We start from the raw sequence: 55,042 nt of genomic DNA, 5'->3' as shown, positions 1-55,042 counted from the left end.
CGCCAATGCCGGAGCCTATCCAAACACCGGTCCGGGCTGCATTTTCTTCAGTAATTGTATAGCCGGAATCCTCAAGTGCCTGCATAGAAGCCACAATAGCAAACTGAGTGAAGCGGTCCATTTTCCGCAGCTCTTTCTTTTCCAAATAAGCCGATGGATCGAAGTCCGTTACTTCTCCCCCGATTTTCATCGGAAGCTCGGAGACGTCCATCCTTTCGATAGCACTAATGCCGGAGACTCCATCAACAGCATTTTTCCACGAAGATTCCACTGTCTGGCCCAGCGGGTTGACTGTTCCCATTCCTGTTACAACCACTCGCCTGTTTTCATTCATGCTACTCTCTCCTTTGTTATCTTCCACATTCTCATGTATATACTCCGTGCCTATGTACGAACCAGGCTGGATATTTTCATTAGTCTGGGAATAATTTTATACGAGTCACGCACGGTTGTCTACTTTCTGCACACCGTTTTATTCATATAACCTTTATTCCTTTACGAACGAACGGTGGTATGTCCATTCGGCGATCAGCGCTCCCGTGATAGCTGTAAGAATGGCCGTCGTCTGGCTTCCCTGGAAAAAATAAACGATGCCTAAATATACAGCGATCAATACGCAAATAAAAATTATTACCCCTGCTGCGGCACGCTTCACTGTCATGTCATCCCTCCCGCTGTTTACCGGCTTCCCGGCAATTATACAAGCAGAAACAAGCTAATCCAAGTGTTTATCCTCCTTTCTTCGCATAAAAGAAACCGTCCCTGTACATTAGGAACGGTTTCCCGGTCTAGCCGATGACCGAAGCAAGTATTGCCTTTTGCACGTGCAGTCTGTTTTCCGCTTCATCATAAACAGCTGAATGAGGACCGTCAATGACCGAAGCCGCTACCTCTTCCTCCCGGTGGGCCGGGAGGCAGTGTAAAAACATGTAGTCTTCCGAAGCTTTTGCCGTAAGCTCTTCAGAAATCATAAAGCCTTTAAAGGCCGCGAGGCGCTTCGCCTGCTCCTCTTCATAGCCCATGCTCGTCCATACATCCGTATAAATAACGTCCGCTCCTTTTGCTGCTTCTTCAGGGTCTTTTGTGCGGGTGACAGATGCTCCTGACTGCTCCGCTGCCTGCTCAATCTGCTTCCATACGTCCGGATCCGGGCCATACCCTTCCGGTGCTGCGAGCACCGCGTCCATCCCCATTTTCACGCTTGCTATGATCCAGGAATGGGCGACATTATTCCCGTCGCCGATAAAGACACTTTTTAAGCCCTCAAAGCTTCCCTTCCGCTCCTGCACCGTAAGCAAATCAGCAAGCGCCTGACACGGATGATACAGATCCGTGAGTGCGTTGATAACCGGTACGTCTGCATGTTCAGCGAGCGCCTCGACTTTTCCGTGATCGTTTGTCCGGATCATCAGCGCATCAACGTACCTCGAAAGCACCTTGGCTGTGTCCTGGATCGGCTCTCCGCGGCCGATCTGCATGTCCCGGGGGCTCAGGAATAAGGAATGGCCTCCCATCTGAGTCATAGCTACCTCAAAGGACACGCGGGTTCTCGTTGACGCATTCTCAAAAATCATTCCAAGGGAACGATGCGCGAGATGATTATAATAAGCGGAGGGGTTTTTCTTCATGTGTGCTGCCAGCTCAAGCAGCTGCTTGATTTCCTCCGCTGAAAAATCAAGCAGCGTTAACATACTCTGTTGCTGCAGGGTTGAGGCAGAATTATTCAGATTTGTTGCCATTTGCTACACTCCTTTTTCGGACAAAGCGTAATTTTGCAGCCAGGATTCAATTGGGGCAGGCAGCTCCGGCGTCCCTTGAATCGCCTGAACCATCACACTCAGCGTACGTGCATTCGTTACGATCGTTTTACGTTCAATTAACGCTTTCTGGCGGCGCCCTTTGCCTGTTTTATGGCCAATCTCCGGAATACTGATAAATGCTGAAGCATCCTCTGAGTAAATCCATTCATCAAATGGTTTGTGCTGCGGGAATACTAATGTATAGCCCATGCCTTCCAGTTTGTCCAGGGAGGGTTTTGCTTTTTCGTATTCCCCGGCAGCAATTTCACAGTAGACACTCCCCGTTTTTTTGAACAGCAGAGGGATTTGCGTTTCCGACCAGGCAAATGCTTTCTGGAAGGCCCCGGAAAGATCTTTTGATATGCCGATCAGTTCCCCGGTGGATTTCATTTCTGCTTCCAGTACCGGATCAAGCCCGCTTAATTTATCGTTGGAAAAGACCGGGGCTTTCACCGTATAATAGCCCGGCTCTTTATGAAGCCCTTTCTCATTTGTCCACGTTTTAAGTGAATGACCAAGCAGAAGGTGAACCGCTCCTTCAATCACTTTCTCACCGGTGATTTTGGCAAAAACCGGCACTGTCCGCGACGCTCTTGGATTTATTTCAATCACGTACAATTCGCCGGCGTCATAGACGAACTGAATATTAAAGATACCGTGAAACTCCATGCCCTCCGCAATTTTCTGCGTGTAGTCCACCAGAAGCTGCTTCACCTCTTCACTGATACTGAACGGAGGAGTTACAGCCATGGAATCGCCCGAATGAACACCCGCTTCCTCTACGTGTTCAAATATACCAGGTATCCATATGTCGCTGCCGTCTGTTAACACATCCACCTCAAGCTCTGTACCCGGCTTGTAGGAATCAATCAATATCGGGTATTCAATATCATTGGCCGGATCTTCAATATACTCCACCAGTTCTTCCTCTTTGGTCGCAATCGCCATACCACGGCCACCGATGACGTAGGAAGGTCTGAGAAGCACCGGATAACCGATTTCTTCTGCCTGCTTCAGCGTTTCCTCTCTGCTGTGGCCGGAAACTCCCGGAATATGCGGAACGTTCACCTGCTGCATAAACTGGTAGAAGCGGTCCCGGTCTTCGAGCTGGTCAATAATATCAGATGTCGTGCCGAGCACTTCCATCCCTGCTTGTTCAAGCGACTCAGTGAGCGAGATCCCTGTCTGCCCGCCAAGCTGTACGATCACTTTCGTTACGTGCTCTTCCCTGGCTACGTGAAGCACGTCTTCAGCCGTGAGCGGCTCAAAGTACAAATGATCCGCCATTTCAAAGTCGGTGCTTACCGTTTCAGGGTTATTGTTTACAATTACCGCTTCGTAGCCGGCTTCTTTCAACGCCCGCGCCCCGTGCACCGAGCAGTAATCAAATTCAATCCCCTGCCCGATCCGGATCGGCCCGGAACCGACAACCAGTACTTTATTTTCGACCGGTTCGGCCTGGCGGTCGCTTTCCTTGTACCAGCTGGAGTAGTAGTAAGGAGTCTCCGCAGTGAACTCCGCTGCGCACGTATCAACCATATGATACGAAGGGAACATATTCAGCTTGTTTCTCAGCTGAAGTATTTCTCCAATCTCCACTCCGGAGAGGACGTGCAGCTGTTCATCCGTAAAGCCGGCCTTTTTCCACAGGAGCAGTTGCTCTTCATCCCAATCCTCCCAGGAAAGCCCAGCAATATCTTTTTCTTTTTGAATAAGGGCAGAAAAGGTCCGCAGGAAAAAATACTGAATACCGGTTTTTTCATGAATGGTTTCCATATCCCCGCCGCGGCGAAGCCATTCCATAATGTAAAAGAACCGCTTATCGTTTTGCTGCAGGATTTCGTTTAAAATATTTTCATCAGCCGTCTCCCTGCATTCCGGCAGAGCCAGCCCGTCAAGTTTAATCTCCAGTGACCTTACTGCTTTCTGCAGCGCGGCCTCAAGATTTCTTTCAATAGCCATGACTTCCCCTGTCGCCTTCATCTGCGTACCAAGCGTGCGGTCTGCGTAGGAAAACTTATCAAATGGCCAGCGCGGAAACTTTACTACTACATAGTCGAGCGCCGGTTCAAAGCTTGCGTACGTATGTCCGGTGACCGGATTTAACAGCTCATGCAGGTGATAGCCAATGCTGATTTTGGCTGCCATGCGGGCAATTGGATAACCGGTGGCTTTAGAAGCTAAAGCGGAAGAACGGCTCACTCTCGGGTTTACCTCGATCAAATAGTACTGCTTGCTGACCGGGTCGAGCGCAAACTGGATATTGCATCCGCCCACAATCCCAAGCGCCCGGATAACCTTTAACGAAGAGCTCCGAAGCATCTGGTACTCTACGTCCGTCAGGGTCTGGGACGGCGCCACCACGATGGAGTCTCCGGTATGAACGCCTACTGGGTCGATGTTTTCCATGTTGCAGACGGTGATGCACGTGTCATTGGCATCCCGCATCACTTCGTACTCAATCTCTTTAAACCCTGCTATGCTCTTTTCCACCAGGCATTGGTGAATCGGACTTGCCTCCAGCCCGCCCTCGATGATGTGGCTAAGCTCTTTTTCATTTTGGGCAATGCCGCCTCCGCCTCCGCCAAGGGTGTACGCCGGGCGCACGATAATCGGATATCCGGTTTTTTCCGCAAATGTCAGTGCTTCTTCCTTTTTCTCCACAATTTCGCTTTCAGGTACCGGCTCATCCAGTTCGTGCATTAGTGCGCGGAATGCTTCTCTATCCTCCCCCTGCCGGATGGATTCGATCGGCGTACCAAGAAGCTCCACCCCGTACTTTTCGAGCGTCTGCTGTTCGGAAAAAGCAAGCGCGAGGTTTAAACCGGTCTGTCCGCCAAGGGTGGCGAGCACGCCGTCCGGGTGCTCCTGCTCTATAATCCGCTCCACTGTTTCTACGGTGAGCGGCTCAAAATATACTTTGTCGGCACAGGTGTTATCTGTCATTACAGTTGCCGGATTGTTATTCAGCAGAATAACTTCAATGTTTTCTTCCCGCAGTGCCAGGCATGCCTGGGTGCCTGAGTAATCAAATTCTGCAGCCTGCCCGATGACGATCGGACCAGAGCCGATCACCAGTACTTTGTTTATTTTTTTATCTCTAGGCATAGGTGGCTTCTCTCCCTTTATTCTCTATCGTTTCCAAAAATTCATCAAAAATTTCTTCGCTGTCTGCCGGCCCCGGGTGGGCTTCCGGGTGAAACTGAGCTGTCATGATTGGAAATTTCGTATGCATCATGCCCTCTACCGAACCATCGTTGACGTTTTTGTATTTTATCCGGAAAGACTCTTTTGGAAGAGACTCATCGGTGACAACATAGCTGTGGTTTTGAGAGCTCATAAACACTTTGTTCGTCTCCAGATCCTGTACCGGCTGATTGGCGCCGCGATGACCGAAACGAAGCTTTTCCGTATCCCCGCCGAATGCAAGTGCAAGGAGCTGGTGACCCAGACAGATTCCTAAAGTCGGATAGCCTTCGGCAAGCTCCTTATAGGTGCTCAAATAATGGTCAAGCTGCTTCGGGTTGCCGGGGCCATTGGAAAACAGCAGGCCGTCCGGAGCCAGGTCTTCAATTGCATCCTTCGGTGTATCATAAGGCACAATCGTTACTTTGCACCCTTTTTTGTTCAGCTGGTCCACCATCGACTGCTTGTAGCCAAAGTCCATCACTACTACGTGCCGGTCGCCGCTGCCGACCGTTATCTGCTTGTCCACCGTTACAGTATTAATCACATCGCGCTCTCCGAGTGGCTCATATTCCCCAACATCCACAGATTCCGGGCTCCCGGTCATTACTGCGCCCATATCGCCTTTTTCCCGGATATTTTTGACTAAAGCCCGCGTGTCCACGTTTTCCATAACGGGAATTCCGGCCGCAAGCGCTGCTTCCGCTAGTGTCTGGTCGCCTTCATAATGACCCGAATTGCTGCAGGCTTCGCTGACTATGATCCCCGCCGGCTGCGGCTGCGTACTTTCATTGTCTGTTGGATTCACGCCGTAGTTTCCGATTAACGGATAAGTGAAGACTACTATCTGGCCGTGAAAGGAAGGGTCTGTCATTACTTCCTGGTAGCCGGTCATTCCTGTAAAAAATACAATTTCCCCATACGTATCCGGAAAGGCTTGCTGCCAGCTGCCTTCAAATATTTCGCCTGTTTCCAATTTTATATAACTTTTCATCTACAAACCCTCCTGGTACGTTTTTTATTTTTCAAGCACTTCTCTCAGTGCTGCTGCGGCTTTTTCCAAGTCATCGTACGGAATTGTCAGCGGCGGCAGAAGCCTCAAAGTATTAGGTCCTGCAGCAATCAGCAGAAATCCTTTTTTCTGCATGGCGAGTACATAAGGTGCAGCACTTTCGGTAAGCTCTATGCCAATCATAAGTCCCGGTCCGCGTATTTCTTTTACCACCGGCAGGGAAACGATTTTTTCTTCAAGAAGATTCGTGAAAAATCGTCCTTTTTCTGCTGCCATCTTCGGGGCGTTAATACTCATCAGCTTTTGAAGCGTTCCTTCAACAGCAGCCATAGCAAGCGGATTTCCGCCAAATGTAGAGCCATGGGCCCCAGGGCCAAAGGCCTCCTGCAAATATCCTTTGCCGATCATCGCCCCTACCGGAAATCCGTTGCCAAGAGCCTTTGCCGTCGTTACGATATCAGGGCTCACGCCTGCCTGCTCATAGGCAAACATCGTACCAGTGCGTCCCAGGCCTGTCTGTACTTCATCCACAATCAGCAGTGCTCCGTGCTGCCGGGCAAGCTCCGCGGCTTTTTGAATAAATGCCGGACTTCCTGGAATAACACCGCCCTCACCCTGCACCGGCTCAAGCATAATTGCCGCGGTGTTTTCATCCACAGCTTTCTCCAGTGCATTCACATCGTTATACGGTAAATACTCAAAGTCCTCGAGCATGCGGCCAAATCCCTGATGAATGGCGTCCTGGCCGGTTGCTGCCATGCTTCCGTATGTCCGCCCGTGAAAAGACTGGACAAAGCTTTGGATTTTCGTACGCCCGGTATATTTTCTGGCGCACTTTATAGCTGCTTCATTTGCCTCTGTACCACTGTTTGCAAAAAATACAAGATCCAGTCCTGAAAGCTTCGTCAAAAGCTCTGCAGCGCGCTCCTGCTGTTCATACTGAAAAAAATTGGAGCCGTGCCATCCGGCGTGCAGCTGCTTCTCTACATGCTTTATTACATCAGGATCACCATGGCCAAGATTGACAACGCTGATGCCAGCCATTAAATCCGTGTATTCTTTTCCTTCTTTATCCGTGACGGTACAGCCCTCTGCATGTGAAAAAGTGAGTTCCCATCTTTTATACGTTTCAAATAGGTGCGATTTCTGTTCTGTCTGCTGCATTGTTCTCCTCCTTTCAAGTCAGGGACGGAGCCTGGACCTGTTCTCTGATTATTGCCGTTCCCTTCAGCTTCCCGCCTGCTTCGTCTGTATGCCCGTCTGCGCCGGCAATAATGACCTTTTCCAGATCTCCAGTCAGGCTTGCCGCTGCTGCCTGGACCTTCGGTATCATTCCGCCGTAAATTTCTCCGTCTTGAATATGCTGCTCAAGCTTCTCTACGTGAATATAGTCCGCTTTGCTTCCGTCGATAAGCACACCTTCAACATCTGTAATAAACAGAAGCTCTTTTGCGCCTATCGCCTGGGCGACAGCCGAAGCAGCCGCGTCAGCATTCACATTTAATTTCTTGCCGTTTTTATCCGCCGCAATAGGAGCGATCACCGGAACAAATCCACTTTCGAGCATGGAGTATATGCAGGAGGTATTAACATTCACGACGTTGCCGACGAGCCCGAGATCCTGATCAGCCACCTGCTCAGCTTCCAGAAGACCTCCGTCAATACCGGACATGCCAAACGCCGGAGAGCCGGCAGATTGAAGGGAGGAAACGAGGCACTTATTCACTTTTCCGGAAAGAATCATTTCTGCTACTTCAAGTACCTCGGGCGTTGTCTTTCGAAGCCCGTTTACAAACTCACACTCAATCTGCATCTGTTCAAGCATACGGTTGATTTCAGGCCCTCCCCCGTGCACAAGCACCGGGTTCATGCCCTTTTTCTTCATAGACGCTATACTTTTGAAAAATTCAGCTGTGAGTTTGTTCACTGTGGAACCGCCGCATTTAACTACAGTGATGCTGTTCATGCTCTTCTCCCCCTTCTTTTCTTACGTCCGGTACCCGGCGTTAATTCTTACATAGTCATATGTCAGGTCGCATCCCCATGCTTTGCCGCTTCCATTTCCCACGTGGAGGTTTACCGTTATTTCCACCGTGTCATTTTCCAGGTACGCTTTTGCATCCTCTTCGGAAAAATGAACCGGGGTGCTTGCTTTTAAGGTTTCCACCGGTCCTACTGATATATCCACAGTGTCTGGGTCAAGCTCAACTTCGCTGTAGCCGAGAGCGACAATCACCCGGCCCCAGTTGGCGTCTGTGCCGTATACAGCGGTTTTTACCAGATCTGATCCAACAATCTGCTTGGCCGCCTGGCCGGCTTCTTCATCTGTAGCAGCACCCTCGACCTTCACTTCAATCAGCTTCGTGGCGCCTTCCCCATCTCTTGCAATCTTTTTCGAAAGGGATTCACATGTCTCTTTCAATCCAGTAACGAACGCGTTCCAGTCAGGATGATCCGGGTGCAGCGGACTGTTTTCCGCCTTGCCGCTCGCCATGACAACTACCATGTCATTTGTGGATGTATCGCCGTCAATGGTAATCCGGTTAAACGTTTTGTTCGTAATTTCTGAAAGCGCCGTCTGCAGATGAGCAGGTTCAATGGCAGCATCCGTGGTCACAAACCCGAGCATCGTAGCCATGTTCGGGTGTATCATTCCGGAGCCCTTCGCCACGCCACCGATAAACACTGCTTTATTGTCCACCCACGTCTGAAAGCATGCGTGCTTTCCGGCGACGTCTGTGGTCATGATTGCTTCATTAAAATCCTGCGCCCGTTCAAATCCGGTTTCCGGCTCGAGGTGTGCAATACCTTCGTTTATTTTATCCATGGGCATCGCTTCGCCGATCACACCGGTAGAGGTTACCGCTACCTGATGCTCCGGCAGGCCGAATTTTTCGGCACTGTTTTTTCTCATGGTATAGGCATCTTCAAGTCCCTGTCTGCCTGTACATGAATTGGCATTCCCGCTGTTGACGACAATCGCCCGGAGCTTTCCCTCTTTGGCAATGCTTTCCTTCGTCACCTGCAGCGGTGCTGCCTGAATTTTATTCAACGTATATACAGCGGCACTCGACGCCGGCACGTCACAAATAATAGCTCCAAGATCTTTTCTTTTTCTTTTGACCTTTGTATGAATACCCGCTGCGGAGAAACCGGCAGGACTTAAAATGCTTCCTCCCGATACTTCTATTACCTGCTCTGCTGTCGATGCCTCTACCATGATTTTTCTTCCTTTCTTATGGATAAACTGGAAGCTGAGAAATCCCTTCGTTCTCATCTGCTCCCAGCATCACATTCATATTTTGTATCGCCTGCCCCGAAGCGCCCTTAACTAAGTTATCAATTACAGAAACGATCGTCAGGCGGTTGGTGCGCTCGTCCACTGTCCAGCCGATATCGCAAAAATTACTGCCATACACTTCTTTAGTTGCTGGAAAGGATTTTTCTCCCCGTATTCTGACGAAGGGCTCTTTATCATAAGCCTGGTGAAACAGTTCCTCTATCTGCCCGCTTTTTGTTCCCCCGGTAAGCGGCACGTACATAGTAGCTAAAATTCCTCTTGTCATCGGCACGAGGTGAGGGCTGAACGTAACGGGATGATTTTTACCCGTATGCGTGTCCAGTGCCTGTTCAATCTCCGGTGTATGCTTATGCTCATTCACTTTATATATTTTTAAATTGCCGTCCATTTCACTGAAATGAGTGGTCTCTGATGGTGTCCGTCCCGCTCCTGTAGTGCCTGTTTTTGCATCAATGATAATATTTGCAGGATCAATAGCATCCTTATCCACCAGGGGCAGAAGACCAAGAAGTACTGCTGTCGGATAGCATCCCGGGTTTGACAAAAGAGAAGTGCCTGCCACTTCCTCCCTGTTCCATTCCGTCAAACCGTAAACCGCCTCCTGAAGCAGGGTCTCTGGTGCGCTTTGACGCTGATACCACTGCTCGTAGGTTCCTGCGTTCTTCAGCCGGAGATCCCCGGACAAATCAATTACTCTGGTGTGCGCTGCAATGGTTTCGCTCCACTCCGCTGATATTCCGGGCGGCGTGGAAAGAAACACAACATCATATGCGGACCAGTCAGCCGTCTCAAGCGGCTGCAGAACTTCATTATATAAATCCTTCATATGCGGATACATATCAGAAAGCTTCGTATTTTGCTTTGAGGAGGAATAAACGTCAATTTGTTTAACGCCGCGGTGCTGGGAGAGCATGCGTATTAATTCCACTCCCCCATAGCCAGTTGCTCCAATAATCGCTGTATTCATAAAGTTGCACCTCTATTTATCTTTATACAATATGTTCTGGTGATTATTATAAGTCTGAATATATATTAATGCAACTGTATTTTTATTTTTTCTTTATATTTTTTCTTTTCCGTCACAAGCTGAGTTTATTAAGCTTTTTCTATTTGTTCAGCCTTTTTTCGGAGAATATAGTTTATGTATGAAAATGTACAATTAATGTATAAATGGCTGAAATTTTTATATCTGTTTTCTCATGTCACCGGTATTCCTTTTCTTTTCTTTTTGCTTGTGTTCCAGTAAAATAAAGAGCGGATCGTGTTTAACGACGCTGTTTCTATACAGACGTAAGCCTACATTTATATTTCCATCAGGAAAGAAGAGGTTTTTATGAAAAAACATTTGATAGCTCTTGATCTAGACGGGACGCTTCTAAAAGATGATAAAACAATTTCCACAAAGACCTGGAAAGTAATCCAGCAGGCTAAACATGCCGGACACACAATAGCTATTGCTACCGGCAGACCATACCGGGCGAGTAAAATGTACTACCAGCAGCTCGGCCTTTCCACGCCTATCGTTAATTTTAACGGAGCGTATGTGCACCACCCGGCCGACCGCTCTTTCCGCTCCTTCCATGAACCGCTTGATCTGGATCTTGCCCGGACAGTAATTGAGACATGCCGGACGTTAAATGTTCAAAACATGCTCGCCGAAGTGCTCGACGACGTGTACATGGATGAGCATGACGAATCCTTTATTGATCTTCTGGCTTTCCAGGGGCCGGTAACCGGAGCAGGAAGGCTTGAAAGAGTGCTTCCGAACTCTCCTACCTCCCTGCTTGTATATCCCCAGGAAGGCACAGCTGAACGCCTGCAGGAACTGCTCTCATCCAGTGAAGCCCAGGGCATGCACCAGCGCTCGTGGGGAGAGCCTCATCATATGATTGAAATTATTAAAAAGGGAAATCATAAAGCAAACGGCCTCGAAAAAGTCGCTGCTTATGCGGGGCTTACGATGGAGGATGTGATTGCTTTCGGGGATGAGGATAACGATCTGGAAATGCTTGAAGCCGCCGGAACGGGGCTTGCCATGGGGAATGCCAGTACAGATACGAAATCAGTGGCAAATGAAGTTATTGGCACAAACGAAGAAGACGGCATCGCCCATTATTTAGAAGAGCGGTTAAAGCTTTCTGCATACGACCCGGTGCTTTTTAAAAATTAGACGCGTGATTTTGAATAAGGATGTGTTCAAACGATGCAGGTGTATAAAGTACCTACAGATACCGAACAGTACGTGAGAAATCAAATAGCAGATCTGCTCATGGGGCAGATGGATTCCATCGGCATGAAGGATGCTTACCGCTTTCTGCAGCGGGCTATCGATCTTTCCCTTGATTCTGACTCCACCGCGCATATTTTTGTAGCCGAAACAGAAGAAAAGATTGTGGGAGCTGCTTTTTTAAATATTGGCATCAGTCTTGAAAAGGGAGGCTATTATGTCTGGCTGAATGATCTCTATGTGGATCAGCAGTACCGCAACCGGGGCATTGCCAAGAAGCTGCTGTTAAAAATTATTTACTGGGCCGAGCATAATGACATCAAGGGCATTGAGCTGGAAACCGGAGTGAACAACGCAGCCACAAAAGCATTGTATAATTCCCTCGGCTTTTACGACGTTATTTCCAAGCGCTACGGCTTCCGTTTTTAACTCCTGTCTTCCCTTCAAGTGGGAAGGCTTTTTTTATTGCCGGTAAGCCGTATAAAAAAGCATAAGCACACCCTTCACTTTTTCCGTGCCGGCATTAATATAGGCATGGTTATGATCCGCCCGGAAACGAAGCGCGTCCTCCGGCCTCATTAGCTGTTTACTTTCCTCATTGGTCTGCACTTCCATCCGCCCTTCGTGCACAAAAATGTATTCCTCTACTCCAAATGGGTGGGCAGAGGAGTAATGGCTCCCTCCTGCAGCCAGCACAAATTCATACCATTCGACCGGAGCCTGTTCGTGTTTGGAAAAAATATTCCGGACCGCGTAGCCGTTCTCCCCTTCAAGCCATTCAGCTTCATCAGCGGAAACAAATTCCATGTCCGGACGCTGTTTCTGCAAAAAAGTAGAAAATCCTACGCCCATCCCTTCTGCAATCTTCCACATTGTCGTAATGGTCGGGTTCGATGCCCCGCGCTCAATCTGTCCAAGCATTGGCTTGCTCACCCCTGTTGCTTCAGCCAGTCTGTCCAGGCTCCAACCGCGCTCATGACGAAGCTGACGTAACATTTTGCCGATTTCTTTTCCAATGGATTCTTTCATTTTTTCACCTCTATTGTATAATATAACATACAAAAGTATAATATAATAAAAAAGGAGGGTGATTATGAGCAATACAGCTGCACTAGATCATTCCTGGAACAGCGGCCTTATTCAGGGGCTTCCTATCGCTGCCGGATATATTCCAGCTGCTTTGGGATTTGGTCTGCTTGGTGCCAACAGTGGCCTGTCCATTTTTGAAACTGCACTTATGAGTATTATAATTTTCTCCGGTGCTGCCCAGTATATGGCTATTGGACTGATTACGGCCGGGGCGGGGTTGTACAGCATCTGGATTTCTACGTTTCTCATAAATATCCGGCATTTATTAATGAGCGCTTCCGCCAAACAAATTCTTTTCTCTGCTTCTAAATGGAAGCAGGGCGTCTTAGCCTTTGGCTTAACCGATGAAGTCTTCGCGCTCATCTCCGCCAAAAGGAATAAAACGACAGCAAATTTTGGAATTGGAATCTTTCTGGCAGCATATATCAGCTGGGTCATTTTTTCATGTGCCGGCTATTATTTTGGTGCCTTTTTCCCCGGTTTTCTGCAGATCAGCATGGATTTTGCCTTGTACGCCCTTTTTGCTGCGCTGCTGTTTCCTGCCATTTTAAAATACCGTATGGCTCTTTACACCGCTGGCTTAAGCGCAGCTGTCAACACGTTTCTTGGGCTCTGGCTTTCCCCGGGATGGGCTATTCCAGCAGCAATGACAGCCTCAGTCATTATTGTCGTATATGTCAGTTCCTTTCAGCATAAAAAGGAGAGTCAGTCATGAATATGCTTCTTTTAATCATTGGAATGGGCGTTATTACATACGTCACGAGAGTTGTTCCTTTCTTTTCGTTAAATATTAACCGCCTGCCCGTTTCCGTGCAGCAGGCACTTCAGCTCATCCCGTACGCAGCGCTCGGAGCCCTCCTGCTCCCCGGGGCCCTGCGTTCCCCGCCTGATCCCTGGTTCGGTATGCTCGGCCTCGGCATTGCCCTTTTGATCGCTTTTACAGGCGGCAGGTTCACTGCTGTCATTTGCGGTACCATTGGCTTTCTTTCTTTTGCTGCTTATTTTATTTATTGATACTAAAAAGCAGGAGCTCTGCCAGCTCCTGCTTTTACGGATTTTCGGACGTTTTCAAGGTCGGGGCGTCCAGGTTTTCAGCAAGGATCCGAAACTCTGCCCGGTACGAATTTTCAGAGTCGAGAAGATCTGCATCAAGCTCCCCGTCCCACCTTCGTATGTTCCCGGCGCTGATTTCCACAGATTTCTCCGCCTGCGTAAATACCTTTCCCTCCGAATAACTATAAACTGGTTCGGAAACGCCTTCTTCTGTAATAATAACTTCTATTTCCTGGCCGTCCGAAAAATCCAGCTTCATTTCTTCGCTGCCTGTATTTTCAAATTCCAAATGCCAGGTGTTGTTTTCAGTGTCCAGATTACCGGTAAGCTCCCAATTATTTTTTGTCATTGAAGCTTCCAGACTAGCGGCGGAAGGCTCTTCAGCAGTCTGTCCGCTGCCACACGCAGCAGCAGAAAGCATACAGAAACAGGCTATTACTGCAGCTAACCACTTTTTCACGGCCATCTCTCTCACTTCCCGGCTTTTATTTTGATCAGTCGTCTTTCCGGAACAGACCAAACACAGTTGTCGTGTTAATAATGTTTGTGAATGCCTCCGGATCTGCTTCCTGAACCACCTGCTGAAGCGTGTACATTTCATACCTTGTAATCACTGTCATTAATATTTCTTTTTCGCTCGCATCAAATCCTCCCCGGGCCGGAATTCGTGTGATCCCCCTGGTCAGATTTTGATGAATAGCATCGCGCATCTCATCCGGGTTTTTCGTTACAATTAAAGCTGTAAGCTTTACGTGCCGTGTGTGAATAGTATCTATGACCCTTGAGCCGACATAGAGCGTTACGAGGGTGTATAAAGAACTTTCCCAGTTATACAGAAAGCCGGCCGCTATAACGATGATCCCGTTCAGCAGCATGAAATACGTGCCGACCGGGCGGTCCCCCATACGGGCCAATACCAGGGCCACAATATCCAGTCCGCCCGCAGAAGCCCCCCATTTTAAGGCTACCGCAGCTCCGGCGGCTGTAATCGCACCGCCGAAGACACTGTTTAATAAAATGTCTCCTGAAAGTTCGGTGATAGGTATAAGGTCAAGAAAAAATGTCGTCAGTGCTACGTGCAAAAAGCTGTAGAACGTAAACAGCCGTCCTACTTTAAACCAGCCGAGCATAGCAATCGGTATATTAATTAAAAACAAGAGCACCCCTGTGGAGAGCGGCAGAAAACCTGCAATAATCTGCGCAATCCCCGTGGCTCCGCTCGCAAATACATTTGCCGGCTCCAAAAACAAATTCAGGCCCACTGCCATAATCAACGCCCCGAATACGATAACCAGGACGCGTATGACTTCCGATACGATAGATGAATGGCTTGTAAGCATAGTCGTCCTCCTTTCTACTGCACGTTTGCTTTAAATATGGGAAGAGGCCCATTCAGAAGCAGCAATCATTCCTTCTCTCGTTACTTTGTGCCCTGCTTCCTGCTGCAGATAATAAGCCTGCCACGAGGACTCCCTCTCCGGAAGACGCTCATAAAAACGATACGATAATTCGTAGGGTACGACGTCATCTTCTTTTCCGTGCCAAAAAAAGATAGGCTTTGCTTCCACTTTGGCGGGGTCAAGAGAGAGATCATACGCAGCCAGTTTATCCAGCAGCTCCTGCTCTTCGCGTTCCGACAGCGCCCAGTCAGGTGTTTTCTTCAATGACCGAATCTGTTCTTCGGCCATCGCTTTCCAGGACGGCGATCCCATCAGAATCATGCCTCCATGGATCCACTCGAATGACTTGAGTGCCCCGCATGAAATAATTCCTCCCATGGACGTACCGGAAACGTATACCCGGCCGCTGTCAATCCATTCATATGTAGTCATTTCATTCAGCAGAGCTTCGGTTTCTTCCACCGCCTGCATGACAATATCCCAAAACGCATAGGTTCTTCTGCCGGCTTCCATATCGCCCTCACGTTCTCCGTGATAAAGAGCATCCGGAAGCACGACCCGTATTCCCTTTTCTGCCAGATAATAGGCAAAGGAAAGATTCTGTTCTTTGCTGCTGCCAAGGCCATGCCAAAATAAAACCGTCGGCTGCGGATGATGTTTGTCTGCCTGCTTCGAGATATGCAGGCTGGGAATATCTGCGATTGTTTGCTTTTCGATAGTAATCATGCCATTTCATCCTTTACAGCCGTTATAGTAGTACACTCTGAATATTGTACCCCAGTAAAGCAATCATTGAAAAGACCGAAGCCTTCCATTTCCTTCAATCAGCTTCAGAAACAAAAAAAGACAGCTGCGTGCATTAAGCACTTCGACAGCTGTCCTTCTGTTGCCTATTTTTCATCCTTTTCCTTTGCTGTCCGGAGCGGCTTTTCCTCTTTTTCCTCTGCTTCTTCGTAATGAAGGACAGAGTACTGAGCACCTTCAGAAACCATTTTGTTATCTTCAAAATCCTGCGGATTCGGGTTACCTACAGTTTCATTCAATTCTTTATCTTCTTCTTCTTTTGTTTTGCCGCCTACCTTGGCTGCTGTACGTTTTGATACGTCCTTCACCTGCGCTCTTGTTTCTCCGTCTTTAAGAAAATAAACGGCTGCGCCAACAATCAGTGCTGTCAATACGGTCCATAAAATACTATTTTTCTGCATACAATACGCCTCCTGTTTCGCTCAACTGAATTCAATGCTCTTTTTCGTTATTTCCCAAATCAGTTAATACTAAACCCTTCATCTTTATAGAGAAGAAGAGACGGTAAGCTTTTTTAGTGAAAACTATGGAAGCTGTTATATAAAAAACTGCAGAAATTAATCTGCAGCTTCTTCGTAATTATTTTTTATACAAATCGTTTACGTCCTTTAATGGGTTTTCCATGCCGGAATTCGTTTCTTCATCCCAGGCGAGCATTCCGCCGGCAAAATTATAAACATTTTCAATGCCATTGTCCTGAAAATACTGGGCCGTATGCTGGCTTCTCGAGCCACTTCGGCAGATAAATACGTATGATTCATCTTTTTTAAACTGATCGATCACTTCCGGGACCTGGTTCATCGGAAGCAGAGGTACACCCGGTATATGACGTTCCTCGTATTCGCCCGGCTCTCTTATATCAATCATGATCGGTGCTTTTTTACCGTTATTATATTGCTCTTTCAGCTCGTCTACATCCAGCTGACGGATTCCTTCTAATTCGTAAGCCACTCTTATTCATCCTTTCTATTTTAGCTTTCTGGTTCTGGTTCATTCTACCACCTATCCATTGATTCGTTAAAAGTCTTGTACCTTAGAATAATCCGTGTCTGATACAATAATGTAAGAATAGGAGGCGGTCAGCTTGTATAATGATATTATTTCGCTATTTCCAGAAGCAGTGCCCGAGGAGCAATGGAAGGAAATCAGCCAGCCCGGACACCACCTTTATTACAGACTTCCGGACGGTACACAAATGGCTTTTCCCACTCATTCCCTCTCCACCAGGGAGAAGCAGCTGCTTGAAACTATGCTTGTGCCCGTTTCCCCTGGCGCCCGGGAATATTCCCCGTGGGCGGCCTATCTTCAGGCAAAAAGCGATACGCTTCCCGAGCAGATTCCCAACCCGTTTCGTTTTTTATTTCTTGAAGGCTCCAGCCTTCATCGCTGGAAAAACGACATTTACGATACCCTGCTTGAATATTACCAGCGTGCAGTCATCCTTACCGTCCTCGGGGATGAAAAGCTTCTCGCTGTTATCCCGGATGATGACTCAGACGAGGAGGAAGTGTTTGAGGCCCAGGAATTATCAGGCCTGCTGATGGGCGATACGATGGTCGATGCTTCTGTCTATTACGGAAGGAAGATATACCGCAGCGAAAACATCCGTTTAATTTATCAGCAGGAACAGGAAATGTTTTCTTTTCTTCAGGAGCAGCAGCCCTCCAGGCGTTCCTTTGCCCCTTTTGAAGCACTGCCCTGCATCCATATGGTCGAAAGTACCCGGTTCTCTAAAAAAGAATTGCTTCATTATGCTCTCAGCGGCCTCGAGCAGGATGAAGAATTAATGCACACTCTTTATACTTTCTTCCTGGAAAACTTAAACAGCAGTGCCACCGCCAAAAGGCTTCACCTGCACAGAAATACGCTGAAATACCGGCTCGACAAAATAACAGAACGGATCGGCATCGACGTCAAACAGTTTCTGCACGCTGCCCCGCTATTTATGCTGCTTCAAACACAGTACGGCTCGGGTATTGCGTAGGCTATATTTTTTTCACTTTATTGGAGAGCGTACCAATCGCCTCCACATGAACGTCTACCGCATCTCCATCCTTTAAATACCTAGGCGGATTGAACCCTGAGCCGACACCAGCCGGGGTGCCCGTAGCAATAACATCACCGGGTCTGAGCGTCATGCCTTTGGATAATTGCTCGATCAGCTCTGCAATATCAAAGATAAGCTCCGACATACTTCCGGATTGCCTTTTCTCCCCGTTTACATAAGTTTCCAGCTTCCAGTCTGACGGCTCGCCGGAAGGACCGACAGTAACATGCGGGCCGATAGGGCCGTACGTGTCCCCGCTTTTTCCAAGGAAAAACTGCTGGTGACGCCTTTGTACATCCCGGGCAGTAATATCATTGAACAACGTGTAGCCGAATACGTGATCCATTGCATTTTCTTTTGATATCCTCCGTCCGGCTTTTCCAATCACTACAGCTATTTCCCCTTCATAATCCAGAGCGTTTGTAAATGATTCATCCAATTCTATAATCTCACCATCCGCGATTAACGAGGAGGATGATTTCGTAAATACCAGCGGGGCCTCCGGAGCATTTTGCGTACCCATTTCCGCAGCATGATCAGCATAATTTTTTCCGATACAGATAATGTTCTGCCCTTCCCTCTTAACCGGCGGAAGTACTTTTACATTTTCCGAAGCATACGTTTTGAATTGATGACGGCTTTCTGCATAATCCTGCCACCGCTCTACAAGCAGGGCTTTTCCGTTGACGGTTTCTTCGAGCCATTTTCTCAAATCACCGTTTTCCCCAATTTCTAAATCGACATACACATCAAATTCTTCATCGTATCCGGCAAGAAAAGAATGGCCGTTTTGTTCCACTGCTGCAATCCGCATGGTTATTTTCCTCCTTGAATACTATTCTGTCTGCTCAGCTTCAATTGTTACACCGTCCAGCTTCAGGCTCTCCCCGTCCAGCAGCCGGCTTTGGGCTTCCTCGGCGGGTGACTGCCATTCCTTTTCATACGCTTCTTCAAACTCCACACGGGAGTGGTTAAAAAACAGGCCGTTTCCAGCTATATAGGGCTCGTACGATTTTAGAAAGGCTTCTTCGTCCGTTACCTGAATATTGACTAGAACATCTCTTCCCTCCCACTGGTCATTTTTATAATACCCAAAAGCATATACGTTATCGAGTACCGCGTAAGAGCCCAGGGGGATAATTGCTTTTGTTTCCTGTGCTTCTTCAAGGCTGTCTGTAGTTATTAATTGTTCTCCCGGCTGCAGACGATCGGCAAAACTAAAGCTTAAATAAAAAAATAATCCCACCATAAAAACAGCGAGCAGCGGGGAAAGCAGCCGTTCTATCCGCTTTGACCGGTTAGCGCCAGCCCGGTGGAGCGCATACGCTGCTGCTGCTCCTATTACTAATGTAACAATGGCGCATATGACATAAAAAACCCATGGAGTTATTGTCCAAATCATTGTCTAACCCTTTCTTTGTACCTTCGTTAAAAATTCCTTTCCTATCGTATCATATCCTCTCTTTCGATCAGAACCAGAGGCTTTTTATCCCCGAACCTATATACGGGTTTAGTTCTATATGAAAGCGGTAATACAAACTTAAATACCACAGGGGGGATCGTTGATGAATAAACTGCACACCTCACTGGCCGTCTGGGCACTCTTTTTATTCGTTATGGCTCTTGTCCTCCCCTTTACGACAAACGGGGACAGCAACCTGGCTGACTTAATGCACAGCTATACAATCTATGGCTTTTTTTCACTCGTACCAATTATTGTTTACGGCACTATTCTTTCGATCTGTTCAGACTGGATTACCAACCTTTTCTTCAGGCGCCTCCCCGAGGTCTCACTTGTTCTTCACATGATTGGCGGAGCTTTTGTTTATGCCTTTTCCCAGCACTGGAACATCGCACTCATGGGAATTTTCGCCGCTGTTTTATTTTTTACGATCGATCAGCTGTTCGTTCTCTGGCACCGACAGTTTTCCTTTGTGGCCAATGTTCCTTTTGTGCTCAGCTTCAGCAGTGTTCTTCTGATGTTTATCGGCGCTTCGTTTTCCTGAACAAATACAAATATGCTCCGGGGGCTTCTCAGTCCCGGAGCATATTTTTTATGAAGGAGTCACCCGAAAAAGAGGCTGTCCGTATTCTACCAGCTCTCCGTCTTCCACTAAAATCTCGGCGATTTCTCCAGTGACTTCTGCTTCAAGCTCATTCATTAACTTCATTGCCTCTACGATGCAGACGATGGTGTCCGGCTTAATTGCAGCTCCCTTTTCCACATAAACGCCTGCTTCCGGTGAAGGCGAACGGTAAAACGTACCTACCATCGGCGATGTAATTTCATAATAATTGGAATCCACTTCCTGTTTTCTGCTCTCTTCCGGTGTTTCTTCTTTTTTCGTTTCTGACTGCTGCGGTGCCGGCTGGGCGGCTGGCTGCGGCGCCGGAGCTGTGGTCTGCTGTGCCACAGGGCGCATCGCTGCCTCTTTACGTATAGTAACCTTTTCTTTCATATCATTCCGGATCTCCAGTTCTCCGACTGAGGACTCGTCCACTGCCTGAATGAGCTCTTTAATTTCTTCAATAGAATACATTAGGGTTCTCTCCTCTCAAAAATAAACACTTACACATGCGTTGAATTCAAGAAAAAATGCTGGTACTTTTGCTGTTTTCTGGCTTCGTCGGTAAGGACCGCATTCATCACCAGATCGCCAAATATGTTTGCGATATCCTGAAGTGAGTACAGTCCGCTTGATTTGTACCACTTGTATGTCCAGTTCATCATTCCAAATATCGCCATCGACGTAATAGGCACTGGAAGCTCCTTTCGGAACTCGCCTTCCTCAATGCCGTTTTCGACCAATTGAAACATCGTGTTCTTGTATTCATCCCGTTTAGCTTCGAGCCGTTTAAAGTAATCCGCAGACAAATGCTTTCCTTCCTGATAAAACACTGTTACATGCGGACGGTACACTTCAAACATACGGACAAACGAGCGTATCACTTCATATAACCGTTCAGCCGGCGTGTCATATCTGGACTGTACTTCGTCTGCTTTTGTAAGCACATAGGTGATGAAGGATTCGTGAATAGTGTACAAAAGCTCTTCTTTGGACGTAAAATTGTGATAAAAACCGCCTTTGGATGTATGGCTTTGTTTCACAATGCGATCGACGGTGACCGCATGGAAGCCAAATTCTTCAAACAGCTCTAACGCTGCATCCGTAATCCGCTTTTTTGTCGATCTGGTCGCCATCGATCCTTCCGCCTTCCTATATGCTAGACACTGTTTTCTTCTTCCATAATAGAATGGGTGTCCAAAAAGTTTGTAGTAAAGTTTCCGGAAATGAAATCTTCATGGTTCAAAAGCTTCAGATGAAACGGGATCGTCGTATCGACTCCGTCTACGACAAATTCAAGCAGTGCCCGTTTCATCCGGGCAATCACTTCTTCCCTGTTTTTTCCGCGCACGATCAGCTTGGCTACCATTGAATCGTAGTAGGGAGAAATTTTAAATCCTGTATACATCGCACTGTCCACCCGTACACCGAGTCCGCCAGGAGGCAGATAAAGTTCAAGCTTTCCGGGAGAAGGCCTGAAATTTTTTGCCGGACTTTCTGCATTGATTCTGCATTCCATCGCCCATCCTTCAATTTCAATTTCCTCCTGCTTCACCTGCAGTTCATGGCCGGCAGCTGCATAAATTTGTTCTTTAATTAAATCAACACCGGTCACTTCTTCTGTCACAGGGTGCTCAACCTGAATTCTCGTATTCATCTCCATAAAATAAAACTTTTTATGTGCATCCAAGAGGAATTCCACTGTGCCTGCCCCGCAGTAATCCACTGCTTTTGCAGCCTGTACGGCAGCTTCCCCCATTGCCTTTCTCGTCTCTTCATCGAGCGCCGGCGACGGGGCCTCTTCTACAAGCTTCTGGTGGCGTCTCTGGATCGAACAGTCTCTTTCTCCTAAATGGATAACGTTTCCATGACTGTCTGCCATAACCTGGATTTCAATGTGCCTTGGCTCCACGACCAGCTTCTCCATATAAACTCCGGCGTCCCCAAAGGAGCTTTCAGCTTCCTGGCGGGCCATCTGGATGCACTTGTCCAGGTCTTCAGCGGTTTGAGCTGCCCGCATTCCTTTTCCACCGCCGCCGGCAGTAGCCTTGATCATCACAGGATAACCGATATCCTCTGCGAGTGCGTGAACGTCTGTGTTTTCATCAAGCAATCCGTTGCTTCCCGGGACCACCGGCACCCCTGCATCTCTCATTGTTTCTCTCGCTACGTCCTTCGTTCCCATCCGGCGGATAGCTTCTGGAGAAGGACCGATAAACGTAATGTCATGATCTGCACAGATCTCGGCAAATTCAGCGTTCTCTGCTAAAAAGCCGTACCCTGGATGAATAGCCTCCGCTCCTGTCTTTAAAGCAGTGGAAATTAAATTAGTCATCTTTAAGTAGCTTTCGGAGGAAGCGTACGGCCCCACACAGTAAGCTTCGTCTGCCATATGAACATGCAGGGCATCTCTATCTGCTTCTGAATATACGGCTACAGTCTCAATTCCAAGTTCCCGGCAGGCTCTTATAATGCGAACTGCAATCTCGCCGCGGTTGGCTATTAATATTCGTTTAAACATACTTCGTTCCTCTCTTTCTGTAAACAACCAGCGGCTGATTTCCGTCCCCGCTGACGATCTATCTCGAAAACCCTTGATATGTAAGGATTTTTCATAATTATGCTACCCTTCATTTTATTCCTTTTGTCAATTCTTCTCAACAATTTTTTTAAAACTTTTCTTTTCTTTCCGTTAAGCATACATAATTCCCGTCGTTTTGTCTGGTATAATGTATGTTTAAAGAGAAAAGGAGCGGGTTCTTTTGACCAACACCATAACTGCGTATGTGGAAGATGAATATTCTGTTTTAGCGGACGTTATCATGTGCGAACCCAGGCATATGGCTATTAAGGAAGTAATAAACGAAATGCAGAAGCAGTACGCTTCCACTGATATTGATATAGAAAAAGCAGTATTACAGCATAACCAGCTTACGGCTGTCATTCAGGAATTCGGAGCTTCTGTGCATTTTCTGCCCGCCTCCGCCTCTCTGCCCGAGCAGGTCTTCACCCGGGATATTGGTTTTGTGGTTGATGATCAATTAATTGTATCAAATATGGGTACTTCTATTCGCTCAGGAGAAACCACGGCATTAGCAGGCTGGTACGAACAGCGTTACGGGGAATGCACCCATTTAAAAAGCGGCACCATCGAAGGCGGCGACGTTATGCTTTCGGAAAAGCTTCTTTTTATCGGCCAAAGCTCCCGGACATCTAAAGAAGGCCTCGACGAACTTCAGAAGGTTTGTCCTGATAAGCGGATTATTCCGGTTCATTTTGACAACCGCCATCTGCATCTGGACTGTATCTTTAATATCTTGGACAGCTCTACTGCTATTGCTTATGAACCGGCCTTTGAAACGGAGAGCCTGGAAACAGTCAAACAGTTTTTTAATATTATTTCTGTACCAGAAGCGGAACAGAGCCGGCTGGGGACTAATGTATTCTCCCTCGGACGCCGCCATGTTATATCACTCCCGGAAAATATGCATGTTAACAAACAATTACGGGAATACGGTTTTATAGTTCATGAAGTTTCCTACGATGAAATTATTAAATCCGGGGGCTCTTTCAGATGTACTACTCTCCCTTTAAGACGGGAGAGAAAAAATCACCAATAAGGAAGGGAATGTGGAACAATGATCATGTCTGCAGAAGAAATCCAAAATGAACTGAGCAATCTGCCAAACTGGAATAGCGACGGGGACAGGGCCATTGTACGGGAATATAAATTTTCTGATTACCTGAATGGTATTGAATTTGTTAAAGAAGTGGCAGCGCATGCAGAAAATGTGCAGCACCATCCTAAAATCACCATTGATCACACGCAGGTTACTATTTCCTTTACCACGGTAGATCAGGGCGGCGTTACTGAAAAAGATTTCAATGCTGCAAAAGAAGTGGAACGACTCGCTGAAGACGTTCAGTAAGGCGCGGATTTTTTTAATAGCTTGTAAAAGACAGCTGCCGGATAAAAAACCCTGGCCGCTGTCCTGTTTCCTAAGACCATTGAACAGAGCAGCTGCGTCCTGGGCAGCTGCTCTTTTTTAGTCTAATAGGAATGTCTTTTTTCTACTGTGCCATCCTTTTTGTAAATAATGGCTTCTGTACCTTTCTTTTCTGCCACTTCTTTTGCACGTTCGATAGCTTCTGATTTGCTGTCATAGACTACATCCGGTTTTTTCGCACTTTTTGCCCGTACAGCCCAGCCGTCTTCATGTGCTTCTACCAGCTCCGCCTTTTCCATCAGTTCCGGGTCAGAACTGCTTTCTTCCTCGTCCCGGGATTTCGGATCTTCCTCCTCCATGAATTCGGTCACTTCTTCTTTAGAAGCATTGCTGTACCATTCTTTTGCCTGCTCAGTCGCGATTGGAATGGCACGGCCTTCATCGTACCCGTCGTCGAGCATCGAATTAGCAATATCGATTGCTTTTTTCTTTACCGGCTTGTCTAAGTTTTTTAAGGATGAAGGATAGTCATTCATGGTCCAGGGCATGTTTTTTCCTCCTCGTTATTTTTTATTACTTTTCTCTTCCCGCATTATATGCATATAAAAACAGGATTTCACCCAAAAGCCCTCTCTTTAATGCCTGCAGGCGCCAATTTCTTTCCGGTAATTTATAAGAGAAACTGTTTAGGGCTCTAAAAAGCAGGGTACGAGAGAGTTAGACACCATTATATGATCCGCACGCCCTGGTGCTCTGCCATGAATCATGGTACCATTTATTAGGCTGTAGGATTAATCGCATTTATTGTAAGGAGGAATGGTGAATCATGGGTATGATCGGTGGCATAGCTCTACTAATCATCGCAATAGCTTTTGCAGTATTAGTTATTTTCTTGGCACGCGTCTTAAGCAACCTCACTAAAACATTGAATGGGGTGAACGAAACAGTAGACAAACTGCCGGAGCAACTCGACCAGGTGATGAATCAATCGGAGCTGATTTTACATAACAGCAACGAAACGATTCTGGATGTAAATGAAAAGCTCCACTCGTTGAGTCCGCTGTTTTATATTGTAGGTGACGCTGGAGAAGCTTCGAGAAAGCTCACTTCAAGCCTTGTTGATATGACAGCAGGCATGAAACGAAGCTCCACCGAGGGTAAAGGCAAAGTGAATGAGCAGGCTCTTGGCGGCCTTTACGGCAGCCTTGCTTTAGGATACTATATGTACCAGAAGCGCCAGGCCATTAAGGACTGGAAAGAGGAGAATACAGGAAATGCATAAAAAGAGCCTATGGTCGGGGGTTGCTGCGGGGTACGCTGTGTCAGTGCTTGCCAGTCTGCTCACCGCTCCGAAAAGCGGAAAAGATTACCGCCGCAAAGTATCTTCCGGAGCAGGCACTGTCCAGCAGACACCTGCAAGGATAAAAGGGAAGGCGAAAGCCCGTTCCGACAAGCTGTACGAATCCGGAAAGATCCGGTATGAACTGCTTCACGGAAAACTCGATAATATTCGTCTGGAAGCCCGTATCAAAGGTGCATCAAGTATGCAGTATCAATCAATGCAAAAACCAGCTGATAAATAAAATCAGCTGGTTTTCTTTTATTTTTTTATTCGCTTCCATCCTTTTTTCAGCGGCGGCAGCGAAAGCTCTCCACGTTCAAAAACATTTTTAATAATAAATTCGCTGTAGTGCACCGCCTGCTGATAAGATACCCGGCCCGGAAGCGGTGGCTGCATATCCACGACGCAATCAATAACTACCGGCCTCGTGGCAAGTACTGCTTTTTGCAGTGCCTCATGAAGCTCGGTCTTTGTGCTGGCACGGTAGCCTTCACCGCCGCATGCTTTGGCAAATGCCGCAAAGTTTATCCCACTGATGTCTGTTTCTGTATCCAGATGACCCATTTGCTGCTGCTCGTATTCAATCATTCCAATCTTTTCATTATTAAATATGACACAAATCATTGGAAGTCTGTACTTTACAGCAGTGGCAAAATCCTGCATTCCCATAGCAAAACCACCGTCTCCGGCAAGCATGACCGTCTGCTTTTCAGGCCAGGCCGCTTTGGCGGCAATCGCGCCGGGAAGGCCGCAGCCCATCGTAGCCATCCATCCGGATATCACAAACTCCTGTTTTTTCAGCTTTAAATAGCGCGTAGCCCATACGGTGACATTTCCGACATCGACAGAGACTACCGCGTCTTCCTCCAAAAACTGCTGTACTTCATGAATCACCTGCGGAGGCTGCAGCCTATCAGTCTCTTCTGTCATATCTTTATCAAGCTCGTCCCACCACTCCTTTCTTTTATCTTTATATTTCTGCATAAAGGAGGATGGTTCCCGGCGTTCAAGATTTTCCGTATACCATTGAAGCACTGGACCGAGTTCAGAGACCAGACCTACCGTTACAGGATAGTATTTCCCTATCGCTCTGGGGTCGATATCAATTTGAATTGCTTTGGTATTTTTCGGCATAAACTCCCGATAAGGAAAAGAGGTGCCGGCCAGAATTATCAAATCGGCTTCCTGCACCGCTTCGTATGCTGGTGTCGTTCCAATCTGGCCGTTTTGTCCCAGGCTGTGCTCATGCTCGTCCGGCACGACACCCTTTGCAAGCAGTGTAGACACCAATGGTGCCTGGATATGTTCAGCAAACATCAGCAGTTCGTCAGTGCTGTACCTGGCACCTTTTCCCGCCAGTATCACCGGCTTCTGCGCATCGTGCAGCAGCCTGGCAGCCTCCACCATGTCTTCCTTTTCCGGGCGGATCCTCGGCTTCGCAAGCACGCCGGAAGATATCGGGAGTTCACGTTTTATTTCTGCAGCCGAAATATCATCCGGGATAACGAGTACCGATACTCCTTTTTCTGTGTAGGCCGTACGTATCGCCTGATGCAGCATATCGGGAAGCTGTTCGGCACTCTGAACACGCTCGTTGAATACACTGACGTCAGCAAACATCTGATTCAGCTGGATTTCCTGAAAGTTATCTGTGCCGATGATTGTCGTGTCCACCTGGCCGACCAGGGCAAGCACCGGCACTTTATCTCTTTTCGCATCATACAGCCCGTTTAATAGGTGAACTCCTCCAGGCCCCGCAATCGAAGAACAAACGCCCAGCTTTCCCGTCAGCTTCGCATACGCAGCTGCGGCAAGAGCGCCCGTTTCTTCATGACGAATCTGGATATACTTCATCCCGTCTTCGTCTTTGCGCAATTCTTCCATCAACTCATTGATGGAATCCCCCGGCATGCCGTATAGATGGTTTACGCCCCATTCTTTAAGTATTTCGACCACTTTATTTCCCGCTGTTTGATTGCTCATCCTGCCTGCTCCTCCTGTTTTCACGAATTTTCATATTTCCTTACTTCTCTACCCCTCTTCTTATTTACTTCAAACCTTTGAACCATTGCCCTTCCCTATAGAAAAAGCCTCTCCCATATCGGGAAAGGCTTAGCGGTTATCCACCGGCTCAGGGTATAAATCGTGCTGAAACAGCCTGTTTTCTGCAAGCTGCTCGTACTTAGTTCCAGCTCTGCCGTAGTTTACAAATGGATCAATTGAAATACCGCCACGAGGGGTGAATTTGCCCCATATCTCCAGATAGCGGGGATTCATCAATTCTACCAGATCATTTACAATCGTATTGATTGAATCTTCATGAAAGCCCCCGTGATTTCGGAAGCTGAATAAATACAATTTCAGCGATTTGCTTTCCACCATTTTTTCGTCCGGAATGTAGCTGATATACAGCGTGCCAAAATCCGGCTGTCCTGTTTTCGGGCAGAGGGTGGTAAATTCCGGACAGTTAAATTTCACAAAATAATCCCGGTACGGGTGGGTGTTTTCAAATACTTCAAGCAGAGAAGGATCGTATTCAAATGTATACGCTGTTTTTTCGCTTCCCAGCTGATCCAGTTGTTCAATATCTTCTCTTTCCGGCATGTCTGTTTTTCCTCCTTATACTCCCTGTTTATTTCCCCAGAGCAGCGTATGCAGCTGCGGCAGTACCCGCACCCCGTTTAAACGTTCCTCCTGCAGGACCTTTTCTGTAAGCCATTCGTATTTAGCGAGGAGATGGTCTCTCAGCTCTTCTACCTCCGGTGTTACGGTATCGTCATTTCCTACCTGCAGATACATTGTTACGGCAGGATAACGCTCATGTACTTCCATCGCATAATCCAGATCGCCTTCATCAAAAACGACCACCTTCAGACTGACTTCTTTTTCCCTGCGTGGAAGCAGTTCTCCCATATAATAATCCAGCCTGGCCCAATCCGTTTTCATCAGCGAACTCGGCGGCTTCGGGGAAACTGTTACTTCATCGATTTCCTTCACCCAGTCATTCCAGATTGATCCCTGCGTTTCAATCGCTGTCTCGATGCCCTGCTCCTGCAAGAGCGCTACAAGCTCTCCAAGACCGGGATGCATTGCAGGATTGCCTCCGGAAATAGTGACATGGTTGAAGCTTCTGCCGCCGGCTTCTTTTAACTTTTCATAAATGGCTTCCGCACTCATCGCCACGGCTTTTTGTGAACCATCCCATGTAAAGGCGGAATCACACCAGGAGCACCGGTAGTCACAGCCACCGGTGCGTACAAACATTGTTTTCCGCCCGATGACCATGCCTTCGCCCTGGATTGTCGGACCGAATATTTCCAGTACAGGTGTTGGTTTCATTTAAGCAAAGTCCCCCTCTTTGGGCCGAAAGACCGCATAGCTTGTCGGCGTCTCCCTGACGAGTACCTGCAGGCATTTAGGTTTATTCGGCGTTTCATCGAGCTTCTGCTGCACTGTTTTCCAGATCACCTGGGCGACTACTTCTGTCGTCGGGTAGGCAGCCTCGGTTTCCTCACTGGCAAACTCCGGATGGTCATTCAGCAGCGTATGGTCATAGCGTTTATGGATCCATTTTTTTAAAACGGTAAAATCAATTAAAAACCCGTTCCGGTTCAATTCATCGCCGGCCACTGTCACGTTGATTGTATAGGTGTGTCCATGCACCCGGCGGCACTTTCCCGCGTCTTCGGAGGGAATATAGTGTGCCGCACTTAGATGCATGTCCTTGTTTAATTCGTACCGATAGTCGTGCGGCCACTGTGGGTAATACGAATAAATCATAATCCTTTCCTTTCTTTTTGTTCCATATATTGCTCGTAGCCTGCACGGCGCAGTTTACAGGCTGGGCATTCCCCGCAGCCGTCCCCCGGTATGCCGTGATAGCAGGTAAGCGTTTCGTCCTTCACATACTCAAGCCTTCCGAGCCGGTCGGCAAGCTCCCAGGTTTCTTTTTTATCGAGCCACATTAAAGGTGTATGCAGCACAAACTCTTTGCCAATAGCCAGATTTAACGAGACATTCAATGATTTCACAAATACATCCCGGCAGTCCGGATACCCGCTGTAATCTGTCTCACATACGCCTGTCACAATGTGCTTTGCCTTTTTCTGCGAAGCAAGAATCGTCGCAAAAGAAAAGAACAACAGGTTTCTCCCCTCTACAAACGTAGAAGGAAGCTCCCCGTCCTCTCCTGCCTCCACGTCAATATCATCGCGAGTCAGCGCGTTCGGTGCCAGCTGGCTTAAGAGCCCCATATCCAGCACATGATGCTCCACATTTATATCCTCAGCAATTCGCTTTGCTACTTCTATTTCTTTATCGTGCCGCTGTCCGTAAGAAAAAGTTACGGCAATGACCTCTTCAAATTGTTCCAGTGCCCAGAACAAACAAGTAGTACTGTCCTGTCCCCCACTAAAAACAACGACCGCTTTATCATTTTGAAAACCCAATTGTTATTCCCTCTTTCCACCAAAACATTTCACAGCGCTCCCATTATAACATCTTTTTTCACCTGTGCCTCTGCTCACGCTTACCTCGAAAAAACCCGTGAACAGTAAAGGTCACGAGTCGTTTGAATCGTTATTTCTCATTTTAACTATGTATGGCGCAGCATTATTCGTTTTCCTGATCCAAAAAGGCGTGACTTCCCATCGCATTCCGCTGTCCCTGGTATTTGCCCGCATAAGGCGCTCCGGCCTTTTGATCCATCTCAGCAAAAACAAGCTGGGCAAGCCGCCTTCCGGACGTTAAACGAATCGGCAGGCGGTTGGCGTTGTAGAGTTCAAGTGTGATCTCCCCTTCAAATCCCGGGTCCACCCAGCCTGCATTTTGAATAAAGAGTCCCATCCGCCCGATAGAGCTTCTTCCTTCTACAAAGGCCGTAATGTGCTGAGGAAGTCTGATGTATTCCTTTGTGGTCGCAAGCAGAAAAGAATGCGGGGGAATAATTACCTGATCGCTTTCAAATTCTACATACTTAGCGGGCCGGTCCAGTTGAATGGATTCGATAGCGTTCTCGTCGATTTTCAGAAAATGAGTGCCCAGACGAATGTCCACCGATGCCGGCTGAATCTGATGGTCCTCTAATGGATCGATACTAAGATCGCCCTGTGCCATCATTGAGCGGATTGTTTGATCGGAAAGTATCAACAGCTCTGCCTCCTTTTCGTTTCTTTTCTTTCCCAGTATAAAGAACAATGCAAAAAAACGCCAACACCGCGACAACCGGCAATAGCTTTTCCTGATCTATCATGCCATGAAAAAGCACCCCTCAGGCGGAGCCCAAAGGATGCTGATATAAGTCTTTATTCAAATTCAAGCTCTAATTTATAGCCTTGCTCGAATAATACCTTGCCATCTTTATATTCACTCATCAATTCTTTATAAGCCCCTGTCCATTCCTTAAAAGCTTTTTCGTCATGCATATCCAGGGAGTCATCAATTTTGCGCAGAAGCCGCTCTCTGTTAAATTCAAACACAGCGTACTCCATCATCATTTGAGCATATAGAGACTGAAGAATCTGCCGTGAAGGTCTTCTTCCATTTTGGATTGGTTTCACTTTTTTCATAAAGTGCTGTTCATGAGTTGGATGTAACATATTCGCCGAACCCCCTGTTCTTATTGCAGCACCCGCCGGGCGCTGATCTTTTTTAAAGCGGGCGACGCGCGCATGGCCTCCCAATGCCTCTCTATTGATTGCCAATAATTTTGTGTGTACTGCACTATACCCACCTTTAACGCCAATAAAACTAATTGTCCGACAACTCCGTGAAGAATAACAATTTATTGTATCCGCTTACATAATATCATTATAGACCATTTTCCAGAAAAATTCGAGTTATACAGTTGAAAAAATTCAATGCAGACGAAAAATTCTGTTGAAAAACGGGAACATATATTCGTATAATGGATTTAACCAGTAACGAAGGGAGAGAACAGAAATGGTTATGACAGAAAAAGAGCATATCGTTATCCATTACGCTGTTCTCCTTCCTATTGTGAAAAAAGTACTGGCGCTCGATACGAAGGCGCTTAAATCTTCTGATGTTCGTCTCCAGGAGCCCTACGAACGCTTATTCCAACAAGCTTCCAATGCTCTTCAGCACGATCTCTATCAGCTTCGCCTCTACATGGAAAAAAAGAATATACAGGTCTTTTTTGAAGAAAATGACGGTGTTTTCACGCACTACGTGTACTATCTTAACGGCGGCTCGGGCCGGACTTCCCATTTAAATGTTAATTTAAAAAAGCAGACCGAGCGCTGTCTTCATCTGTATTTCTCCGGCCGTTCCGCTTTAACAGATGATGAAGTCCTGCATCCGGCTTCTGTTTGACAAATCATGGCTGCGGCGGTACATTAACGATACCATTACAGGAAAATGACCCCAAGCTTCGGAAAAAGGAGAAAGTCGTGTGAAAAAACAATTTGCCATTATCGGTCTCGGACGGTTCGGTGTCAGCGTCAGTACAGAATTGTACAAGCTCGGTCATGACGTGCTGGCCATTGACAATAATGAAGAAAAACTCGACGACATTACCAATCATTCTACGTACAGCGCCGTCGCCGACGGCACAGATGAAAAAGAGCTGAGAAACCTGGGGATTACAAATTTTGATCACGTGATTGTCGCTATTGGTGATGATCTTCAGGCAAGCATTTTATGCACTCTTTTACTAAAGGAGATGGATATCCCTTCGGTCTGGGTAAAAGCACAGAACTTTCACCATCATAAGGTTCTCGATAAAATTGGGGCAGACAAGATTATCCACCCGGAGCATGACATGGGCAACCGTATTGCCCAGCACCTCGTCTCTGACCGTGTCATCGACTATATCGAACTCTCCGCAGAGTATTCTATTATAGAAATTACCGCACCGGCGTCCATGCATAAAAAGACGCTGGCCCAGCTCGATATCCGGGCCAAATACGGCGTCACCGTTCTGGGCATTCGCCGCGGAAAAGACGTTAATATATCTCCAACAGCCCAGGATCGTCTTTATAAAGAAGACGTACTTATTGCTATCGGCCACAATAACGATCTGCGGCGGTTTGAAGAAACAAACTAACCTTTATTTAGGCCATGAAAGAAGCAGCAGTCCCATATCCACGGGGCTGCTGCTTTATTATGTATAATTAGTTTCCTGGATGATTAACGAATGTCACCGTGACCGGGGCAAGCACGATGATATCTTTTCTTAAGAAAAAGAAATCGGCGGCTGGTTTTTTGCCGTTGACGCTGCAAACAGGCCATGAAGCATTTCCTTGTTCGCTGTGATGTCTTTGACCGTATACTTATCGAGCACCGACAAATACGCTTTCAGTGCCTCTCCCAAAATACCCTGGAGCCGGCATCTGCCTGCTAAAATGCACTGGTTCGATTCCGGATCAAAGCATTCCACGAGCGTCAGATTATCTTCTGTCTGCCTTACAATCCAGCCAACATTGATTTCCTCCGGTTCTTTGGCCAGACGAATTCCTCCGTTTCTGCCCTTCACCGTGTGAATGACGCCAAGCTTCGACAGCTCATGCCCGACCTTTGTCAGATGGTTGTATGAAATGGAGTATGCAGTTGATATTTGCTTAATACTATGCAGGGACTCGTCTTCATCATGAGCAGCCAGGTACATTACCATCCGTAATGCATAATCCGTATAGGTTGTTAACTGCAAAGCCCTCGCTCCTTTTCATCCAGGATAGTGTTAGTTTATCACAACCCGTAAATGTTAATCTAATTAACTGCCCACAAAAAAAGAAGAGACAGCGCCTCCCCCTTTTCATCATTCTTTTGGAAAAACCTGCCCTTAAATACTCTGGATGAGTGACGAAGCTACCGTGAAATAAATCAGCAGGCTGATAATGTCGGTGAGCGTTGTAATAAAAGGTCCTGAAGCAATGGCAGGATCGAGCTTGAGCTTGTTGATTACAAGCGGCACAAGCGTACCGATAACGCTTGCGACTCCCAGTGAAACCATAATGGAAAAACCAACAATAATTCCTATCAGGGGCTCCCCGTAAAAAAGATACAATAATATCGTAATTACAATACCTGAGGCGATCCCAATCATAATACCCGTGGAAAATTCCCGGCTGATCGTCCGCCACAGCCCTTTTCGTTCGATGTTTCCCGTGGCAAGCGCACGCACGGATACAGCAAGCGACTGCGTGCCCGTGTTTCCGGCCGATCCCATAATCATCGGAATAAACGCTGCAAGCAAAACGACACTCTCGAGCGTGCTTTCAAACCAGCCAATCACCTGGGCGGTAAACAGCCCCAAAAACATCAGCAGAATAATCCAGGGAGCGCGGAGTCTTGCTGCTTTAAAGGCGTTAACGCTCACGTCTGTCGAGCCACGGGAGCCGGAGATTTCTCCAATGTCCTCTGATGCTTCTTCTGCAAGTACATCAAGCGCATCATCCACCGTTACAATTCCGACAAGCCTGCCTTCACTGTCTATAACAGGCGTTGCCAGAAAATCATACTTCTGTATCAGCTGGGCGACCTCTTCCTGGTCATCCTCTACATGCACAGATACGACCCGGCTGCTCATCACTTCGGCCACGGTCCGGTCTGAGTCCGCTACAATCAAATCGCGGATCGATGCTACTCCGGCCAGCTTATCCCGCTCGTCAACTACATACAGATAATAGATCATTTCTGCGTCGGGCCCTTCCCGTCGCAGCTGTTCAATGACTGCATCAATCGTATCCGCTGCTTTAATTGACACAAATTCCTTTGTCATGATGGCCCCGGCTGTTTTCTCTTCATAGGCCAGCAATTCCCGTACGTCGTTGGCATCCTCCTGGTCCATCGCCTGCAGAATATGGGTCATCTGCCTTGGCTCAAGCTCTCCCAGAAAGTCAGCGACATCATCAGCATACATATTGTTGTATACTTCAGCAGCATACTGGTCGTTCAGCTGCAGAGCTACCTCTTTTTGAACTTCAGGTTCAAAGCTGTCAAACACTTCGGCAAATTCTTCCGGAGACAAAAATTCGTAAACCACTGACCGTTCTTCATCAAGCTCGAGAAACACTTCTGCCTGGTCCGCAGGATGCAGATCTAAAAATAATTCACGAAACGCTTCTAGGCGCTCCTGCTGCAATGACTCCGCTATTAGTTCCACGAACTCTTCGCGTGCCTGTTCGTTTAATTTTTCCATCCTCTTTCCTCCTCTCCAGGCCAGGCAGCTGCACTTCTTCCGCCTGACACTTATTTCAAACAAAAAAACGCCTTCCATCGCTGGGAAGACGTGCATAATCAGCCAGTCATCGTATATGCCCGTTCTGTTCCCCTTCGTCGAGCTTTAGCACTGCATAGCATAAAAATGTATTATCCAGCTTCATTAGAAAACACCTTAATTCGATGGATTCTGTTGACCCATTGGCGTCTTTAGACATTTTTGGGCAGAAGCCTATATCTACACAGGAGCCTCACCTAACGAGATTATAATTAGCAGTAACGTTGAATATAACGTTACGCTCTCTTTTTGTCAACGCAGGGAGCAAGCTTTTCTACTGGACATGTTCCCTTTTCTGCCGATATAAACATAGAGATTTTGACTTTTACAGATAGGGCGGTCAATTATGCGGAGCGTATACTTGTTTTTTATGATCACTTTCCTGCTCACATGCTTCCTATCTCTCGGCGGCCTCTTTTATTATTATTACACTATAACTGCCGGACAAAAAGAGAAGATCACCTCGGAAACAGCGCCGGAAGAACCCACTACCGTTTCCGGGCCACAGATTATTCTGATAGCGGGTACAGATAAAGAAGAAACAGCTTCCCGTGCTGATGTCATTATGATTATCTCTGTCCATTCCGGCAATGAATCCACGCTCCTTTTTAATATTCCACGAGACACCAGGGTGTCCATTCCAGGAAGAGAAGGCACGGATAAAATAAATCACGCTTACAGCTATGGTGGGATGCCTTTACTAAAAAAAACAGCGGAAGAGTTTCTCGACACCTCCATTGACTTTACGGTCGAAGCCGATATGGAAGGATTCCAGGAGGTCGTTGATGCTTACGGCGGAGTTACAGTTCAAAACGATTTGGAATTCGTCAAAGATGAAGGAAAGCCCTTCACCTACACGAGGGGGGATCTGCACTTAAATGGCGATCAGGCCCTGTACTACGTCCGTATGCGCAAGCAGGATCCGCGGGGTGATTTAGGAAGGAATTCCCGCCAGCAGCAGGTGCTCGAAGCGCTGCTTGAGAAAGCAAAGAGTCCGGCTACACTTCAGAAAGCGGAAGAACTGCTTTACGCCCTCGGTGATCACATCCACACGGATATGACATTTCAGGATATCCGCAGTTTTTCTTATCACTATACTCCTGCCCTAGCCCAGATACAGACGACTGAAATTCAGGGAGCTTCCGCTGAAGAGAATGGGATAAGCTATTATCTCGTCCCTTCGGAAGAACAGGAGAAAGCACAGCTGCGCCTCGAGCGTCATCAGGCAGGCGAAAGCTACTGACCTCCACCGGTTCAGTATTTTTATTCCTGAAGGGCCTCACTTCGTTTCCAAATAAGAAAGGAAACCGCATTGTATCCGGCATGGGCAGCTGCAGCCCCCCAGAGCGTTCCCTGCCATAAAAACAGGCTGCCAAGCAGCAGTCCCAGAGCGAAAATCCATGCATGAATCAGCTGCTGGCCGGCATATTGAGGCACATGCACCAGCATGAAAATAAATGAAGCAGCACACAAAGCAAAGATATCCGGAAGTACAAGAACCAGCGTTCCCAGCACTGCTGCCCGAAACAGTATTTCTTCTGACACCGCCGCTCCGGCTGTCACAGCCCAAAAGCTCCCCCGGCGGCGGATCAGTTCTTTTAAGAGATCGGTATATGCATTGTCCGGCACAGAAAACCACTGCTTTTTGTATGCCCACCAGGCGAAAAACCCTGCTGCTATTCCCGTACAGGCTCCGGTAAAGCTATCGGCGGCAGCCGTATTAAAGGGAAACAAGCCGCTTATGTACATCAGGGTCTCCCCCTGAAACACAGCAGCAATAATACCAATACCCACTGCAAACAGCAGAAAAAAGTTTAACCATAGGGCGCCTCCGGAAATTCGGGGGCCTGAACTGTTTATCATGGCTGCTTCCTCCTACGGTCATTATGTAAAAACAGCCGGCTCTGGACAGCCGGCTGTTTGCTTTTCTTCTTATAATTCGTTAAGTGCTGCAACAATTTCCTGATCGCCGCTGATCAGATCAAACTTTTTGCGGATAGTACCTGGCGTATCCAAGGATGCCGCGATCACCTTTGCCACATCCGCACGTGGAATTTCACCCTTTTCATTCAGCTTTTGTTTTAATTCCACTGTGCCGCTTGGATCGTCATTTGTCAGCATTCCCGGCCTTACAATAGTATAGTCAAGACCGCTTTCTTCAAGGTAGTCATCAGCTACACGTTTAGCAATGAAGTAATGGCGCATTTTTTCCGGACCGTTCTCCGGTTCATCCGTGTTCATCGAACTTACCTGGATGAAGCGTTTCACTCCGTGGGCCTTGGATGCTTCTACCGATTTTCTCGAGCCCCACAAGTCGATAATAGTGGTCTTATCCGGTCCTGTGTGACCGCCTGACCCAGCAGCGAAGACGGCTGCATCTTTACCGGCAAAAGCATCGGAAATATCTCCTTCCAGATCACGGACTATCGTTTCGTCCGCCCCCAGGCTCTTCAGTTCTTCTGATTGTTCTTCTTTTCTAATTAACGCCGTTACATGGTGATCCGTTTCCTTCAATTCCTCCACCAGGTGGCGTGCAATTTTTCCGTTCGCTCCAATTACCAGTACGTTCATTGTAAATCCTCCTTCGATTAACATTCCATGGTGATATTCCCATAACCACCATAAAATAAACACAGCTGCCTCCCCCCTTTTGCTTCGGCCCGTCAATATATACGGTGAAAGGAGGTGAGAAACATGGCTCAATTAACAAAAACCAATCTTTCTTTTGAGTTTTATTTAGGCCCCGGCGAAGACGGCAGCGGCGAATACAAACGAAAAACATTCCGCAATATCAATCCTGAGATTTCAGACGACGATCTGCAGGAAATTGCGGATGGCATTGCTATTCTCCAGCCTCACGTCGTGCAAAGTGTACAGCGCAACAATGAGTACAACATGCAGGCCCCGGCTCCGTCGTTGTAAAGCCGGCAGTAATTTCAGACACAGGAGGTGAAGATGATGAGCAAACAACTGCAGCTGCGTTTTGAAAGTGATTTCGGCAAAGCTACTACCCTTTCTATCGAAGAGCCGGCAGAACCGGTGGATGAAACGGCGGTAGAAGCATTAATGGACACCATTATTGCTAAGGAAGCCTTTTTCACAAGCGACGGTATCGTCACTAAAAAAGTGTACGCAAGAGTCGTGGAACGAAATGTAGACACTATCTGGGAAACCAATTAACCTGATTCCCTCAGCCCATTAGGCTGAGGGATTCTTTACAAAGGAGGATTTTTCATGGAGGAATGGATAAAGCTGGCCGGAGACCAGGGAGCGGCTGTCGTTCTTGCCTTTTTTCTTGTTTACCGGATGGAACGCAAACTGGATACGCTCATCTGGACCGTGCAAAGGCAGAGCGAACAGCTTTTCTTATCTTCGAAAAGAGCCAAACCACCAAAGGATTCCATGCATATTAAAAAACCATAAACAAAAGCCAGCCGGGTTACGGCTGGCTTTTACTGATTTTTGTGGTGGGCAAAGAAGTAATTTTTTGAATGATAGCGGACACTCATTACGATGCCTAAAATAAACATGGTTCCGACAAGCGAGCTTCCTCCGTAGCTGAGAAGCGGCAGTGTAAAACCAGTAACCGGGAGAAGGCCAAGGCTTTGCCCGATATTTTGAAATATCTGAAAAGCAAACAATCCAATCACGCCTGCACAGATATATTTGCCGTAAGCGTTATGCGACCGCATGCTGATCAGAAGAATCTGATACAGAAGCACAAAATAAAGGGTGATGACCATAGCACCGCCCAGAAAACCGTGCACAGAGCCGATAACGGCAAAAATGAAATCCGTGTGGGCCTCCGGAATGTACACCTGATCCCCATCATTGCCAAATAATCTTCCGGAGCCGATAGCAGTCAATGCTCTTGCTGTTTGAAAACCGGCGTCCTGATTCTCAAATGGGTTCAGCCATCCCTGGATCCTGCTTACCTGATAAGGATCCATATTGGAAAATACAAACCGCTCCATCAAATTAGGAAACTGGAAAAAAGAAATAACAAACCCAAGGATTGCTAAAAGTGGGCCCCCAATAGCTACTGCCAATATTTTATAGGAAATACCCGAGACCACCAAAAGAGAAACGAAAATAGCTCCTACGAGCATAACACTCCCTATGTCCGGCTGTACTGCTAAAAGTAGGACGACAGGAAGGGTCGGCAGAAACATCTTCCCTATAAGTATGAAATCAGAGCGCATGTTTTTGCTTCCACTGTACTCGGTATGGTGATTATAAATGATGGCACTGAGCGTCAAAATCAGAAAAATCCTCATAAATTCTGCCGGCTGAAACTGTCCAAGCCCCGGTATTACATACCATGACTGTGCCCCATTAATCACCGGAGCAATGCTTGACGGTGCGACCAGCAGCCCTGCTAAAAGAGCCAGTCCAAAAGCATATAAGAACCAGTGCAATACCAGATAATACTCAAAATCAAAATGTACAACGACCATCATAATGGCAAAAGCCAGCACGAAAAAGATAATCTGCTGGACCATAAAATTGCCTTCGTATTGTTCGAGCTGCTGAGCCTGAAAAATATAGAAACAGCTGACTACTGCGAACAAAAACAATACAAACATCATATTGATATCATACTGTCTTTCTTCAGTCGATTGATGTAAACTCATGGAAGCATGTCCCCATTATATAAAATTTCGAACGCACGCTGTCTGGCGCCGCTGTTAACATCATACCTTGTTCTATCTGCGGCGTACAGTCCTGTGAATATATTTACGCTATCCGCTTTTTCTCTGATGTATGTTTCAGGCATAAGAAAAAGAGTTTCTTCTTTTATAATAAAGGAGAACAGCCCTGAGGATCAAACAGACGACGTTTCCAAAGCTTCTGCTACTGCGTGCACATTTAAAAGAGTAAATACACGGCTTTCTTTCTTGATCATGTTTTTTAAATACATTTGTTCTTCTTTCGATGCCGCCTGAGGGGGCGCTCCGATTTCACTTTCAAACACGTCTATCACATCGTTTGCTGCGTCAACTATAAGACCAGCATGATTGCCTTCAAGAGCTAAAATTAAAATCCGGGTCTCTTCTGTGTAGGGAACCTCCTCATAGGACAGCCTTTTTCGAAGATCTATGATCGGGATAATGACACCCCGCAGGTTAATGACGCCGCGTATACTTTTTTCAGCATTAGGTATACGGGTGAAATTCTGCATGCGTTCAATCGACTGGACATGATTTACTTCTACGCCGTATTCTTCGGCTGCCAGCCGGAATATAATGACTTTCTTCACAGCATTTTCTTCCGTCATAAATATCTCTTCCTCCTTACAATAGAGCGTTTGTATCTACAATTAATGCCACATTACCATCTCCCAGGATCGTCGCTCCTGATATGGCACGTATGTCCCGCAGGTAATGGCCAAGTGACTTCAGTACAACATCCTGCTGGCCAATAAAACTGTCGACGACAAGCGCAGCCATCTTTTCTCCTTTATGCACGACTACGACAGAATAATTTTCACGTTCCCATTCCCGCTCCACCGGGACCTCAAATACATCCTCCAGAAACATCACCGGAATAACATTTCCGCGAAAATCGATCATTTTCCGTTTATGCACATAAAAAATGCTGCTGCTCTTAATACTTGCTGTCTCTACGATAGAAGTAAGCGGCAGTCCGTAATGCTCTTCCCCCACATCCACAAGCATTACATCAATAATCGACAGGGTCAGGGGAAGCTGAATACTAAATCTCGTGCCTTTTCCTTTTTCAGAATGTACACTAATGACGCCGCCAAGTGCTTCAAACGTATTTTTTACTACGTCCAGACCGACCCCTCGTCCAGACAGGTCAGTCACTTCATCAACGGTGCTGAAGCCTGCTGAAAAAATAAATTGATGAACGTCGTAATCCGTCAGCGTATCAGCGTCTTCAGCAGCTATTACGCCATTTTCCACGGCCTTTTGGAGCACACGTTCACGATCGATTCCACCGCCGTCATCTTCAATTTCAATATACACATGATTGCCGCTGTGATAAGCGCGCAGCTCGACGTGACCCTCTTCCGGTTTGCCGTTCTGCCTTCTCTTTTCGGGCATTTCAATGCCATGATCGATTGAATTTCTTATAAGATGGACAAGCGGATCCCCGATTTCATCAATAATAGAACGATCAAGTTCTGTTTCTGCACCAATGACTTCAAGTTCGATTCTTTTACCAAGATCTCTCGACAGGCTGCGCACCATTTTTGGGAAACGGCTGAACACCTGATCCACCGGCACCATCCGCATATGTAAAATGATTTCCTGCAGGCTACCGGTTGTCCGTGACATTCTTTCGACGGTTTCTGTCAGCTCGCTGCTTCTTATTTCCCCGGCTATACGCTCAAGGCGTCCCCGGTCGATAACCAGCTCTTCAAACAGGTTCATCAATTTATCCAGCCGATCGATATTCACACGGATGGTTTTGTTCGTTTCTGCACGTTTGCGTTCCGGCGAGCTCGATTCCTTTGTCTCCGGAGACAGTGTTTTTTCTAAACGTTCTTCGCTGTCTGTGCTGTCCGGGATTTCAATTTCCTCTGCTGCCACTGTTTTAATTTCCGAAATAGAAGCCACGCGGTTCACCAGATCTTCTTTGGCAGCGGTCGTTACTACTGCTGCGGTAAATTCATTATCAAACCGTTCCGCTTCAATATCTGAAGCCTCCGGCACTGATTTAATAATGTGGCCGTCTGCTTCAAGAGCTTCAAATACCATATAGGCACGTGCTGCTTTTAACATGGCGTTTTCCTCAAGGGTGACTTGCACCATATATCCCTGCATACCACTTTCCACGGACTGGGTGATCACTGTCCGGTCGTATTCATTCCAGTCCATGCCTATGCTGTTTATTTCTTTTGTTTTCCCCTCTTCTGCCCCGGACCTGGTACTTTGGCCAAGCAGCTTGGCCGTAATAGTCTGTATATCCTTTTTCCCCTCACCGCCAGAAGCAATATCCTCTACAATCTCTTCGGCAACATCTGCTGCTTCAAGCAGTACATCCATTGTTTCCGCATCTGCGAGTCTCGTTTTTTCACGCATTTGGTCAAGAACATTTTCGAGAGCGTGCGTAACATTCGTTAAGTCCTCATATCCCATCGTTCCGGCCATGCCTTTCATGGTATGGGCCGAACGAAAAATTTCCCCGATGATGGTTTCATCCTCCGGCTGCTTTTCCAGCTCCAGCAGATGAACGTTAATCGCCTGAATGTGCTCCTGGCTTTCTTCAATAAACATATCCAAATATTCTGTATGGCTCATGCCCGTACCTCCGCCTTTTGAACTCAACACTGGTTAATAGTGCGCTGCTGCCTCTTCCCTTTTTATATCGACAGACCAGAACAGGTATTTGAGATAAGAGCAGGTTAAATTTATCTTTTCAACGCTTAATTTCCTGAAAGGGTGCGAAAGGCCCCGGAGTAATATAAAAAAACCTCCGCCGCCAGGCGAAGGCTTGCTAGTATACATGTTAATTTAAATCAAAATGATGTCCGTTCACTTCATAGACGACCCATTCTGCCAGGTTGGTTGTATGGTCTGCAAAACGCTCGATATAGCGGCCGATAAAAGACAGTTGGGTAATATCTTCCAGCAGTACTTCATCAGCACTTTGCCGAAGCTGTTTCTGTATAAACGATTTGTACTTGCTGTCCACATGATCGTCTAAAGAAGCAACACGCTGGGCATGCATCAGCTCCTGATTTTCATATGCTTCCATAGCCTGGCTAAACATCTGCTTGGCAATTTCCGCCATATCAATTAATTGGTCGATATCCTCCCGGCTTCTGTTTTCACTAAGCCTGGCTGAAGCTTTTGCAATATCCACCGCGATATCTGCCATTCGCTCGAGGTCACTAGCCATTTTTAAAGCAACGATGCACCGGCGGAGGTCTGTAGCTACCGGCTGCTGTTTGGCAATAGTCAGCGTTGCCGCATCCATGATTTTCAGCTCCATGGAATTGACATTTTTATCGTCTGCAACAACCTCCCGGGCAAGTGACTGGTTATCATTGGTTTTTAACGCGAGCAGTGATTGGTCGAAAGCATACTTCACATATTTGCCCATGTAGAGTATTTCCTGCTTCAAATAAGTCAAATCCTGCTCGTACGCCTTTCGAACGCCCATTATTCGCCTCTTTCTTCCGGATCAGCCGAACCTGCCGGAAATATAATCTTCCGTTTCTTTCTTCGCCGGCGAAGAAAATATTTTGTCTGTTTGGTCATATTCTACAATAACACCGTTCAAAAAGAAGGCTGTGCTGTCTGAAATACGAGCTGCCTGCTGCATATTGTGGGTAACAATGACAATCGTATAGTCTTTTTTAAGCTCCTGAACCAGCTCCTCAATCTTCAGCGTAGAAATTGGATCCAGTGCAGAGGTAGGCTCGTCCATTAATATAATGTCAGGCTCGATTGCCAGACAGCGGGCAATACAAAGACGCTGCTGCTGGCCGCCCGAAAGCCCAAAAGCATTTTCTTTCAGTCTATCCTTTGTTTCGTCCCAGATAGCTGCTTTTCTTAAGCTTTTCTCCACAATTTCATCGAGCGTCTTTTTATCCTTAATGCCATGAATCTTCGGACCATACGTTACGTTGTCATAAATCGATTTTGGAAAAGGGTTTGGATTTTGAAACACCATACCTACCTTAGTACGAAGATACTCGACACTAAAATTCTTTGCAAAGATCTCATTTTCCCGGTATTTAATAGAGCCATTCGTTTTTACAATCGGATTCATTTCGGTCATCCGGTTTAAGGTCTTAATGAATGTCGATTTCCCGCAGCCGGAAGGTCCGATAATGGCTGTCACTGATTTTTCCGGAATCTCCATGGAAATATCCTGAAGCGCGTGATTGTCAGCGTACCAGAGGTTCAACTGCTCTACGTTATAAGCAAGCGGTGCTTTTTCCTCTGAATTTGTAGTTTTATTTCCTTCTACTGAACGGTTTTCATGCTTCGTCTGCATACTGCTTCCCCTTTCTTTGTTCCTTCTATTAAAATCGTTTTTGGAATTTGCTTCTGATAAATACAGCAATTGAATTCATGAATAAAAGCATCAGCAATAAAATGATAATTCCTGCTGCCGCAATATCCTGAAATTCCTGTTGCGGGCGCCCAGTCCAGTTGTATATCTGTACCGGCATTGCCGTGAAACTTGAAAGTAAACCGGAAGGTGTAGCGGCAACGTATGTTAAGGCTCCTAGCACTAAAATTGGCGCTGTTTCCCCAATAGCCCGGGATAAAGCTAAAATCGTACCTGTAAGCACTCCTGGTAGAGCTGTGGGAATAACAATTCTAAAAATTGTCTGCCATTTTGTTGCTCCCATCGCGTAGGAGGCATGCTTAACATCTGTTGGCACTGCGCTGATAGCCTCTCTGGAAGCCACCACGATAATTGGAAGAACAAGCAGGGAAAGCGTCAGACCACCTGCTACCACACTTGCCCCCATTCCCATCAGCCGGTTAAATATCGTAAGCCCCAACAGCCCGAAAACGACGGAGGGAACGCCCGCAAGGTTGGAAATATTCGTTTGAAGCAGGTTGGTAAACTTGTTGCTTGGTGCGTATTCTTCCAGATACACTGCCGTGCCGACCCCCAAAATAAAAGAAACCGGAGCCGCCACCATCATAAGCCAGATTGTCCCGGCTAAAGCCGCCAGCAATCCCGCATCCTCAGCATTTCTTGAAGCAAAATTTGCTACAAGTCCCCAGTCCAGAAAGCCAATTCCTTGAGTGAGTATTCGTATCAGCAATACGAGAAGCATCAGTATGCTAAAAGCAGTAGCCGCAAAACAGACACCCTTAAATACTTTATTCCAAATATTTCTTCTGCTTAGTCCCTGTACTTCTTCATCATGCACTCTCTGTTGTGCTGCAGTATTTGCAAATTTCATTTAGTAATCCTCCCGAAATCGTCGAGAAATGTAGTGAGCCAGCAGGTTCATCATTAGCGTGAAGACGAACAATGTCATACCGACAGCGTAGATGCTGTAATAAATCGGCGTGCCATACCCTGCGTCTCCCTGAGTCACCTGCACAATGTACGCAGTCATCGTCTGCACGGCTCCTGTGGGATCTACTGTCATTGTTGGACTTGCCCCGCCGGCTACCGTTACGATCATTGTTTCCCCGATCGCCCGGGATACTCCCAGAACAAAAGAAGCAACAATCCCTGATAATGCTGCGGGCATCACTACTTTTACAGTCACTTCCATCCGGGTGGCTCCTAAAGCAAAAGCACCCTGGCGGATAGAATTCGGAACAGAGCTCATTGCATCTTCTGATAGACTTGCAATCATTGGAATAATCATTACACCTACTACAATCCCCGGACTCAATGCATTATAAATGTCCATCCCCGGTATAATGGAGCGCAGAATTGGTGTAACAAACGTGAGGGCAAAAAAGCCATACACAATCGTCGGTATGCCTGCCAATACCTCAAGAATAGGCTTTACTGTTTTACGAACCTTTTCGGATGCATATTCACTCAAATAAATGGCTGCTCCCAGACCAAAGGGGATGGCTACCAGCATAGCGATTCCCGCTATCATCAGTGTTCCGTTCACCAAAGGCCAAATGCCGTACTGCGGATCGGAAAAAAACGGATACCACTCTGTAGAAGCAAAAAAATCGGCAAACGGAACGTTGCTGAAAAACGTCACTGTTTCAAATAAAAGAGTAAAAACGATACCGACCGTAGTGAGAATAGATATTAAAGCACAAATGAAAAAAACAACCGGCATTAACTTTTCCATAAAACTCGATGAACCCGAACCCTTTGTTCTTTGTTCGATTCGTTCACTAACCGAGAGTTTTGAACGATCTTCCATTCTCTGCACATCCCCTTAACAGATAATTCCTCAAAAGCAAGGACAAAAGCAAGGGAGTGTATGCTCCCTCGCTTTCCCATGCCATCTTCGTCTATTGATTAACTACTTCATCAATTTTTTGAGTATTTTCTTCGTACACTTCTTCTGGTGCTGCTACATATCCTACTTCTTCTGCGAGATCAGCTGCATTGTCATTTAAAAAGCGCACATATTCAACAACGTCTTCATTTTCCTGCAGGGATTCATTTTTCACATACGTAAACAACGGACGAGAAAGAGGATATGACTGATCGTTGATTGTTTCCTGGCTAGGCTCAATACCTTCATCTCCACCCTCTTGCGGCACGATAGGCACTGCTTTCAGAGAATCCTGGTTTTCTGCATAGTATGCATAGCCAAAGAACCCAATAGCATTCTGGCTGCCTGCTACACCATTTACCAGCACGTTGTCATCTTCGGAAAGCTGGGCTTCACGAGAAACGTCGCCTTCTTCAAGCACTTCTTCACTGAAGAAATCATACGTGCCGGAGTCTGTACCCGGAGCGTAAATATCAATTGGCTCGTCCGGCCAGCTGTCGCGAATGTCCGACCAATTTTGGGCATCGCTTCCGTCAGCGAAAATCTGTGACAGTTCTTCAAAGGTAAGATTATCCACGAAATCATTTTCCGGGTTCACAGCTACGGTAAGACCATCATAGGCTAATTCCAGCTCAGTATATTCAATGCCTGCTTCTTCGAGCGCATCTTCTTCTTCCTGTTCAATAGGGCGCGAAGCGTTACTCAAATCCGTTTCGCCGGCAATAAAGCGTTCAAATCCTCCCCCGGAACCGGATACACCTACAGGCGCTTCAATATCCCCATGTTCCTGCTGAAACTCTTCAGATACGGCTTCCATGATTGGAAAAACAGTAGAGGAGCCGTCGATAGCAATATCTCCAGAGCCCCCGCTCCCTTCCTCACCGGAGCTTTCTTCCGAACCGGAACCGCTTCCCGAGCTTTCCTCTGAACCACTGCCGGAGCTTTCTTCTCCCCCTCCGCCACATGCGGATGCAACTACTGCCAATGTAGCGAATGTTGGAACCATCCATACTTTTTTAAAGTTCAAACCAACTTCCTCCTCTTTGTTTATGTACTCATGGCAAAGCAACTCTTTTTGCTCCCAGTGCTTAGTATAGGACTTAATTGTTAAGAGAAAATAGTTTGATTGTTAAGAATATGTAAAGGCGAATGCGGTACCGCTTTCATATAAACGCAAAAAAATCATTCCCCGAAAGAAATGATTAACTGTCCCTGCTGATATTTATTTTAAGCCCTCCTGCTGCGGGCTCCACGGGGCCGGGAAATATATTTTCTGCTTCTCTTTTTAGCTGTGCATGGTCCCCGAAATGAGGCAGGTGAGTTAATATTAATTTTCCTGCTTCAGCATTGTTGGCAAGTATTGCGGCTTCCTCGGAATTCATATGACCGGCAAACGAGCCGTCCTGGCCAGCATAAAAGCTGGATTCTGCCAAAAGCACGTCCACTTGGGCGGCGGCCTGTTCAAGCTCTGGCATGTAGGACGTGTCCGCGGTGAAAAATAAGCTGCCGGCAGCTGTTTCAATCCGGAACCCAAAGCACGGTACAGCGTGCTTTACCGGTACTGGTGTGATCGTAAAAGGACCGGCGGTAAATGGCTCCTGTGCCCGGTATTCTATCGGCTGTACTGCTTCTTTATAAAACAGGCGCTGAAAGCCTTCTTCATCCTCCCGGTGTGCATAGACAGCCATCTCGTGCTGCTTTTTTGGCCAAAGGACAGGTTCCAGCAGCCGGTAGTACTGGAAAGCTCCGAAATCACCCACATGATCCTGATGATAATGGGACAGCAGTACGGCATCGATGCTGCTGAGCTCTGTGTAATGCTGCAGCTGGGAAATCACTCCGCTTCCGCAGTCGAGCAGCAGCTCAAATCCATCCTCTTCAAGCAGATAGCCGGAGGCTGCTTCCCCTGCTTCGGGAAAGGCATGCCAAAAACCAATAATTGTTACCTTCATTTTTTTGTCCCCTTTCAATAAAAAAATCCGTTTAAACAGAAATATCTGTTTAAACGGATACGATTCTTATGCTTCTTTTGCATAAACGCTCACGCGTTTACGTTTTTTCCCGACACGCTCAAATTTCACAACGCCGTCGATTTTGGAGAAAAGAGTGTCATCTCCGCCTTTACCGACATTATTGCCAGGGAAAATTTTCGAACCGCGCTGGCGGACGAGGATAGAACCACCGGTTACGTGCTGGCCATCGGAACGCTTGGCACCCAAACGCTTGGAAATGGAGTCACGACCGTTTTTTGTACTACCTACCCCTTTTTTCTGAGCAAAGAACTGCAGGTCTAATTTCAACATCAACATTCACCTCCTATGCTCTTCAATTGATATAAATTCACCGTACTGCTCTGCAATGGTCTCCAAAGAGATAATCATGCCCTCTGCCAACAGCTGCATCTGGCGTTTATCCTCTTCGGTGCTTTCTTCCGGAAGCACGCAATGAAAATAACCGCCTTCTGTGCCTAAATCCACTGTGGGATCTGTATGGCAGAGAGATGCCATTGCATTTACAGCTCCAAAAGATACTGCCGAGGCACCGGCGCATACTAGATCATAGCCGTAGGGACCTGATTCAGCATGACCGGTCATGGTAACAGAACGAATATGCTCTGCCCCGTCGCGGCTAACAGTGACCCGTATCATAACTACGCGTCAATGCTGTTGATTGTAACTTTTGTGTAAGGCTGACGATGGCCCTGCTTACGGCGGTAGTTTTTACGTTTTTTAAATTTGAACACGATGATTTTCTTGTTACGGCCCTGTCTTTCGACTTTGCCTGTAACTTTAGCTCCCTCAACAAAAGGAGAACCGACTTTCACATCGTCGCCTCCGACAAATACTACATTGCCGAACGTCACTTCATTACCAGCTTCTACGTCTAATTTTTCAACGAAAATAGTCTGGCCTTCTTCTACTTTTAACTGTTTTCCACCAGTTTCAATAATTGCGTACATCTCTGCACCTCCTAATCACTTAGACTCGCCAATACAGGTGCCTTTCCAGGGCTTAAACCTGTTATTGTGCGGTTGTAGTTTGGGTGCTTCCAAACAACTAACGTTACAAATAATAGCATATATTAAAAACGAAAGTCAATTCCCCGCTGCTTCATTTGAGCCTTCAAAGCCTGATTTCTTTGTTCTGCCACTTCAAGGCTTCCAGCATAGCGGACAACGATCTCCTGCTCCTTCGGTTCAGAGACGATAAATAAGCGTCCCGGAGCTACTTGCTGAAGGTCATCATGCAACGCTCTGCCTTCCCGGGCGAGCAGACGGTCCGGCACCTCCAGCACGATCGCATCCACATCTTCCTCCATCCAGGCGCCGAGCATCCGTTTTGATCTTTCCATCAGTTCTTTTTCCGACAGCCTCCATCCTTTGCCATACTCTGTTCCGAAGGGTTCAAGCATGTGTTCCTCGAGACTCTGTCGGGAACGCTGACGGGTCAACTCCACGATACCGAGACGGGAAAAGCCGGCAATCCGGATTTTCTGCGGATCCTCAGCGGCTTTTTCCTCCAGTACCTGTATTAAATGCTGCCGGTCTTTTTCTTGATTCATTCGTATAAAGTCAATCATTACCATGCCGGAGAGATTTCTTACACGCAATTGATGCATCACTTCTGCGGCAGCTTCAAGGTTTGTTTTTACAATCGTGTGCTCGAGATCATGTTTTCCGGTAAATCTTCCCGTATTCACATCAATTGTGATGCACATTTCTGTTTTTTCAATCTGTAAAAAGCCCCCGCTTTTCAGCCACGCTACAGGCTTTAAGGCACGCTCGAGCTCAATCTCCACATTTTCTTTTGAAAAAATATTTTCGGGACGCTTAAAAAGAATAAATTCCGGACGCTTTTCCGGCTCCCATCCGCTGAAGTGTGCTTTTGCTGTCTCCACCGCTTCTCTTGTATCCACAGCGATCCTTTTCACGTGTTCCAGAGGTGCCGAAGCCAGACATTTTGTTAAAAAGTGCTCCTCCTGCGATACCTTTCCCGGTGCAGACAGACCCTCTCCCCGAAGAACGATATCCTGCCACAGGCTCTGAAGCTGGAAAATTTCCTTCTTAATCACATCCAGTGACTGTGTCGTTCCTTCCGTACGCATAATCAGGCCGTCTCCATTGAGCGGCAGCGCTTCTTCCTGTTCGAGCCATTCTTCCTTAACAGATTCCTCCACCTTTTGTGAAATAAACAGTCCCGGCTCATCCGGCAGATACACACAGTATTTTCCCGGCAGTGATAAATTTTCTTTAAGCTTTGCACCCTTGCTGGCCGTTTCTTCCTTCACGACCTGCACAAATAAATATTCCCCTTTTTTAATGAAATCTTTAATTCCCCGCTGTTTTTTTTCAGCGAGCGGCTCTTTCAGCAGCCGGTACGACATAATATTGTCCCGGTGCAGATATCCTTTTTTCCCTTTGCCGATATCAATAAATGCAGCATCCATGCCCGGAAGCACATCCACTACTCTCCCTTTATAGATTTCTCCGGCCGCCGTGTCATCCATTGCGGACTCGAAGAAGAACTCTGTCACTCTTCCATTATGTTTCAGGGCCGCTCTTGCTTCCCCGGATTTCATATTTGCAATTAATTCCATCGAACGTTCCTCCAGTGGCACATTTCTTTCCAAAAGGAAAAGACTGCCACATGATGATGGCAGTCATTCAGTTAGACTTATTTTCTTCTCTGACCTTCGCCTTTTCATGAAGCAGGGCGATCTGTGTGGTAAGCCGCTTCAACTCCTGTTCGGAAGCGGCTTCCTGCATTTGTTTATTTAAAAGAGCCAGTTTCTGGCGTTCTTCATCGGAAAGATAAGGGTGCTTTTCTATAACGGTCATCAGTGATTCCTCCTTCGCGCATTCGGATAGATACTCGAAGCCTTTCATTCTGTAAAAACCTTTATAAGAAAGACAGGCGATTCGGGAATCAGATCCAAAACAGCATGCCCTTTCACTATTATTATACCACGTGAGTCTTAAAGAAAACAAAACTGACTCAGCTGCAAAAAAAGGGACAGGAAGCATACTTCCTGTCCCTGGCCTGCTATGATTTTATGCCGAATAAACTTTTTACCTTGGAGAAAAAGCTTTTCTTTTCTTCTACTGCCATCAGCGGCACCGATTCCCCGAGCAGCCGGCGGGCAATATTACGATAACCAAGCGAAGCCCTGCTGTTTGGGTTCATCGCAATCGGCTCCCCTTTATGTGCTGCTTTTAACACATGCTCTTCGTCTACAATCATGCCGAGCAGATCCACTGCAAGTGTAGCTACGACATCTTCCACATCCAATACGTTGCCTTCCCGGGAAAGATCACTCCGTACCCGGTTCACCACCAGCTTAGGAGGTTCAATGTCTTCGTTTTCAAGCAGACCGATGATCCGGTCGGCGTCTCTCACAGCGGCCGTATCCGGAGTGGTAACAACGATCGCTTTGTCCGCGCCGGATACAGCGTTTTTAAATCCCTGCTCAATACCGGCCGGGCAATCGATAAGAATAAAATCGTATTCCGGGCGGAGCGTTTCCACGATTTCCTGCATTTGTTCCGGATTCACCGCAGATTTGTCCTTTGTTTGTGCTGCCGGCAGCAGGTGCAGGCAGTCGAACCTCTTATCCCGGATTAATGCCTGCTGAACCTTGCAGCGTCCTTCCGCAGCGTCTACCAGATCGTAAATAATCCGGTTTTCCAGGCCCATAACGACATCCAAATTCCGGAGCCCGATATCTGTATCAATCAAACATACTTTTTGTCCCTGCAGTGCAAGTGCTGTACCGATGTTGGCGGAAGTCGTGGTTTTACCGACTCCGCCTTTACCGGATGTAATTACTATTGCCTCTCCCACCAACGGTTCCTCCTTTCAGACCTTACATGCTTCTCATTCCGGCTAACGGTGTCCGGAAGGTGTTTTCGGCCTGACATGCTTATGTATATGAGACCGAGCGTAAATAATGCCCGAGCATTTTTGTTTCCTCGAATGCGATTGCATTGTATTCTTCTCCGGTGACATACGCATACCCCGGTCCTTCAATCGCAGGCTTCTGTTCCTGCTTTTCGTGCTTTTCCGGAGCGTAGTAATAGGTGTCCGAAATAGAAATTTGTTTAGGGATCATCACAGAGGCGCATACCACAGCATGACTTTCTCCGTCTGTGCCGGCTCTGGCTATCCCTTTTAATGCACCGATAACATAGATGTTCCCCGTTGCTTCGACCACTCCGCCGGGATTGACATCACCGATAATAAGGATATCACCTGTTTTGCGGAGCACCTGTCCGGAGCGGACAATCTGTATCACAGACGTTACTGTTGCTTTTTCAATTACTTCTTGTGCTTCATCTTTTGTTATCACGTTCGAATGAACTTCATGCACCCGTACTGAACCCGTTTTGTTCAGAACTTCCGTAATTTCTTCTTCGTGACTTTTACTTAAATAACGGTTCCCGGCGTCCACACGGACTTCCACTTGCGGTCCGTTTTCAAACAAACGCTGCTCCCGTTCAATCTTCTTCTTCAATTCCTCAAGAAGTTCATGAAAAGAGCACTGATCATTTAATACAATGGTTAAACCTTCTTTAGTACCTTTAATCGTTACATAATTTCCATTGCTATTCGTCATATTTTCACCCCTGAACCCTTAAGCGCTCTCCATTCTTAGTAAATGTCGTTCTTTCCATTATACGGTTTCATTTCACAGGAATAAACAGCAAACCACTTCTTTTTTAAAAAATTATCGCTGCCTGATTTTTTCCTGGTCTTCAATCCATTCAAAAATACGGCGAAAAGGAACGAGCAGCAGCAAAGCGGCGGCCCCGTTAATAAGCCACGAAGCAAGCATCCGTTTCACTAAAAATTCTCCAAAGGAAAGTTCGGCAATGCCTAACAAAAAATAAATAAAATAGATCAGCAGTTCAAACACAAAAAGCGCACAGAAGAAGATAAGCCACTGCCAACCATAGCTGTTGCGGACCACTGGCAGAGAGTAGGAGCTCATGTACGCAATAAAGCCAAAGCAGAATGTATAAACACCAAGAATCTGCGTGTACGTGAAATCATAGAGAAAACCAACGAAAATACCTGCCCACACTCCTGCGACCGGCCCGCGGTATATGCTGGTCAAAACCACTCCAATGAGTGCAAATCTCGGCATCCACACCCATCCACTTTCATTTTCCTGAGGAAAGAGAATTTCAAACCATGTTCCTTCGATAAGAAATAAACAAAAGATCGATATGGGGATAAGAAAGCGTGTCATGAGCCCCCGCCGCCTTCTTCACCGACCGGATCCACGGCTTCTTCCTCTTCATCCTCCTGCTCCTGGTCTTCCTCGAGGGAAGGAAATTCTTCACTCAAATCTTCAATGTTCCGATCCAGAACGTTCACGTACGTTAAATCACTGAAGTCTGCCGCTGGTTCAATAAGGGCGTTATACGTTAACCCGTATTCATCCGGTTCTATGCTTTTTACTTCCCCGATTGGAATACCGCTTGGAAAAGCTCCGCCCATCCCTGAGGTAACTACCTGCTGGCCTTCTTCAATTTCTGCGTCACTGCGGATTTTCCGGAGCATAAGGCCGTCCCGGTCTTCATCCCATCCTTCAATGAAAGCATTAACCGTCTCATCACCAGCAGTCACACTGGCGCTGATACGGTTTGTCCGTTCCCCGTCGGATAATAATTGAACAGTGGAGGAAAATTCAGAAGCCTCCGCCACACGTCCGATAAGACCTTCATTCGTAACCACGGCCATATCCTGTTCAATACCGTTCTGGGTGCCCTGATTAATACCGATCGTCTGCGTCCAGCGGTCAGGATTACGATAGACGACAAGCGCCTGGCGGCTTTCATAGTCACTCAGCATTTCCTGCGTATCTGCCGATTCCCGGAGCGTTTCATTTTCCTGACGGGTGTTTTCAAGCTCTGCCGAAGTGGCAGCGTATTTTTCCAGCTGTTGCTTAAGCGTTTTATTTTCCTCGTATGTATCCAATAAATTTTCCACAGCTTCGAAGCGATTAGCTGCAAAGTGAGCCGGGCGGCTGATGGTCGACTGAAAAACGCCTACAGAGTCTCTTACGAATTCTTCAGGCCACGGCACCGATTCCCGTTCCCTCATGGAAAACCCTACGAGTATAACAAGAAGAATAATGCTTACCATCAAGATGATCAATCGCTTGTTGTTAAAAAAGTGCGGCATGGTTCCCCACCTACTCTAAAGATAGATTAAGCATTCCGGCCTGAGCGGGATGTAATACCTGCTTTTGAGCGGAACAAATGAATATTTTCTAACGCGCGTCCTGTACCAAGTGCCACACAATCCAAAGGCTCCTCCGACACTAATACCGGCATGTTCGTTTCTTCACTGAGAACCCGGTCAATGTGCTGAAGAAGAGCTCCTCCTCCTGTTAACAGGATACCACGGTCCATAATATCCGCTGCTAATTCCGGCGGAGTCTGTTCAAGGGTACTCTTCACCGTATCAATAATAGTAGAGACCGTGTCTTTCAGACACCCTGCAATCTCTTCAGAGGTAATTGTAACTGTTTTTGGAAGCCCGGTCACTACATCTCTTCCGCGGATTTCCATCGTATCATTGTCTTCATTTTCCGCAGGAGGAGCCGCAGCACCAACTTCAAGCTTAATGGCTTCCGCTGTCCGCTCTCCCACCATGACATTATACGTTTTCCGGATATACTGAATGATCGCTTCATCCATTTCATCTCCGGCGATGCGGATCGATTGACTCGTGACGATGCCACCAAGAGAAATGATAGCCACTTCTGTTGTTCCGCCCCCGATGTCAACAACCATGCTTCCTGTAGGCTCCCACACAGGAAGGTCGGCTCCGATGGCTGCTGCAAACGGTTCTTCGATCGTATAGGCCTCTCTTGCCCCAGCCTGTTTGGTTGCATCCTCGACGGCCCTCTTTTCAACTGCCGTAATACCTGACGGCACACATACCATCACATTTGGCTTTCTTGAGAATATCGAACGTTTTTTGACCGACTGACCAATAAAATATTCCATCATAGTCGCCGTTGTGTCAAAATCAGCAATGACGCCGTCCTTCATTGGACGTATTGCCTTAATGTTGCCCGGTGTACGCCCAATCATATTTTTCGCGCTGCGGCCTACAGCTTCAATATTTCCCGTGTCTGTCCGCATAGCTACCACCGAGGGCTCACGAAGAATGACTCCTTCACCTCTCGCGTAAACGAGCGTATTTGCCGTACCTAAATCGATCCCCAGGTCTCTCGTTCCAAACATCTATGTATATCTCCTCTCGTCTCGCAAAATGCACGGTCGTCCTTTTCAGCAGGTATTATTCATTGGAGCATCTAATGATTTATTATGTTGGATAATGCCCTTTACGGCACCCCTGTATTCCCATATGTAGCGGGCACGTTCAGCGGTCCTCCTGGATGAATGCTTTCATCTCCAGGATTTCTGTTCCTCTGACGCTCTCCCGTTATTATGCATTAAAGTACAGCTGTCCCTGCATGCACTATTTTTTATTATACTGAAAAATATTTGAAAAACATAGGGGCAATGCACCTGTTTTTTTAGGATAGGCTTATTTTCACATCTTCGCGTTCTACATAAATCCCTGCTCTTTCATGCTCT

The 55,042-nt window shown here is 47.0% G+C and carries 68 protein-coding genes, 1 riboswitch and 1 other annotated feature (2 of these 70 cut by a window edge); of the genes, 16 read left to right on the top strand and 52 right to left on the bottom strand.

Features of this window, described 5'->3' with window-relative positions; all coding sequences use genetic code 11:
• The 9 genes from fabF to argC all read right to left on the bottom strand — a co-directional run.
• Positions 1-334, bottom strand: the 5' portion of a protein-coding gene (gene fabF / locus Q0757_RS00815; protein WP_298783732.1) for a beta-ketoacyl-ACP synthase II. Its footprint begins 911 nt before the window's first position; 334 of the gene's 1,245 nt are visible here — the first part of the coding sequence; it begins with the start codon at positions 332-334; its stop codon lies beyond the left edge, outside the window.
• Positions 335-487: 153 nt separating this feature from the next.
• A complete protein-coding gene (locus tag Q0757_RS00810) occupies positions 488-661 on the bottom strand; it encodes a hypothetical protein (RefSeq protein WP_298783730.1) in 174 nt (57 codons plus the stop codon).
• A 127-nt stretch (positions 662-788) separates the two neighbouring features.
• Positions 789-1,739, bottom strand: a complete 951-nt coding sequence (gene argF, locus Q0757_RS00805; RefSeq protein ID WP_298783729.1) for an ornithine carbamoyltransferase — start codon at positions 1,737-1,739, stop codon at positions 789-791.
• A 3-nt stretch (positions 1,740-1,742) separates the two neighbouring features.
• Positions 1,743-4,907, bottom strand: a complete 3,165-nt coding sequence (locus Q0757_RS00800; protein ID WP_298783727.1) for a carbamoyl phosphate synthase large subunit — start codon at positions 4,905-4,907, stop codon at positions 1,743-1,745.
• Positions 4,900-5,979, bottom strand: coding sequence for a carbamoyl phosphate synthase small subunit (locus Q0757_RS00795; RefSeq protein WP_298783725.1), 1,080 nt, complete (start codon positions 5,977-5,979; stop codon positions 4,900-4,902). The genes Q0757_RS00800 and Q0757_RS00795 overlap by 8 nt, the downstream gene beginning before the upstream one ends.
• Before the next feature lie 24 nt (positions 5,980-6,003).
• A complete protein-coding gene (locus Q0757_RS00790) occupies positions 6,004-7,161 on the bottom strand; it encodes an acetylornithine transaminase (protein ID WP_298783723.1) in 1,158 nt (385 codons plus the stop codon).
• A gap of 13 nt (positions 7,162-7,174) precedes the next feature.
• Entirely contained in the window at positions 7,175-7,963 is a 789-nt protein-coding gene (argB, locus tag Q0757_RS00785) for an acetylglutamate kinase (protein WP_298783721.1), read from the bottom strand.
• A 21-nt stretch (positions 7,964-7,984) separates the two neighbouring features.
• Positions 7,985-9,217 carry a bifunctional glutamate N-acetyltransferase/amino-acid acetyltransferase ArgJ gene (gene argJ / locus Q0757_RS00780; protein WP_298783719.1) on the bottom strand — a complete coding sequence of 411 codons (1,233 nt, stop codon included), beginning with the start codon at positions 9,215-9,217 and terminating at the stop codon, positions 7,985-7,987.
• A gap of 16 nt (positions 9,218-9,233) precedes the next feature.
• Positions 9,234-10,265 (bottom strand): N-acetyl-gamma-glutamyl-phosphate reductase, encoded by a 1,032-nt coding sequence (gene argC / locus Q0757_RS00775; RefSeq protein WP_298783717.1) that lies wholly within the window; start codon positions 10,263-10,265, stop codon positions 9,234-9,236.
• Positions 10,266-10,631: 366 nt separating this feature from the next.
• On the opposite strand from argC, the gene Q0757_RS00770 reads away from it, so the two are divergent.
• On the top strand, positions 10,632-11,468 hold the full coding sequence (locus tag Q0757_RS00770) for a Cof-type HAD-IIB family hydrolase (protein WP_298783715.1): 837 nt from the start codon (positions 10,632-10,634) through the stop codon (positions 11,466-11,468).
• 33 nt (positions 11,469-11,501) lie between these two features.
• Complete coding sequence (locus Q0757_RS00765) at positions 11,502-11,954, top strand: GNAT family N-acetyltransferase (protein WP_298783713.1); 453 nt, start codon at positions 11,502-11,504, stop codon at positions 11,952-11,954.
• A 33-nt stretch (positions 11,955-11,987) separates the two neighbouring features.
• Here the strand turns inward: Q0757_RS00765 and Q0757_RS00760 are convergent, their stop codons facing one another.
• Positions 11,988-12,554 (bottom strand): helix-turn-helix domain-containing protein, encoded by a 567-nt coding sequence (locus Q0757_RS00760; RefSeq protein ID WP_298783711.1) that lies wholly within the window; start codon positions 12,552-12,554, stop codon positions 11,988-11,990.
• 64 nt (positions 12,555-12,618) lie between these two features.
• Between Q0757_RS00760 and Q0757_RS00755 the strand changes: the two genes are divergently transcribed.
• Complete coding sequence (locus Q0757_RS00755) at positions 12,619-13,329, top strand: AzlC family ABC transporter permease (protein ID WP_298783709.1); 711 nt, start codon at positions 12,619-12,621, stop codon at positions 13,327-13,329.
• Positions 13,326-13,628 carry an AzlD domain-containing protein gene (locus Q0757_RS00750; protein WP_298783707.1) on the top strand — a complete coding sequence of 101 codons (303 nt, stop codon included), beginning with the start codon at positions 13,326-13,328 and terminating at the stop codon, positions 13,626-13,628. The genes Q0757_RS00755 and Q0757_RS00750 overlap by 4 nt, the downstream gene beginning before the upstream one ends.
• A 34-nt stretch (positions 13,629-13,662) precedes the next feature.
• Here Q0757_RS00750 and Q0757_RS00745 read toward each other — a convergent pair whose 3' ends face one another.
• The 5 genes from Q0757_RS00745 to Q0757_RS00725 form a co-directional block, all read right to left on the bottom strand.
• Entirely contained in the window at positions 13,663-14,127 is a 465-nt protein-coding gene (locus Q0757_RS00745) for a BsuPI-related putative proteinase inhibitor (RefSeq protein WP_298783705.1), read from the bottom strand.
• Positions 14,128-14,161: 34 nt separating this feature from the next.
• A complete protein-coding gene (locus Q0757_RS00740) occupies positions 14,162-15,007 on the bottom strand; it encodes a YitT family protein (RefSeq protein WP_022793222.1) in 846 nt (281 codons plus the stop codon).
• Positions 15,008-15,037: 30 nt separating this feature from the next.
• Positions 15,038-15,793, bottom strand: a complete 756-nt coding sequence (locus tag Q0757_RS00735; protein ID WP_298783699.1) for an alpha/beta fold hydrolase — start codon at positions 15,791-15,793, stop codon at positions 15,038-15,040.
• A gap of 164 nt (positions 15,794-15,957) precedes the next feature.
• Positions 15,958-16,272, bottom strand: a complete 315-nt coding sequence (locus Q0757_RS00730; protein WP_298783697.1) for a hypothetical protein — start codon at positions 16,270-16,272, stop codon at positions 15,958-15,960.
• Between the two features lie 178 nt (positions 16,273-16,450).
• Complete coding sequence (locus Q0757_RS00725; protein WP_298783696.1) at positions 16,451-16,822, bottom strand: rhodanese-like domain-containing protein; 372 nt, start codon at positions 16,820-16,822, stop codon at positions 16,451-16,453.
• Between the two features lie 133 nt (positions 16,823-16,955).
• Between Q0757_RS00725 and Q0757_RS00720 the strand changes: the two genes are divergently transcribed.
• Positions 16,956-17,855, top strand: coding sequence for a CdaR family transcriptional regulator (locus Q0757_RS00720; RefSeq protein WP_298783694.1), 900 nt, complete (start codon positions 16,956-16,958; stop codon positions 17,853-17,855).
• Between the two features lies 1 nt (position 17,856).
• Here Q0757_RS00720 and Q0757_RS00715 read toward each other — a convergent pair whose 3' ends face one another.
• Both Q0757_RS00715 and Q0757_RS00710 read right to left on the bottom strand, forming a co-directional pair.
• Positions 17,857-18,732, bottom strand: coding sequence for a fumarylacetoacetate hydrolase family protein (locus Q0757_RS00715; RefSeq protein WP_298783692.1), 876 nt, complete (start codon positions 18,730-18,732; stop codon positions 17,857-17,859).
• 21 nt (positions 18,733-18,753) lie between these two features.
• Entirely contained in the window at positions 18,754-19,320 is a 567-nt protein-coding gene (locus Q0757_RS00710; RefSeq protein WP_298783690.1) for a hypothetical protein, read from the bottom strand.
• A 163-nt stretch (positions 19,321-19,483) separates the two neighbouring features.
• Here Q0757_RS00710 and Q0757_RS00705 point away from each other — a divergent pair, with 163 nt between their 5' ends.
• Positions 19,484-19,924: a hypothetical protein gene (locus Q0757_RS00705; protein WP_298783688.1), complete on the top strand. Its 441-nt coding sequence runs from the start codon at positions 19,484-19,486 to the stop codon at positions 19,922-19,924.
• Positions 19,925-19,972: 48 nt separating this feature from the next.
• Here the strand turns inward: Q0757_RS00705 and accB are convergent, their stop codons facing one another.
• From accB to accC, 3 genes are read right to left on the bottom strand one after another with little or no spacing between them, the layout of a single operon-like run.
• Positions 19,973-20,458 carry an acetyl-CoA carboxylase biotin carboxyl carrier protein gene (accB, locus tag Q0757_RS00700; protein ID WP_298783686.1) on the bottom strand — a complete coding sequence of 162 codons (486 nt, stop codon included), beginning with the start codon at positions 20,456-20,458 and terminating at the stop codon, positions 19,973-19,975.
• A gap of 29 nt (positions 20,459-20,487) precedes the next feature.
• Positions 20,488-21,120 carry a TetR/AcrR family transcriptional regulator gene (locus Q0757_RS00695; protein ID WP_298783684.1) on the bottom strand — a complete coding sequence of 211 codons (633 nt, stop codon included), beginning with the start codon at positions 21,118-21,120 and terminating at the stop codon, positions 20,488-20,490.
• 23 nt (positions 21,121-21,143) lie between these two features.
• The gene (gene accC, locus Q0757_RS00690) at positions 21,144-22,505 is read right to left on the bottom strand and encodes an acetyl-CoA carboxylase biotin carboxylase subunit (protein WP_298783681.1); all 1,362 of its coding nucleotides are present in this window, start codon (positions 22,503-22,505) and stop codon (positions 21,144-21,146) included.
• 241 nt (positions 22,506-22,746) lie between these two features.
• On the opposite strand from accC, the gene Q0757_RS00685 reads away from it, so the two are divergent.
• Together Q0757_RS00685 and Q0757_RS00680 are read left to right on the top strand one after the other, a co-directional pair.
• Positions 22,747-23,604, top strand: a complete 858-nt coding sequence (locus Q0757_RS00685; RefSeq protein WP_298783679.1) for a dimethylarginine dimethylaminohydrolase family protein — start codon at positions 22,747-22,749, stop codon at positions 23,602-23,604.
• Between the two features lie 18 nt (positions 23,605-23,622).
• Positions 23,623-23,913 carry a 4a-hydroxytetrahydrobiopterin dehydratase gene (locus Q0757_RS00680; RefSeq protein WP_298783677.1) on the top strand — a complete coding sequence of 97 codons (291 nt, stop codon included), beginning with the start codon at positions 23,623-23,625 and terminating at the stop codon, positions 23,911-23,913.
• Between the two features lie 122 nt (positions 23,914-24,035).
• Here Q0757_RS00680 and Q0757_RS00675 read toward each other — a convergent pair whose 3' ends face one another.
• Positions 24,036-24,479, bottom strand: coding sequence for a DUF2188 domain-containing protein (locus Q0757_RS00675; protein ID WP_298783676.1), 444 nt, complete (start codon positions 24,477-24,479; stop codon positions 24,036-24,038).
• Between the two features lie 278 nt (positions 24,480-24,757).
• On the opposite strand from Q0757_RS00675, the gene Q0757_RS00670 reads away from it, so the two are divergent.
• Positions 24,758-25,213, top strand: coding sequence for a DUF948 domain-containing protein (locus tag Q0757_RS00670; protein ID WP_298783674.1), 456 nt, complete (start codon positions 24,758-24,760; stop codon positions 25,211-25,213).
• Complete coding sequence (locus Q0757_RS00665; RefSeq protein ID WP_298783672.1) at positions 25,206-25,514, top strand: YtxH domain-containing protein; 309 nt, start codon at positions 25,206-25,208, stop codon at positions 25,512-25,514. Before Q0757_RS00670 ends, Q0757_RS00665 begins: the two co-directional genes overlap by 8 nt.
• A 17-nt stretch (positions 25,515-25,531) precedes the next feature.
• Here Q0757_RS00665 and Q0757_RS00660 read toward each other — a convergent pair whose 3' ends face one another.
• The 7 genes from Q0757_RS00660 to Q0757_RS00630 form a co-directional block, all read right to left on the bottom strand.
• Complete coding sequence (locus Q0757_RS00660) at positions 25,532-27,256, bottom strand: pyruvate oxidase (RefSeq protein ID WP_298783670.1); 1,725 nt, start codon at positions 27,254-27,256, stop codon at positions 25,532-25,534.
• A gap of 129 nt (positions 27,257-27,385) precedes the next feature.
• Positions 27,386-27,877, bottom strand: coding sequence for a preQ(1) synthase (gene queF, locus Q0757_RS00655; RefSeq protein ID WP_298783668.1), 492 nt, complete (start codon positions 27,875-27,877; stop codon positions 27,386-27,388).
• Between the two features lie 15 nt (positions 27,878-27,892).
• Positions 27,893-28,612, bottom strand: coding sequence for a 7-carboxy-7-deazaguanine synthase QueE (queE, locus tag Q0757_RS00650; protein ID WP_298783666.1), 720 nt, complete (start codon positions 28,610-28,612; stop codon positions 27,893-27,895).
• Complete coding sequence (gene queD / locus Q0757_RS00645) at positions 28,613-29,053, bottom strand: 6-carboxytetrahydropterin synthase QueD (RefSeq protein WP_298783664.1); 441 nt, start codon at positions 29,051-29,053, stop codon at positions 28,613-28,615.
• Complete coding sequence (queC, locus tag Q0757_RS00640) at positions 29,050-29,721, bottom strand: 7-cyano-7-deazaguanine synthase QueC (RefSeq protein WP_298783662.1); 672 nt, start codon at positions 29,719-29,721, stop codon at positions 29,050-29,052. Before queC ends, queD begins: the two co-directional genes overlap by 4 nt.
• A gap of 163 nt (positions 29,722-29,884) precedes the next feature.
• On the bottom strand, positions 29,885-30,421 hold the full coding sequence (gene dcd, locus Q0757_RS00635) for a dCTP deaminase (protein ID WP_298783660.1): 537 nt from the start codon (positions 30,419-30,421) through the stop codon (positions 29,885-29,887).
• 155 nt (positions 30,422-30,576) lie between these two features.
• A complete protein-coding gene (locus Q0757_RS00630) occupies positions 30,577-30,975 on the bottom strand; it encodes an IDEAL domain-containing protein (protein WP_298783658.1) in 399 nt (132 codons plus the stop codon).
• A 238-nt stretch (positions 30,976-31,213) separates the two neighbouring features.
• Between Q0757_RS00630 and Q0757_RS00625 the strand changes: the two genes are divergently transcribed.
• The gene (locus Q0757_RS00625) at positions 31,214-31,606 is read left to right on the top strand and encodes a hypothetical protein (RefSeq protein ID WP_298783656.1); all 393 of its coding nucleotides are present in this window, start codon (positions 31,214-31,216) and stop codon (positions 31,604-31,606) included.
• Between the two features lie 79 nt (positions 31,607-31,685).
• Positions 31,686-32,339, top strand: coding sequence for a TrkA family potassium uptake protein (locus Q0757_RS00620; RefSeq protein ID WP_298783654.1), 654 nt, complete (start codon positions 31,686-31,688; stop codon positions 32,337-32,339).
• A 129-nt stretch (positions 32,340-32,468) separates the two neighbouring features.
• Here the strand turns inward: Q0757_RS00620 and Q0757_RS00615 are convergent, their stop codons facing one another.
• On the bottom strand, positions 32,469-32,942 hold the full coding sequence (locus tag Q0757_RS00615) for an Rrf2 family transcriptional regulator (protein WP_298783652.1): 474 nt from the start codon (positions 32,940-32,942) through the stop codon (positions 32,469-32,471).
• 132 nt (positions 32,943-33,074) lie between these two features.
• Complete coding sequence (gene mgtE / locus Q0757_RS00610) at positions 33,075-34,433, bottom strand: magnesium transporter (protein WP_298783651.1); 1,359 nt, start codon at positions 34,431-34,433, stop codon at positions 33,075-33,077.
• Positions 34,434-34,555: 122 nt separating this feature from the next.
• Positions 34,556-34,723, bottom strand: a riboswitch (M-box (ykoK) riboswitch).
• 134 nt (positions 34,724-34,857) lie between these two features.
• Between mgtE and Q0757_RS00605 the strand changes: the two genes are divergently transcribed.
• A complete protein-coding gene (locus tag Q0757_RS00605) occupies positions 34,858-35,754 on the top strand; it encodes an LCP family protein (protein ID WP_298783649.1) in 897 nt (298 codons plus the stop codon).
• Positions 35,755-35,774: 20 nt separating this feature from the next.
• Here Q0757_RS00605 and Q0757_RS00600 read toward each other — a convergent pair whose 3' ends face one another.
• Both Q0757_RS00600 and Q0757_RS00595 read right to left on the bottom strand, forming a co-directional pair.
• On the bottom strand, positions 35,775-36,374 hold the full coding sequence (locus Q0757_RS00600; RefSeq protein WP_298783647.1) for a type II CAAX prenyl endopeptidase Rce1 family protein: 600 nt from the start codon (positions 36,372-36,374) through the stop codon (positions 35,775-35,777).
• A 69-nt stretch (positions 36,375-36,443) separates the two neighbouring features.
• The gene (locus Q0757_RS00595; protein WP_298783643.1) at positions 36,444-37,082 is read right to left on the bottom strand and encodes an SDR family oxidoreductase; all 639 of its coding nucleotides are present in this window, start codon (positions 37,080-37,082) and stop codon (positions 36,444-36,446) included.
• A 123-nt stretch (positions 37,083-37,205) separates the two neighbouring features.
• On the opposite strand from Q0757_RS00595, the gene Q0757_RS00590 reads away from it, so the two are divergent.
• The 3 genes from Q0757_RS00590 to Q0757_RS00580 are packed head-to-tail and all read left to right on the top strand — an operon-like array spanning position 37,206 to position 37,934.
• A complete protein-coding gene (locus Q0757_RS00590; protein WP_298783641.1) occupies positions 37,206-37,433 on the top strand; it encodes a DUF1659 domain-containing protein in 228 nt (75 codons plus the stop codon).
• A 36-nt stretch (positions 37,434-37,469) separates the two neighbouring features.
• Positions 37,470-37,691 carry a DUF2922 domain-containing protein gene (locus tag Q0757_RS00585; protein ID WP_298783638.1) on the top strand — a complete coding sequence of 74 codons (222 nt, stop codon included), beginning with the start codon at positions 37,470-37,472 and terminating at the stop codon, positions 37,689-37,691.
• Positions 37,692-37,745: 54 nt separating this feature from the next.
• Positions 37,746-37,934 (top strand): hypothetical protein, encoded by a 189-nt coding sequence (locus Q0757_RS00580; protein WP_298783636.1) that lies wholly within the window; start codon positions 37,746-37,748, stop codon positions 37,932-37,934.
• Positions 37,935-37,963: 29 nt separating this feature from the next.
• Here the strand turns inward: Q0757_RS00580 and Q0757_RS00575 are convergent, their stop codons facing one another.
• From Q0757_RS00575 to radC, 20 genes are all read right to left on the bottom strand, one after another.
• Positions 37,964-39,145, bottom strand: coding sequence for an FtsW/RodA/SpoVE family cell cycle protein (locus Q0757_RS00575; RefSeq protein WP_298783634.1), 1,182 nt, complete (start codon positions 39,143-39,145; stop codon positions 37,964-37,966).
• Positions 39,146-39,336: 191 nt separating this feature from the next.
• Complete coding sequence (locus Q0757_RS00570; protein WP_298783632.1) at positions 39,337-39,789, bottom strand: chemotaxis protein CheW; 453 nt, start codon at positions 39,787-39,789, stop codon at positions 39,337-39,339.
• A 16-nt stretch (positions 39,790-39,805) separates the two neighbouring features.
• The gene (locus Q0757_RS00565; protein WP_298783630.1) at positions 39,806-41,779 is read right to left on the bottom strand and encodes a chemotaxis protein CheA; all 1,974 of its coding nucleotides are present in this window, start codon (positions 41,777-41,779) and stop codon (positions 39,806-39,808) included.
• Between the two features lie 208 nt (positions 41,780-41,987).
• Positions 41,988-42,644 carry a phosphate signaling complex protein PhoU gene (gene phoU, locus Q0757_RS00560; protein WP_298783628.1) on the bottom strand — a complete coding sequence of 219 codons (657 nt, stop codon included), beginning with the start codon at positions 42,642-42,644 and terminating at the stop codon, positions 41,988-41,990.
• Positions 42,645-42,665: 21 nt separating this feature from the next.
• On the bottom strand, positions 42,666-43,484 hold the full coding sequence (pstB, locus tag Q0757_RS00555) for a phosphate ABC transporter ATP-binding protein PstB (protein ID WP_298783626.1): 819 nt from the start codon (positions 43,482-43,484) through the stop codon (positions 42,666-42,668).
• A 28-nt stretch (positions 43,485-43,512) separates the two neighbouring features.
• Positions 43,513-44,412, bottom strand: a complete 900-nt coding sequence (gene pstA, locus Q0757_RS00550) for a phosphate ABC transporter permease PstA (protein WP_298783624.1) — start codon at positions 44,410-44,412, stop codon at positions 43,513-43,515.
• Positions 44,413-45,351: a phosphate ABC transporter permease subunit PstC gene (gene pstC / locus Q0757_RS00545; RefSeq protein ID WP_298783623.1), complete on the bottom strand. Its 939-nt coding sequence runs from the start codon at positions 45,349-45,351 to the stop codon at positions 44,413-44,415. It abuts the gene before it with no gap.
• Between the two features lie 91 nt (positions 45,352-45,442).
• Positions 45,443-46,456, bottom strand: coding sequence for a PstS family phosphate ABC transporter substrate-binding protein (locus Q0757_RS00540; protein ID WP_298783621.1), 1,014 nt, complete (start codon positions 46,454-46,456; stop codon positions 45,443-45,445).
• A 175-nt stretch (positions 46,457-46,631) separates the two neighbouring features.
• The gene (locus Q0757_RS00535; RefSeq protein WP_298783615.1) at positions 46,632-47,381 is read right to left on the bottom strand and encodes an MBL fold metallo-hydrolase; all 750 of its coding nucleotides are present in this window, start codon (positions 47,379-47,381) and stop codon (positions 46,632-46,634) included.
• Positions 47,382-47,447: 66 nt separating this feature from the next.
• Positions 47,448-47,732, bottom strand: coding sequence for a 50S ribosomal protein L27 (gene rpmA, locus Q0757_RS00530; RefSeq protein ID WP_298783613.1), 285 nt, complete (start codon positions 47,730-47,732; stop codon positions 47,448-47,450).
• 6 nt (positions 47,733-47,738) lie between these two features.
• Positions 47,739-48,077 (bottom strand): ribosomal-processing cysteine protease Prp, encoded by a 339-nt coding sequence (locus Q0757_RS00525; protein ID WP_298783611.1) that lies wholly within the window; start codon positions 48,075-48,077, stop codon positions 47,739-47,741.
• A 2-nt stretch (positions 48,078-48,079) separates the two neighbouring features.
• Positions 48,080-48,388 (bottom strand): 50S ribosomal protein L21, encoded by a 309-nt coding sequence (rplU, locus tag Q0757_RS00520; protein WP_298783610.1) that lies wholly within the window; start codon positions 48,386-48,388, stop codon positions 48,080-48,082.
• Between the two features lie 11 nt (positions 48,389-48,399).
• Positions 48,400-48,472 (bottom strand) — a sequence feature (ribosomal protein L21 leader region).
• Between the two features lie 38 nt (positions 48,473-48,510).
• On the bottom strand, positions 48,511-50,025 hold the full coding sequence (locus Q0757_RS00515) for an Rne/Rng family ribonuclease (RefSeq protein ID WP_298783608.1): 1,515 nt from the start codon (positions 50,023-50,025) through the stop codon (positions 48,511-48,513).
• Positions 50,026-50,092: 67 nt separating this feature from the next.
• Positions 50,093-50,266 carry a hypothetical protein gene (locus Q0757_RS00510; RefSeq protein ID WP_022793174.1) on the bottom strand — a complete coding sequence of 58 codons (174 nt, stop codon included), beginning with the start codon at positions 50,264-50,266 and terminating at the stop codon, positions 50,093-50,095.
• A 205-nt stretch (positions 50,267-50,471) separates the two neighbouring features.
• Positions 50,472-51,269: a septum site-determining protein MinD gene (gene minD, locus Q0757_RS00505; RefSeq protein ID WP_298783604.1), complete on the bottom strand. Its 798-nt coding sequence runs from the start codon at positions 51,267-51,269 to the stop codon at positions 50,472-50,474.
• Between the two features lie 79 nt (positions 51,270-51,348).
• Positions 51,349-52,041 carry a septum site-determining protein MinC gene (minC, locus tag Q0757_RS00500; RefSeq protein ID WP_298783601.1) on the bottom strand — a complete coding sequence of 231 codons (693 nt, stop codon included), beginning with the start codon at positions 52,039-52,041 and terminating at the stop codon, positions 51,349-51,351.
• 111 nt (positions 52,042-52,152) lie between these two features.
• The gene (gene mreD, locus Q0757_RS00495; protein WP_298783599.1) at positions 52,153-52,677 is read right to left on the bottom strand and encodes a rod shape-determining protein MreD; all 525 of its coding nucleotides are present in this window, start codon (positions 52,675-52,677) and stop codon (positions 52,153-52,155) included.
• A complete protein-coding gene (mreC, locus tag Q0757_RS00490; RefSeq protein WP_298783597.1) occupies positions 52,674-53,615 on the bottom strand; it encodes a rod shape-determining protein MreC in 942 nt (313 codons plus the stop codon). Before mreC ends, mreD begins: the two co-directional genes overlap by 4 nt.
• A 26-nt stretch (positions 53,616-53,641) precedes the next feature.
• Entirely contained in the window at positions 53,642-54,685 is a 1,044-nt protein-coding gene (locus Q0757_RS00485; protein ID WP_298783595.1) for a rod shape-determining protein, read from the bottom strand.
• A 328-nt stretch (positions 54,686-55,013) separates the two neighbouring features.
• On the bottom strand, positions 55,014-55,042 hold the 3' end of the coding sequence (gene radC, locus Q0757_RS00480) for a DNA repair protein RadC (RefSeq protein WP_298783593.1). It continues 655 nt past the right edge of the window; only the last 29 of its 684 coding nucleotides appear in the window; the start codon falls outside the window, past its right edge; it ends in the stop codon at positions 55,014-55,016.

Source organism: uncultured Marinococcus sp., assembly GCF_947493875.1.
In the GTDB taxonomy this organism is placed as follows: Bacteria; Bacillota; Bacilli; order Bacillales; family Marinococcaceae; genus Marinococcus.
This window is presented reverse-complemented; position numbering and strand designations above follow the sequence as displayed.

Excerpts from the sequence above, each read along its gene's own strand:
- Q0757_RS00810 (WP_298783730.1), bottom strand. The coding sequence starts at position 661 with ATGACAGTGAAGCGTGCCGCAGCAGGGGTAATAATTTTTATTTGCGTA.
- argF (WP_298783729.1), bottom strand. The coding sequence starts at position 1,739 with ATGGCAACAAATCTGAATAATTCTGCCTCAACCCTGCAGCAACAGAGT.
- Q0757_RS00800 (WP_298783727.1), bottom strand. The coding sequence starts at position 4,907 with ATGCCTAGAGATAAAAAAATAAACAAAGTACTGGTGATCGGCTCTGGT.
- Q0757_RS00795 (WP_298783725.1), bottom strand. The coding sequence starts at position 5,979 with ATGAAAAGTTATATAAAATTGGAAACAGGCGAAATATTTGAAGGCAGC.
- Q0757_RS00790 (WP_298783723.1), bottom strand. The coding sequence starts at position 7,161 with ATGCAGCAGACAGAACAGAAATCGCACCTATTTGAAACGTATAAAAGA.
- argB (WP_298783721.1), bottom strand. The coding sequence starts at position 7,963 with ATGAACAGCATCACTGTAGTTAAATGCGGCGGTTCCACAGTGAACAAA.
- argJ (WP_298783719.1), bottom strand. The coding sequence starts at position 9,217 with ATGGTAGAGGCATCGACAGCAGAGCAGGTAATAGAAGTATCGGGAGGA.
- argC (WP_298783717.1), bottom strand. The coding sequence starts at position 10,265 with ATGAATACAGCGATTATTGGAGCAACTGGCTATGGGGGAGTGGAATTA.
- Q0757_RS00770 (WP_298783715.1), top strand. The coding sequence starts at position 10,632 with ATGAAAAAACATTTGATAGCTCTTGATCTAGACGGGACGCTTCTAAAA.
- Q0757_RS00765 (WP_298783713.1), top strand. The coding sequence starts at position 11,502 with ATGCAGGTGTATAAAGTACCTACAGATACCGAACAGTACGTGAGAAAT.
- Q0757_RS00760 (WP_298783711.1), bottom strand. The coding sequence starts at position 12,554 with ATGAAAGAATCCATTGGAAAAGAAATCGGCAAAATGTTACGTCAGCTT.
- Q0757_RS00755 (WP_298783709.1), top strand. The coding sequence starts at position 12,619 with ATGAGCAATACAGCTGCACTAGATCATTCCTGGAACAGCGGCCTTATT.
- Q0757_RS00750 (WP_298783707.1), top strand. The coding sequence starts at position 13,326 with ATGAATATGCTTCTTTTAATCATTGGAATGGGCGTTATTACATACGTC.
- Q0757_RS00740 (WP_022793222.1), bottom strand. The coding sequence starts at position 15,007 with ATGCTTACAAGCCATTCATCTATCGTATCGGAAGTCATACGCGTCCTG.
- Q0757_RS00735 (WP_298783699.1), bottom strand. The coding sequence starts at position 15,793 with ATGATTACTATCGAAAAGCAAACAATCGCAGATATTCCCAGCCTGCAT.
- Q0757_RS00730 (WP_298783697.1), bottom strand. The coding sequence starts at position 16,272 with ATGCAGAAAAATAGTATTTTATGGACCGTATTGACAGCACTGATTGTT.
- Q0757_RS00715 (WP_298783692.1), bottom strand. The coding sequence starts at position 18,732 with ATGCGGATTGCAGCAGTGGAACAAAACGGCCATTCTTTTCTTGCCGGA.
- Q0757_RS00710 (WP_298783690.1), bottom strand. The coding sequence starts at position 19,320 with ATGATTTGGACAATAACTCCATGGGTTTTTTATGTCATATGCGCCATT.
- Q0757_RS00705 (WP_298783688.1), top strand. The coding sequence starts at position 19,484 with ATGAATAAACTGCACACCTCACTGGCCGTCTGGGCACTCTTTTTATTC.
- accB (WP_298783686.1), bottom strand. The coding sequence starts at position 20,458 with ATGTATTCTATTGAAGAAATTAAAGAGCTCATTCAGGCAGTGGACGAG.
- Q0757_RS00695 (WP_298783684.1), bottom strand. The coding sequence starts at position 21,120 with ATGGCGACCAGATCGACAAAAAAGCGGATTACGGATGCAGCGTTAGAG.
- accC (WP_298783681.1), bottom strand. The coding sequence starts at position 22,505 with ATGTTTAAACGAATATTAATAGCCAACCGCGGCGAGATTGCAGTTCGC.
- Q0757_RS00680 (WP_298783677.1), top strand. The coding sequence starts at position 23,623 with ATGATCATGTCTGCAGAAGAAATCCAAAATGAACTGAGCAATCTGCCA.
- Q0757_RS00675 (WP_298783676.1), bottom strand. The coding sequence starts at position 24,479 with ATGCCCTGGACCATGAATGACTATCCTTCATCCTTAAAAAACTTAGAC.
- Q0757_RS00670 (WP_298783674.1), top strand. The coding sequence starts at position 24,758 with ATGGGTATGATCGGTGGCATAGCTCTACTAATCATCGCAATAGCTTTT.
- Q0757_RS00665 (WP_298783672.1), top strand. The coding sequence starts at position 25,206 with ATGCATAAAAAGAGCCTATGGTCGGGGGTTGCTGCGGGGTACGCTGTG.
- Q0757_RS00660 (WP_298783670.1), bottom strand. The coding sequence starts at position 27,256 with ATGAGCAATCAAACAGCGGGAAATAAAGTGGTCGAAATACTTAAAGAA.
- queF (WP_298783668.1), bottom strand. The coding sequence starts at position 27,877 with ATGCCGGAAAGAGAAGATATTGAACAACTGGATCAGCTGGGAAGCGAA.
- queE (WP_298783666.1), bottom strand. The coding sequence starts at position 28,612 with ATGAAACCAACACCTGTACTGGAAATATTCGGTCCGACAATCCAGGGC.
- queD (WP_298783664.1), bottom strand. The coding sequence starts at position 29,053 with ATGATTTATTCGTATTACCCACAGTGGCCGCACGACTATCGGTACGAA.
- Q0757_RS00625 (WP_298783656.1), top strand. The coding sequence starts at position 31,214 with ATGGTTATGACAGAAAAAGAGCATATCGTTATCCATTACGCTGTTCTC.
- mgtE (WP_298783651.1), bottom strand. The coding sequence starts at position 34,433 with ATGGAAAAATTAAACGAACAGGCACGCGAAGAGTTCGTGGAACTAATA.
- Q0757_RS00605 (WP_298783649.1), top strand. The coding sequence starts at position 34,858 with ATGCGGAGCGTATACTTGTTTTTTATGATCACTTTCCTGCTCACATGC.
- Q0757_RS00600 (WP_298783647.1), bottom strand. The coding sequence starts at position 36,374 with ATGATAAACAGTTCAGGCCCCCGAATTTCCGGAGGCGCCCTATGGTTA.
- Q0757_RS00595 (WP_298783643.1), bottom strand. The coding sequence starts at position 37,082 with ATGAACGTACTGGTAATTGGAGCGAACGGAAAAATTGCACGCCACCTG.
- Q0757_RS00590 (WP_298783641.1), top strand. The coding sequence starts at position 37,206 with ATGGCTCAATTAACAAAAACCAATCTTTCTTTTGAGTTTTATTTAGGC.
- Q0757_RS00585 (WP_298783638.1), top strand. The coding sequence starts at position 37,470 with ATGAGCAAACAACTGCAGCTGCGTTTTGAAAGTGATTTCGGCAAAGCT.
- Q0757_RS00580 (WP_298783636.1), top strand. The coding sequence starts at position 37,746 with ATGGAGGAATGGATAAAGCTGGCCGGAGACCAGGGAGCGGCTGTCGTT.
- Q0757_RS00575 (WP_298783634.1), bottom strand. The coding sequence starts at position 39,145 with ATGAGTTTACATCAATCGACTGAAGAAAGACAGTATGATATCAATATG.
- Q0757_RS00570 (WP_298783632.1), bottom strand. The coding sequence starts at position 39,789 with ATGACGGAAGAAAATGCTGTGAAGAAAGTCATTATATTCCGGCTGGCA.
- Q0757_RS00565 (WP_298783630.1), bottom strand. The coding sequence starts at position 41,779 with ATGAGCCATACAGAATATTTGGATATGTTTATTGAAGAAAGCCAGGAG.
- phoU (WP_298783628.1), bottom strand. The coding sequence starts at position 42,644 with ATGGGCGTTCGAAAGGCGTACGAGCAGGATTTGACTTATTTGAAGCAG.
- pstB (WP_298783626.1), bottom strand. The coding sequence starts at position 43,484 with ATGCAGACGAAGCATGAAAACCGTTCAGTAGAAGGAAATAAAACTACA.
- pstA (WP_298783624.1), bottom strand. The coding sequence starts at position 44,412 with ATGAAATTTGCAAATACTGCAGCACAACAGAGAGTGCATGATGAAGAA.
- pstC (WP_298783623.1), bottom strand. The coding sequence starts at position 45,351 with ATGGAAGATCGTTCAAAACTCTCGGTTAGTGAACGAATCGAACAAAGA.
- Q0757_RS00535 (WP_298783615.1), bottom strand. The coding sequence starts at position 47,381 with ATGAAGGTAACAATTATTGGTTTTTGGCATGCCTTTCCCGAAGCAGGG.
- rpmA (WP_298783613.1), bottom strand. The coding sequence starts at position 47,732 with ATGTTGAAATTAGACCTGCAGTTCTTTGCTCAGAAAAAAGGGGTAGGT.
- Q0757_RS00525 (WP_298783611.1), bottom strand. The coding sequence starts at position 48,077 with ATGATACGGGTCACTGTTAGCCGCGACGGGGCAGAGCATATTCGTTCT.
- rplU (WP_298783610.1), bottom strand. The coding sequence starts at position 48,388 with ATGTACGCAATTATTGAAACTGGTGGAAAACAGTTAAAAGTAGAAGAA.
- Q0757_RS00515 (WP_298783608.1), bottom strand. The coding sequence starts at position 50,025 with ATGGAATTAATTGCAAATATGAAATCCGGGGAAGCAAGAGCGGCCCTG.
- Q0757_RS00510 (WP_022793174.1), bottom strand. The coding sequence starts at position 50,266 with ATGACCGTTATAGAAAAGCACCCTTATCTTTCCGATGAAGAACGCCAG.
- minC (WP_298783601.1), bottom strand. The coding sequence starts at position 52,041 with ATGACGAATAGCAATGGAAATTATGTAACGATTAAAGGTACTAAAGAA.
- mreD (WP_298783599.1), bottom strand. The coding sequence starts at position 52,677 with ATGACACGCTTTCTTATCCCCATATCGATCTTTTGTTTATTTCTTATC.
- mreC (WP_298783597.1), bottom strand. The coding sequence starts at position 53,615 with ATGCCGCACTTTTTTAACAACAAGCGATTGATCATCTTGATGGTAAGC.
- Q0757_RS00485 (WP_298783595.1), bottom strand. The coding sequence starts at position 54,685 with ATGTTTGGAACGAGAGACCTGGGGATCGATTTAGGTACGGCAAATACG.